Source organism: Ciceribacter sp. L1K22 (assembly GCF_017599385.1).
Lineage (GTDB): Bacteria > Pseudomonadota > Alphaproteobacteria > Rhizobiales > Rhizobiaceae > Allorhizobium.
In genome coordinates, this window is sequence record NZ_JAGFPK010000001.1 from 57,672 (window position 1) to 113,416 (window position 55,745).

At 62.6% G+C, this 55,745-nt stretch carries 56 protein-coding genes, 1 tRNA gene and 2 riboswitches (2 of these 59 cut by a window edge); of the genes, 34 read left to right on the forward strand and 23 right to left on the reverse strand.

The features are described 5' to 3' along the window. The 9 genes from proB to J5J09_RS00290 all read left to right on the forward strand — a co-directional run. Window positions 1-321 carry the final stretch of a glutamate 5-kinase gene (gene proB / locus J5J09_RS00250; protein ID WP_208547729.1) on the forward strand. Its footprint begins 855 nt before the window's first position, so only the last 321 of its 1,176 coding nucleotides appear in the window; its start codon lies off the left edge, out of view; its stop codon occupies window positions 319-321. Then, window positions 314-1,600 carry a glutamate-5-semialdehyde dehydrogenase gene (locus tag J5J09_RS00255; protein ID WP_208547730.1) on the forward strand — a complete coding sequence of 429 codons (1,287 nt, stop codon included), beginning with the start codon at window positions 314-316 and terminating at the stop codon, window positions 1,598-1,600. Before proB ends, J5J09_RS00255 begins: the two co-directional genes overlap by 8 nt. Window positions 1,601-1,637: 37 nt before the next feature. Then, complete coding sequence (locus J5J09_RS00260; protein ID WP_208552925.1) at window positions 1,638-2,219, forward strand: nicotinate-nucleotide adenylyltransferase; 582 nt, start codon at window positions 1,638-1,640, stop codon at window positions 2,217-2,219. Between the two features lie 133 nt (window positions 2,220-2,352). Then, the gene (gene rsfS, locus J5J09_RS00265; RefSeq protein WP_208552927.1) at window positions 2,353-2,766 is read left to right on the forward strand and encodes a ribosome silencing factor; all 414 of its coding nucleotides are present in this window, start codon (window positions 2,353-2,355) and stop codon (window positions 2,764-2,766) included. A gap of 94 nt (window positions 2,767-2,860) precedes the next feature. Further along, window positions 2,861-3,343: a 23S rRNA (pseudouridine(1915)-N(3))-methyltransferase RlmH gene (gene rlmH, locus J5J09_RS00270; protein ID WP_208547731.1), complete on the forward strand. Its 483-nt coding sequence runs from the start codon at window positions 2,861-2,863 to the stop codon at window positions 3,341-3,343. A 101-nt stretch (window positions 3,344-3,444) separates the two neighbouring features. Then, window positions 3,445-4,863 carry a murein hydrolase activator EnvC gene (locus tag J5J09_RS00275; protein ID WP_208547732.1) on the forward strand — a complete coding sequence of 473 codons (1,419 nt, stop codon included), beginning with the start codon at window positions 3,445-3,447 and terminating at the stop codon, window positions 4,861-4,863. Then, the gene (locus tag J5J09_RS00280; RefSeq protein ID WP_208547733.1) at window positions 4,853-6,175 is read left to right on the forward strand and encodes a S41 family peptidase; all 1,323 of its coding nucleotides are present in this window, start codon (window positions 4,853-4,855) and stop codon (window positions 6,173-6,175) included. Before J5J09_RS00275 ends, J5J09_RS00280 begins: the two co-directional genes overlap by 11 nt. Before the next feature lie 47 nt (window positions 6,176-6,222). After that, entirely contained in the window at window positions 6,223-7,413 is a 1,191-nt protein-coding gene (locus J5J09_RS00285) for a divergent polysaccharide deacetylase family protein (RefSeq protein ID WP_208547734.1), read from the forward strand. A gap of 32 nt (window positions 7,414-7,445) precedes the next feature. Beyond that, entirely contained in the window at window positions 7,446-7,949 is a 504-nt protein-coding gene (locus J5J09_RS00290) for an RNA pyrophosphohydrolase (RefSeq protein WP_281436262.1), read from the forward strand. Between the two features lie 110 nt (window positions 7,950-8,059). On the opposite strand, the gene bfr is transcribed toward J5J09_RS00290, so the two are convergent. The 5 genes from bfr to J5J09_RS22730 all read right to left on the reverse strand — a co-directional run bounded on the left by bfr (window position 8,060) and on the right by J5J09_RS22730 (window position 14,973). After that, window positions 8,060-8,545 carry a bacterioferritin gene (gene bfr, locus J5J09_RS00295; protein WP_208547736.1) on the reverse strand — a complete coding sequence of 162 codons (486 nt, stop codon included), beginning with the start codon at window positions 8,543-8,545 and terminating at the stop codon, window positions 8,060-8,062. 308 nt (window positions 8,546-8,853) lie between these two features. Further along, entirely contained in the window at window positions 8,854-9,165 is a 312-nt protein-coding gene (locus J5J09_RS00300) for a (2Fe-2S)-binding protein (RefSeq protein ID WP_208552929.1), read from the reverse strand. Window positions 9,166-9,258: 93 nt separating this feature from the next. Beyond that, the gene (locus J5J09_RS00305) at window positions 9,259-12,618 is read right to left on the reverse strand and encodes an error-prone DNA polymerase (RefSeq protein WP_208547737.1); all 3,360 of its coding nucleotides are present in this window, start codon (window positions 12,616-12,618) and stop codon (window positions 9,259-9,261) included. Then, window positions 12,615-14,177 (reverse strand): DNA polymerase Y family protein, encoded by a 1,563-nt coding sequence (locus J5J09_RS00310; RefSeq protein ID WP_246745871.1) that lies wholly within the window; start codon window positions 14,175-14,177, stop codon window positions 12,615-12,617. Before J5J09_RS00310 ends, J5J09_RS00305 begins: the two co-directional genes overlap by 4 nt. Next, window positions 14,068-14,973, reverse strand: coding sequence for a hypothetical protein (locus J5J09_RS22730; RefSeq protein WP_246745758.1), 906 nt, complete (start codon window positions 14,971-14,973; stop codon window positions 14,068-14,070). Before J5J09_RS22730 ends, J5J09_RS00310 begins: the two co-directional genes overlap by 110 nt. Before the next feature lie 158 nt (window positions 14,974-15,131). Here J5J09_RS22730 and J5J09_RS00315 point away from each other — a divergent pair, with 158 nt between their 5' ends. Next, complete coding sequence (locus tag J5J09_RS00315; protein WP_208547739.1) at window positions 15,132-15,572, forward strand: metallopeptidase family protein; 441 nt, start codon at window positions 15,132-15,134, stop codon at window positions 15,570-15,572. A gap of 41 nt (window positions 15,573-15,613) precedes the next feature. On the opposite strand, the gene J5J09_RS00320 is transcribed toward J5J09_RS00315, so the two are convergent. Next, on the reverse strand, window positions 15,614-15,820 hold the full coding sequence (locus J5J09_RS00320) for a DUF1737 domain-containing protein (protein WP_208547740.1): 207 nt from the start codon (window positions 15,818-15,820) through the stop codon (window positions 15,614-15,616). Further along, on the reverse strand, window positions 15,817-16,728 hold the full coding sequence (locus J5J09_RS00325; protein ID WP_208547741.1) for a CoA ester lyase: 912 nt from the start codon (window positions 16,726-16,728) through the stop codon (window positions 15,817-15,819). The genes J5J09_RS00320 and J5J09_RS00325 overlap by 4 nt, the downstream gene beginning before the upstream one ends. 111 nt (window positions 16,729-16,839) lie before the next feature. On the opposite strand from J5J09_RS00325, the gene J5J09_RS00330 reads away from it, so the two are divergent. From J5J09_RS00330 to J5J09_RS00350, 5 genes are all read left to right on the forward strand, one after another. Then, on the forward strand, window positions 16,840-17,073 hold the full coding sequence (locus J5J09_RS00330) for a hypothetical protein (protein WP_208547742.1): 234 nt from the start codon (window positions 16,840-16,842) through the stop codon (window positions 17,071-17,073). A 137-nt stretch (window positions 17,074-17,210) separates the two neighbouring features. After that, window positions 17,211-17,816, forward strand: coding sequence for a 3-isopropylmalate dehydratase small subunit (leuD, locus tag J5J09_RS00335; protein WP_208547743.1), 606 nt, complete (start codon window positions 17,211-17,213; stop codon window positions 17,814-17,816). A gap of 75 nt (window positions 17,817-17,891) precedes the next feature. Next, the gene (locus tag J5J09_RS00340) at window positions 17,892-18,077 is read left to right on the forward strand and encodes a DUF2798 domain-containing protein (RefSeq protein ID WP_281436263.1); all 186 of its coding nucleotides are present in this window, start codon (window positions 17,892-17,894) and stop codon (window positions 18,075-18,077) included. Window positions 18,078-18,185: 108 nt separating this feature from the next. Next, on the forward strand, window positions 18,186-19,298 hold the full coding sequence (leuB, locus tag J5J09_RS00345) for a 3-isopropylmalate dehydrogenase (RefSeq protein ID WP_208547745.1): 1,113 nt from the start codon (window positions 18,186-18,188) through the stop codon (window positions 19,296-19,298). A gap of 299 nt (window positions 19,299-19,597) precedes the next feature. Next, a complete protein-coding gene (locus J5J09_RS00350) occupies window positions 19,598-20,461 on the forward strand; it encodes an RNA polymerase factor sigma-32 (protein WP_208547746.1) in 864 nt (287 codons plus the stop codon). Between the two features lie 13 nt (window positions 20,462-20,474). On the opposite strand, the gene J5J09_RS00355 is transcribed toward J5J09_RS00350, so the two are convergent. The 4 genes from J5J09_RS00355 to thiB all read right to left on the reverse strand — a co-directional run bounded on the left by J5J09_RS00355 (window position 20,475) and on the right by thiB (window position 25,635). After that, window positions 20,475-21,992 carry a M48 family metalloprotease gene (locus J5J09_RS00355; RefSeq protein ID WP_208547747.1) on the reverse strand — a complete coding sequence of 506 codons (1,518 nt, stop codon included), beginning with the start codon at window positions 21,990-21,992 and terminating at the stop codon, window positions 20,475-20,477. Window positions 21,993-22,270: 278 nt separating this feature from the next. Beyond that, entirely contained in the window at window positions 22,271-22,981 is a 711-nt protein-coding gene (locus J5J09_RS00360) for an ATP-binding cassette domain-containing protein (RefSeq protein WP_208547748.1), read from the reverse strand. Then, window positions 22,974-24,584 carry a thiamine/thiamine pyrophosphate ABC transporter permease gene (gene thiP / locus J5J09_RS00365; RefSeq protein WP_208552931.1) on the reverse strand — a complete coding sequence of 537 codons (1,611 nt, stop codon included), beginning with the start codon at window positions 24,582-24,584 and terminating at the stop codon, window positions 22,974-22,976. The genes J5J09_RS00360 and thiP overlap by 8 nt, the downstream gene beginning before the upstream one ends. A 25-nt stretch (window positions 24,585-24,609) precedes the next feature. Then, the gene (gene thiB, locus J5J09_RS00370; RefSeq protein ID WP_208547749.1) at window positions 24,610-25,635 is read right to left on the reverse strand and encodes a thiamine ABC transporter substrate binding subunit; all 1,026 of its coding nucleotides are present in this window, start codon (window positions 25,633-25,635) and stop codon (window positions 24,610-24,612) included. A gap of 42 nt (window positions 25,636-25,677) precedes the next feature. Continuing rightward, a riboswitch (TPP riboswitch) is annotated at window positions 25,678-25,793 on the reverse strand. Window positions 25,794-25,961: 168 nt separating this feature from the next. On the opposite strand from thiB, the gene J5J09_RS00375 reads away from it, so the two are divergent. Further along, window positions 25,962-27,740 (forward strand): ABC transporter ATP-binding protein/permease, encoded by a 1,779-nt coding sequence (locus J5J09_RS00375; protein WP_208547750.1) that lies wholly within the window; start codon window positions 25,962-25,964, stop codon window positions 27,738-27,740. 16 nt (window positions 27,741-27,756) lie between these two features. Here the strand turns inward: J5J09_RS00375 and J5J09_RS00380 are convergent, their stop codons facing one another. From J5J09_RS00380 to J5J09_RS00390, 3 genes are all read right to left on the reverse strand, one after another. Then, entirely contained in the window at window positions 27,757-29,589 is a 1,833-nt protein-coding gene (locus tag J5J09_RS00380; protein WP_208547751.1) for an ABC-F family ATP-binding cassette domain-containing protein, read from the reverse strand. A 3-nt stretch (window positions 29,590-29,592) separates the two neighbouring features. Further along, complete coding sequence (locus J5J09_RS00385) at window positions 29,593-30,246, reverse strand: thiamine diphosphokinase (RefSeq protein ID WP_208547752.1); 654 nt, start codon at window positions 30,244-30,246, stop codon at window positions 29,593-29,595. 211 nt (window positions 30,247-30,457) lie between these two features. Next, complete coding sequence (locus tag J5J09_RS00390; protein WP_208547753.1) at window positions 30,458-30,739, reverse strand: cold-shock protein; 282 nt, start codon at window positions 30,737-30,739, stop codon at window positions 30,458-30,460. A 331-nt stretch (window positions 30,740-31,070) separates the two neighbouring features. On the opposite strand from J5J09_RS00390, the gene J5J09_RS00395 reads away from it, so the two are divergent. The 5 genes from J5J09_RS00395 (at window position 31,071) to J5J09_RS00415 (ending at window position 35,750) form a co-directional block, all read left to right on the forward strand. Next, window positions 31,071-31,913 carry a MoxR family ATPase gene (locus tag J5J09_RS00395; RefSeq protein WP_208547754.1) on the forward strand — a complete coding sequence of 281 codons (843 nt, stop codon included), beginning with the start codon at window positions 31,071-31,073 and terminating at the stop codon, window positions 31,911-31,913. 59 nt (window positions 31,914-31,972) lie between these two features. Then, a riboswitch (SAM riboswitch) is annotated at window positions 31,973-32,050 on the forward strand. Window positions 32,051-32,138: 88 nt separating this feature from the next. Then, window positions 32,139-33,062 carry a homoserine O-succinyltransferase gene (gene metA / locus J5J09_RS00400; protein WP_208547755.1) on the forward strand — a complete coding sequence of 308 codons (924 nt, stop codon included), beginning with the start codon at window positions 32,139-32,141 and terminating at the stop codon, window positions 33,060-33,062. Between the two features lies 1 nt (window position 33,063). Then, window positions 33,064-33,513: a GNAT family N-acetyltransferase gene (locus J5J09_RS00405; protein WP_208547756.1), complete on the forward strand. Its 450-nt coding sequence runs from the start codon at window positions 33,064-33,066 to the stop codon at window positions 33,511-33,513. Window positions 33,514-33,519: 6 nt separating this feature from the next. Beyond that, window positions 33,520-34,707, forward strand: a complete 1,188-nt coding sequence (locus tag J5J09_RS00410) for a VWA domain-containing protein (RefSeq protein ID WP_208547757.1) — start codon at window positions 33,520-33,522, stop codon at window positions 34,705-34,707. Window positions 34,708-34,730: 23 nt separating this feature from the next. Then, window positions 34,731-35,750 (forward strand): aldose epimerase family protein, encoded by a 1,020-nt coding sequence (locus tag J5J09_RS00415; protein ID WP_208547758.1) that lies wholly within the window; start codon window positions 34,731-34,733, stop codon window positions 35,748-35,750. Between the two features lie 24 nt (window positions 35,751-35,774). Here J5J09_RS00415 and J5J09_RS00420 read toward each other — a convergent pair whose 3' ends face one another. Together J5J09_RS00420 and J5J09_RS00425 are read right to left on the reverse strand one after the other, a co-directional pair. Continuing rightward, window positions 35,775-36,098, reverse strand: a complete 324-nt coding sequence (locus J5J09_RS00420) for an SMR family transporter (RefSeq protein WP_208547759.1) — start codon at window positions 36,096-36,098, stop codon at window positions 35,775-35,777. A gap of 159 nt (window positions 36,099-36,257) precedes the next feature. Continuing rightward, window positions 36,258-36,332: transfer RNA gene (locus tag J5J09_RS00425), tRNA-Gly, on the reverse strand. A gap of 256 nt (window positions 36,333-36,588) precedes the next feature. Here J5J09_RS00425 and J5J09_RS00430 point away from each other — a divergent pair. The 4 genes from J5J09_RS00430 to J5J09_RS00445 all read left to right on the forward strand — a co-directional run bounded on the left by J5J09_RS00430 (window position 36,589) and on the right by J5J09_RS00445 (window position 39,105). Continuing rightward, entirely contained in the window at window positions 36,589-37,110 is a 522-nt protein-coding gene (locus J5J09_RS00430; protein WP_208547760.1) for a prolyl-tRNA synthetase associated domain-containing protein, read from the forward strand. A 56-nt stretch (window positions 37,111-37,166) separates the two neighbouring features. Next, window positions 37,167-38,129, forward strand: a complete 963-nt coding sequence (gene trxA / locus J5J09_RS00435) for a thioredoxin (RefSeq protein ID WP_208547761.1) — start codon at window positions 37,167-37,169, stop codon at window positions 38,127-38,129. A 94-nt stretch (window positions 38,130-38,223) separates the two neighbouring features. Beyond that, window positions 38,224-38,904 carry an LON peptidase substrate-binding domain-containing protein gene (locus tag J5J09_RS00440; protein ID WP_208547762.1) on the forward strand — a complete coding sequence of 227 codons (681 nt, stop codon included), beginning with the start codon at window positions 38,224-38,226 and terminating at the stop codon, window positions 38,902-38,904. Window positions 38,905-38,910: 6 nt separating this feature from the next. Then, window positions 38,911-39,105 (forward strand): Trm112 family protein, encoded by a 195-nt coding sequence (locus J5J09_RS00445; RefSeq protein ID WP_208547763.1) that lies wholly within the window; start codon window positions 38,911-38,913, stop codon window positions 39,103-39,105. Between the two features lie 12 nt (window positions 39,106-39,117). Here the strand turns inward: J5J09_RS00445 and J5J09_RS00450 are convergent, their stop codons facing one another. Continuing rightward, window positions 39,118-40,371 carry a ubiquinone biosynthesis hydroxylase gene (locus tag J5J09_RS00450; RefSeq protein ID WP_348646473.1) on the reverse strand — a complete coding sequence of 418 codons (1,254 nt, stop codon included), beginning with the start codon at window positions 40,369-40,371 and terminating at the stop codon, window positions 39,118-39,120. Window positions 40,372-40,415: 44 nt separating this feature from the next. Here J5J09_RS00450 and tesB point away from each other — a divergent pair, with 44 nt between their 5' ends. From tesB to J5J09_RS00480, 6 genes are all read left to right on the forward strand, one after another. Then, window positions 40,416-41,300: an acyl-CoA thioesterase II gene (tesB, locus tag J5J09_RS00455; protein ID WP_208547765.1), complete on the forward strand. Its 885-nt coding sequence runs from the start codon at window positions 40,416-40,418 to the stop codon at window positions 41,298-41,300. A 212-nt stretch (window positions 41,301-41,512) separates the two neighbouring features. Further along, a complete protein-coding gene (locus tag J5J09_RS00460) occupies window positions 41,513-41,863 on the forward strand; it encodes a P-II family nitrogen regulator (RefSeq protein WP_281436198.1) in 351 nt (116 codons plus the stop codon). 27 nt (window positions 41,864-41,890) lie between these two features. After that, window positions 41,891-43,243, forward strand: a complete 1,353-nt coding sequence (locus J5J09_RS00465) for an ammonium transporter (RefSeq protein ID WP_208547767.1) — start codon at window positions 41,891-41,893, stop codon at window positions 43,241-43,243. Window positions 43,244-43,455: 212 nt separating this feature from the next. After that, window positions 43,456-46,134: a DNA translocase FtsK gene (locus J5J09_RS00470; protein ID WP_208547768.1), complete on the forward strand. Its 2,679-nt coding sequence runs from the start codon at window positions 43,456-43,458 to the stop codon at window positions 46,132-46,134. Window positions 46,135-46,207: 73 nt separating this feature from the next. Continuing rightward, complete coding sequence (locus J5J09_RS00475) at window positions 46,208-46,873, forward strand: outer membrane lipoprotein carrier protein LolA (protein ID WP_208547769.1); 666 nt, start codon at window positions 46,208-46,210, stop codon at window positions 46,871-46,873. A 112-nt stretch (window positions 46,874-46,985) separates the two neighbouring features. Then, window positions 46,986-47,789 carry an exodeoxyribonuclease III gene (locus tag J5J09_RS00480; RefSeq protein WP_208547770.1) on the forward strand — a complete coding sequence of 268 codons (804 nt, stop codon included), beginning with the start codon at window positions 46,986-46,988 and terminating at the stop codon, window positions 47,787-47,789. 15 nt (window positions 47,790-47,804) lie between these two features. Here the strand turns inward: J5J09_RS00480 and J5J09_RS00485 are convergent, their stop codons facing one another. Both J5J09_RS00485 and J5J09_RS00490 read right to left on the reverse strand, forming a co-directional pair. Next, complete coding sequence (locus J5J09_RS00485; protein WP_208547771.1) at window positions 47,805-48,260, reverse strand: cyclic nucleotide-binding domain-containing protein; 456 nt, start codon at window positions 48,258-48,260, stop codon at window positions 47,805-47,807. Window positions 48,261-48,274: 14 nt separating this feature from the next. After that, entirely contained in the window at window positions 48,275-48,958 is a 684-nt protein-coding gene (locus J5J09_RS00490; protein WP_208547772.1) for a response regulator transcription factor, read from the reverse strand. A gap of 139 nt (window positions 48,959-49,097) precedes the next feature. Here J5J09_RS00490 and J5J09_RS00495 point away from each other — a divergent pair, with 139 nt between their 5' ends. Further along, complete coding sequence (locus J5J09_RS00495) at window positions 49,098-49,646, forward strand: L,D-transpeptidase family protein (RefSeq protein WP_208547773.1); 549 nt, start codon at window positions 49,098-49,100, stop codon at window positions 49,644-49,646. A 101-nt stretch (window positions 49,647-49,747) separates the two neighbouring features. Beyond that, window positions 49,748-50,578: an aldo/keto reductase gene (locus J5J09_RS00500; RefSeq protein ID WP_208547774.1), complete on the forward strand. Its 831-nt coding sequence runs from the start codon at window positions 49,748-49,750 to the stop codon at window positions 50,576-50,578. Window positions 50,579-50,624: 46 nt separating this feature from the next. Here J5J09_RS00500 and J5J09_RS00505 read toward each other — a convergent pair whose 3' ends face one another. Next, window positions 50,625-51,455: an EamA family transporter gene (locus tag J5J09_RS00505; protein WP_208547775.1), complete on the reverse strand. Its 831-nt coding sequence runs from the start codon at window positions 51,453-51,455 to the stop codon at window positions 50,625-50,627. Between the two features lie 201 nt (window positions 51,456-51,656). Continuing rightward, window positions 51,657-53,066 carry a 3-isopropylmalate dehydratase large subunit gene (gene leuC, locus J5J09_RS00510; RefSeq protein ID WP_208547776.1) on the reverse strand — a complete coding sequence of 470 codons (1,410 nt, stop codon included), beginning with the start codon at window positions 53,064-53,066 and terminating at the stop codon, window positions 51,657-51,659. Between the two features lie 326 nt (window positions 53,067-53,392). On the opposite strand from leuC, the gene ppk2 reads away from it, so the two are divergent. Continuing rightward, window positions 53,393-54,298 (forward strand): polyphosphate kinase 2, encoded by a 906-nt coding sequence (ppk2, locus tag J5J09_RS00515; RefSeq protein ID WP_208547777.1) that lies wholly within the window; start codon window positions 53,393-53,395, stop codon window positions 54,296-54,298. Window positions 54,299-54,303: 5 nt separating this feature from the next. On the opposite strand, the gene J5J09_RS00520 is transcribed toward ppk2, so the two are convergent. Further along, window positions 54,304-54,936 carry a class I SAM-dependent methyltransferase gene (locus tag J5J09_RS00520; RefSeq protein ID WP_208547778.1) on the reverse strand — a complete coding sequence of 211 codons (633 nt, stop codon included), beginning with the start codon at window positions 54,934-54,936 and terminating at the stop codon, window positions 54,304-54,306. Continuing rightward, on the reverse strand, window positions 54,933-55,745 hold the 3' portion of the coding sequence (locus J5J09_RS00525) for an amino acid ABC transporter permease (protein WP_208547779.1). 12 nt of this gene lie beyond the right edge of the window; the window shows 813 of its 825 coding nt (coding positions 13-825); the start codon falls outside the window, past its right edge — the gene reads right to left on this strand; its stop codon occupies window positions 54,933-54,935. The genes J5J09_RS00520 and J5J09_RS00525 overlap by 4 nt, the downstream gene beginning before the upstream one ends.

The window sequence follows — 55,745 nt, forward strand, 5'->3', positions numbered from 1 at the left end:
CATGTGGATGCCGGCGCGGAAATGGCGCTTTCTGCCGGCAAGAGCCTTCTGCCCGCCGGTGTACGTTCTGTCACCGGACAGTTCAGCCGCGGCGACACGATCGCGGTCATCGGCGGAGAGGGTCGCGAGATTGCTCGTGGCCTTGCCGGGTACGACGCGGAGGACGCGCGCAAGATCGCCGGCCGGAAATCGGCGGAGATCGCGGAAATTCTGGGCTATGCCGGCCGCACCGCGATGATTCATCGCGATGACCTCGTCATGACCGAACCCACCCACAAGCGTCAGGGCGGGAGACTGAAGGAGGATGCAGCGCATGCTTGATCGGAGTGATACCGAGAAGCGGTCCGTCGAAGAACTCATGCTGGAGATAGGACGAAAGGCACGCGCGGCCGCCCGTCCACTCGCGATCGCTTCGACGGAGCAGAAAAACGCCGCGCTGCATGCCATGGCGGACGCAATCCTCGCGGCTGAAGGCAACATACTCGCAGCGAACTCACGAGACCTGGAAAATGCAAAGACTTCTGGTGTCGCTACCTCGTTCATCGACCGCCTGACGCTAACGCCCGATCGTGTTCGATCGATCGCCCAATCCATGCGCGAGATCGCCGATCTTCCTGATCCGGTTGGCTCCCTGATCGCCGAATGGGACCGCCCGAACGGACTTCATATCGAACGCGTCCGCACGCCTCTGGGCGTCATCGGCGTTATCTACGAAAGCCGGCCGAACGTCACCGCCGATGCCGGCGCCCTGTGTCTGAAGGCTGGCAATGCCGTCATCCTGCGCGGCGGTTCCGATTCCGCCCATTCCTCGCGGGCGATCCATTCATGCCTTGTCGAGGGCCTGCACAAAGCCGGCCTCCCGGCAGAAGCAATCCAGCTCGTGCCGGTCACCGATCGCTCCGCCGTCGGCGCCATGCTCGGCGGTCTTGACGGTGCGATCGACGTGATTGTGCCACGTGGTGGAAAGAGCCTCGTGGCCCGTGTCCAGGCGGAGGCACGTGTGCCGGTCTTTGCGCATCTGGAAGGCCTCTGCCACGTCTACGTCGACAAGTCGGCGGAACTCGACATGGCGCGCGCGATTGTCGTGAATGCCAAGATGCGCCGCACCGGCATCTGCGGGGCAGCCGAGACGCTGCTGGTCGACAGGGCGGCCGTGAAGACGCATCTGCTACCCCTGCTGGAGGCGCTGAAGGCCGCCGGATGCGAGATCCGCGCATCCCGTTCCGTCCTTGATCTGGCGCCCGGATTCAATCCGGCAACCGAGGACGACTGGCGCACCGAATATCTGGACGCGATCATCGCCGTCGACCTGGTCGACGGTATCGGCGGCGCCATCGAACACATCATCAGATATTCATCGAACCACACGGAGGCAGTCATCGCGGAAGATCCGATGGTTGTCGAACGCTTCTTCAACGAAATCGACTCCGCCATTCTTCTACACAACGCCTCTACGCAGTTCGCCGATGGCGGCGAGTTCGGCATGGGCGCGGAGATTGGCATCGCCACCGGCAAGATGCACGCTCGTGGTCCCGTCGGCGTCGAGCAGCTGACTTCTTTCAAGTACAGGGTGCGCGGCAACGGGCAGATCCGGGCCTGACGTGACCGAAGCAGAAATCCCCGCGTCCTATCTGAAGATGCCACATGCCGAACGGGGCATGGTGGTGGGGTTGTTCGGCGGCTCGTTTAACCCGCCGCACCAGGGCCACGCGCTCGTCGCGGAGATAGCTCTGCGTCGCCTTGGGCTAGATCAACTGTGGTGGATCGTAACGCCCGGTAACCCGTTGAAGAGCCGCGCCGCCCTCGCGCCCCTTGGCGAACGGCTGGCCCTCAGCGAGGGTTTGGCAAAAGATCCCCGCATCAAGGTAACAGCGTTCGAAAAAAACCTTGGAACGAGCTATACGGCGAGCACTCTGGCCACTGTGAAGGCGCGAAACCCGCATGTCCGGTTCATCTGGGTAATGGGCGCGGACAACCTGAAGGGCTTTCATCAATGGCAGCACTGGCAGAGGATCGCCAACACCTTCCCGATCGCCGTTATCGATCGCCCGGGCTCCACACTGTCATATCTCTCCTCGAAGATGGCACGCACCTTCGATTTCGCCCGCATCGACGAGGAAGACGCCGGCGTGCTCTGGAAGAAACCTGCGCCCGCGTGGACATTCATTCATGGCCCCCGCTCTACGTTGAGCTCGACGGCGCTCCGGCAGCAACGATGAACCGTACGGACCGTTGCAATTCGCAATGGTTTCAACCCGGCATCTTGAAACATTAACACAACGATGCCACCTTTCATAAGCGAGCCATCGAATGGAATCGCGAAGTGCTGTTCTGTGAAGGAAAGGGAAAACTCTGACGACAGTGCACACGAAGGGAAAGACCTCCAGGGTCGTCCCGAAAAGCCCGGAACGCGGTGCTGATGCCGCCTCCCGCGCGCTTGAACTGGTCCTCGCAAGCCTCGAGGACTCCAAGGCAGAAGACATCGTCACCATCGACATCGCCGGTAAATCCGCTCTCGGAGACTTCATGGTCGTCGTCTCCGGTCGGTCAAGCAGGCATGTGTCAGCGATCTGCGACCACCTGATTACCGATCTGAAGGATGAAGGTTTCGGCTCCGCCAGGGTCGAAGGCCTTGAGACCGGCGACTGGGTGCTGATCGACACCGGTGACATTATCGTGCATGTGTTCCGACCCGAGATACGAGAGTTCTACAACATCGAAAGGATGTGGGCGGCTCCCGATATCGAGGAAGGCACCTTGCATTGATCGATGGCCGCTGGCAGCGGCCTGACAAACCGGACCCGTATGCCTCGGCGCCGCTCGGCGGCGGGGTGAGTGTCGGGTTGAATGGAGAGCGCGCATGCGCATTGGTATTCTGGCGGTCGGCAAACTGAAGGCCGGGCCGGAAAAGGAACTTGCGGCGCGTTATTTCGACCGGTTTGCAAAGGCTGGGCCTGCTATCGGTCTGGAGCTCGGACGCCTCATGGAGCTGCCGGAAAGCCGGGCTTCGGCCTCTGACGGCAGGAAACGCGAGGAAGCTGCCCTTCTGGAGAAGGCGGCACCCGAGGGGGCGGTTCTTGTTGCCCTCGACGAGCGCGGCAAGGCCTGGAACAGCCAGGAACTCTCTACCTATATCGGCAATATCAGGGACCAGGGGCAGCGCGACCTGGTGTTTGTCATCGGCGGTGCGGATGGTCTCGATCCAGACCTGCGCCAGCGGGCCGGGCTGATTCTCAATCTGGGGCGTCTCACCTGGCCGCATCAATTGGTGCGCATCTTGATCGCCGAGCAGCTGTACCGCTGCGTCACGATCCTCTCGGGCCATCCCTACCACCGGGCATGACCGGTCCCGACAAGCAGAGATATCAGACGCGGTGGCGGCCTTTGTTTCGCCGGAGTGCGAACCTGTATTGCGTCATCGGCGCAATATGCGGCAATTGGCGTATGAACCAGCGATTCGGGAGCTCGGGGAAAACCCGTCTCGCCGGCGGCGTGCTGATGGCACTGCTGCTGGGCGGTGCGTCGTCGGTGGCCCAGCAGCCGCCAACACCGGCTGCCACAACCTCTCCCGCGACTGCCTCTATCCCCGGCCCCGACGCGCCGGCCGCAGTCGATCCGACGGACACTCTTCAGAAAAAACGCGAAGAGGTCGCCAGGGAGTTGAAGCAGCTTTCCGACACGATGGAGCTTTCAGCGACAAAGTCTACGGAACTTGAGCAGAAGATCGCCGCGCTCGACAAGACCTCCGAGACCCTGCGAACCGCCCTGATCGAATCGGCGGCGCGCCGAAAGGAGCTCGAGAGGCAGGTAGCAGAGAGCGAGGAAAAGCTCGCCGGCTATCGGGTCAGGGAGGACGAGATCAGGCTTTCGTTCCGCGAAAGGCGCGCCGTGCTTGCCGAAGTGCTCGCGGCGCTGCAGCGCATGGGACGCAACCCGCCGCCGGCCCTGCTTGTGACGCCAGAGGACGCACTATCGTCGGTTCGCACGGCAATCCTTCTCGGCGCGGTTGTTCCTGGCATCCGTCAGGAGACCGAAAGACTTGCGGGAGACCTGCAGGAACTGGTCAACCTGCGCAAGAGCGTCGACGAAGAAAAGACGGCCTATCTTGCCACCATGACCAACAGGCAGGAGGAGGAGCGCCGCATGGATCTCCTGCTGGCCGAAAACGACCGTCTGGCGAAAATCAACGCGGCGGAGTTGGAACGGCAGCGCCGCCGCTCGGAAGAACTTGCCGCCAAGGCAACGGGTCTGGAAGGACTGATCACGTCCCTCGAGAGCGAGATCGCCTCAGTACGCGACGCCATGCGGAAGGCGAGGGACGAGGAGGAGCGCCTTCGAACAGAGGCCGAGACACAGGGACGTGATTCCGGACAGCAGACCCTGCCCGACAAAAACCGCATTACGCCCGCATATCTTTTTTCCGAATTGCAAGGCAAACTGGAACTGCCGGCGACGGGCGAGGTACTGCGCCGTTTCGGCGATCCTGACGGCACCGGACACGAAGCCAGGGGCATGGTCGTAGCGTCCATGCCGGGGGCGGTCGTGACGGCACCTGCGGATGCCTGGGTTGTATTCGCCGGCGAGTTCCGTAGCTATGGACAGATGGTGATTCTGAATGCGGGCGACGGCTACCATATTGTGCTGTCCGGCATGGATCGGGTGAACACGCGCCAGGGAAGTTTCGTGCTCTCGGGCGAGCCCTTGGCCACCATGGGCGAAAAAAGAGTGGCAAGCGCAACGGCATTGGCGCTGGAAACGGACCGGCCGACGCTTTACATTGAATTCCGCAAAGACGGAGTACCGGTTGATTCACGCCCATGGTGGGCCGAGAAAGACGCTGGAAAGGCAGGGAATGATACCTAGAGTTTCTTTTGTCCTCATCGGCGCCCTCATGGGCGCGACGGCGATGAGCCTCGTTTATTCGGCTGGAATTCCGGCCCAGGCCGCCGGCGCTTCCACCTATCGGGAGCTGTCGATCTTCGGTGACGTCTTTGAGCGCGTGCGCGCGCAGTACGTGACCGCACCTGACGAAGGCAAGCTCGTTGAAAATGCCATCAACGGCATGCTCACTTCGCTCGATCCGCATTCGAGCTATCTGAATCCGGAAGCCGCCGCCGACATGCAGACCCAGACAAAGGGCGAGTTCGGCGGCATCGGCATCGAAGTGACGATGGAAAACGAGCTGGTCAAGGTGATCGCGCCTATCGACGACACACCCGGGTCGCGCGCCGGCATCCTTGCAGGCGACTTCATCTCCGAGATCAACGGCGAACAGGTTCAGGGCCTGAGCCTGCAGCAGGCCGTTGAGAAGATGCGCGGCGCCGTCGGAACGCCGATCAAGCTGACCATCCTTCGCCAGGGTGCCGACAAGCCGATCGACATTTCCGTCACCAGAGAGATCATCGCCGTTCGTGCGGTCAAGTCGCGCGTCGAAGGCGATGTTGGCTACGTTCGTGTCATCTCCTTCACCGAGAAGACCTATGACGACCTCGAGGCAGCGATCAACAAGATAAAGGCCGAGGTCCCCGCCGACAAGCTGAAGGGCTATGTTCTCGATCTTCGCCTCAATCCGGGTGGGCTGCTCGATCAGGCCATCTACGTATCGGATGCATTCCTGGAGCGCGGCGAAGTCGTTTCGACCCGTAGCCGCAATCCCGACGACACGCGCCGCTTCAATGCCACCGCCGGAGACATAACCGACGGCAAGCCTGTCATCGTCCTCGTGAACGGAGGCTCCGCCTCGGCGTCGGAAATCGTGGCGGGTGCCCTTCAGGATCTGCGGCGTGCGACGGTTCTCGGGACCCGTTCGTTCGGCAAGGGCTCGGTTCAGACGATCATACCGATGGGCGACCGCGGTTCTCTCCGGCTGACGACGGCGCTCTATTACACGCCGTCGGGCAAGTCGATCCAGGGCACCGGCATCGAGCCGGACATCAAGGTCGAGCAGCCGCTTCCAGAGGAGCTGCAGGGCCGGGTCCGCAGTGAGGGCGAGTCTGCATTGCCGGGTCATATCCAGGGCCAGAACGAGACCGACGAAGGGTCGGGTTCCATCGCCTATGTTCCGGAAGAACCGAAGGACGACGTCCAGCTGAACTATGCGCTTGATCTCTTGCGCGGGAACAAGACCGATCCGTCCTTCCCGCCCGACCCGAACAAGCCGGTCGCGTCCAAGTGATGACGTCTGGGGAAAACCAGATGAAGATGGATGAGGGAAGCTGAGGCTTGGGCTCCGACCTCCACCGTCCGTTGGGTCAGGATATCAAGGGCCGCCGCAAATCTCGCGGCGGCCTCTTTCGTCGCGTTGGCGGTATCGCAACGGTGATGACGATAACGGCGGCCTCCCTCTATGTGTCGGTGAGCCCGCTTCCTCTGCAGGATCCACCGGTTTCCGTATCGCAGGTTTCAAACCCCGTTGACGTGGCCGCGCGTGGATCGACCTCCACCACGCCATCGCAACCGCCCTCGGGGATCGCCACGGCGCGACCGGATTCGGCCGCCAACGTCACGCGCCAAACCATGCCCGACGGCAGTGTCGTCACAACCTACTCCCCTCGGCCACGCGATGGCGGCGGACCCGTTCTCATCGACGCGCAGCGCATCGGACAGGACCCACGCGCCGCAACCATGCCGAACGAACTTCTCCTCGAAGACAGCTCCTACGGCCGCCTTCCGACCGTAGGTCCCGATGGCCTGCGTCCGGTCGAACAATATGCCCGGCCCTGGTCCGGCGCGCGCGGCACCCGTATCGCGATCGTCATCGGAGGACTGGGCCTGAGCCAGACCGGCACGCAATATGCCATTCGCGAACTGCCGGAAGAGGTGACGCTTGGATTTGCCTCAACCGGCAACAGCCTGCAGAGATGGATGCAGGAGGCCCGCCGCGCCGGCCACGAGATCATCCTGCAGGTTCCCATGGAGCCCTTTGATTACCCGGCTAACAACCCGGGTCGCGGCACCTTGCTGTCGTCGAATTCCGAGAAGCAGAACCTGGCAAACCTGCGTGAAGCCATGGCGCTGATCACGAACTACACGGGCGTCATGAACTACATGGGCGGTCGCTTTCTCTCCGACGCGGACGCGATCGAACCCGTGATGCGGGAGATAACGAACCGGGGACTGCTTTTCCTCGATGACGGCACCTCCGCAAGCTCGCTCGCGGGCGAATTCGCCAAGGCGCTGTCGACGCCGCATGCTTTCGTCGATCTGCAAATCGATCAACAGATCGACGAGGCGTCGATCTTGAAGCGGCTGGATGATGCCGAGCGCATTGCCAGACGCAACGGGTTTGCCGTGGTGCTCGGCTCCGCCTTCGAGGAAACGGTGCGCGCTGTGGCGAAATGGAGCGACGAAGCGCGGCTGCGCGGTATAGAACTCGTGGGAGTGTCCGCCATTGCACTGGAGAACCAGCCATAAAGTCCGAAACGACGCATAAAGACCGACCGAAACTGCGGGCCGAAGACCTGCCATACCGCCCCTGCGTCGGGATCATGGTGCTCAACCGCGAGGGCCTGGTCTGGGCGGGGCGGCGGATTCCGGACGGCAACTCGGAATATGACGGCTCCCCGAAGCTCTGGCAGATGCCGCAAGGTGGGATAGACGAGGGGGAGGACCCTTTCGCCGCCGCGACCCGGGAACTCTATGAGGAGACCGGCATGCGCTCGGTCACTCTTCTGGCCGAAGCCGGGCGATGGATAAACTACGATCTGCCACCAGAACTGATCGGGATCGGCTTAAAGGGACGCTATCGCGGACAGACGCAGCGCTGGTTTGCCTTCCGCTTCGACGGCGACGAAAGCGAAATCGCGATCAACCCGCCGCCCGGAGGCCATGAAGCGGAATTCGATACCTGGGCCTGGAAACCGATGCGCGAACTGCCGGACCTGATCGTACCGTTCAAGCGGGCCGTCTATGACGCGGTCGTTGCCGAATTCAGCCACCTGGCTGACTGATCCGGGACCGACGGAAGAGCCGAGAGCTGCTTTGCAAGGTCGTCCAATAAGACAAACAAAAAGCCGCGGCATAACCGCGGCTTTGCTACGTCGCCGAAGGCTGGGCGCTGTTATTCGGCCTGGTCGGCCGAGTCGGCATTGAGCAAGCCGTACTTCTCTTCGCCGAGCTTCGACAGCAATTCGAGCTGCGTTTCGAGGAAGTCGATATGACCTTCTTCGTCGATCAGCAGTTCCTCGAACAGCTTCATCGACACATAGTCGCCGGCGTCGTGACAGATATCGCGGGATTTCTTGTAGGCGGTGCGGGCATCGTATTCGCCGGCGAGATCGGCCTCCAGCACTTCCTTGACGTTCTGGCCGATGCGCAGCGGAGCGACCGTCTGCAGGTTCGGATGACCTTCAAGGAAGATGATGCGACCAACCAGCTTGTCGGCGTGCTGCATCTCCTCGATCGACTCGGCGCGCTCCTTCTTCGCAAGCTTGGTGTAGCCCCAGTCTTCCAGCAGGCGATAATGCAGCCAGTATTGGTTCACCGCGCCCAGTTCGAGAAACAGGGCCTCGTTCAAACGCTCGATTACCTTCGGATCACCCTTCATGGCCTCGTCTTCTCCTTGGTGTGTTCACCGGATGCATGGTCGCAACCAGTCTTTAGAATTATTATAAACTACACTACGTGATTTTTTTGGCAGCGTAAATCCGGTTTTGCCAGTCGCTGGTTCGTCACGCAGTTTTCCCCATGGCAAGCACCGGATCAAGCCGGCCTGCGCAAGGAGTGATCCTTGATACTTGGAAATGGCGAAGAGAAGGAGGTTGCGAATACACAAGATGCGAGGATTGCCGGATCGATGTCGTGAAAAGTCGCGCGATATCGGGCAACGGCAGGAGTCGATGTCGGTCCCGACAATCAGGCGATGCGCCCCATTTTCTGGCGGCGCTCGGCCAGGTGGGCCTGCTGCTCCTCATGAAACCGTTTTAGGCGCTCGATGAAATCGACGACGTTCGCGTCATCGGAGCGACGCTGCACATGATAGTCTTCGGTGGTCTGGATGATCAGATCGACAACGTTCGGGAAGCATCCGCAGCAACGGCCGCGCTTGCCCATCGCATGATAGACTTTGGCGGGGACGATCAGCTGCCAACAGTCCTCATCGAGCAATTCGGTGATGACGGACCTGATCTCTTTGTCGGTAATGTAGTTGCAGCTGCAGACCAGCATCGACAAGCCTATCGGCAAACATGAGTTTAGACCTCCCCTTTTTGTATATCCGGATGAGCTTTGTCAAGAAAATTTCCGGGCTGCCGATGCGGCTCAATGGAAGTTTCGCCCCTTGGGCATCACCTGAACCGCTTCGCGCACCGCCTCGTTCCGGGCATGTTTTTTCTGCCGCTGGTCCACCGGCGGCCTGAGCGCTTCGTCGGCGCGATCGGTGCCGGCAAATCGCCTCTGCTCGCGTTTGAGAACCGCAAGACGCGCGCTCATGTCCTCAAGATGGGTGGCGACAACGTGGATGACACCATCCTGCTTTTGCAGCCGGCCGTGGACGGCGACGAGACGCGCGCCCATCACCACGGGCCGATATTTCTGGAAGATTTTGGGCCAGACGATCGCATTCGCAACGCCGGTCTCATCTTCCAGCGTCATGAAGATCACGCCCTTGGCCGAGCCCGGCTGCTGGCGCACCAGAACGAGACCGGCGATTTTTATCCTGCGGCCATCGGGGACATCCCGGAGCCGGTTGCTGGGCGTGATGCCAAGGGCGGTCATGTCGGACCGCATGAAGGAAACCGGATGAGCCTTGAGGGACAAGGTGAGCGTCCGGTAATCGTTCAGCACATGCTCCTGGACCGGCATGACCGGCAGGCTCACGCTCGCTTCGCGCTGCCATTCCCCACCTGTCATGAGGGAGGAAAACAGCGGCATCGCCTCGCTGGCCCGACTCGTCTCAAGCGCCTTCACCTGCCAAAGGGCCGCGCGGCGATCGAGACCCATCGAGCGAAACGCATCCGCATCGGCCAGCTTTTCGATTGTCGCACGGTCGAGACCGGACCGCTCCCAGAGATCGCGCACCGAGACATAAGGCCCGGTCTCGCGCCGCAAAACCAGCCTGTCGATGTCCGCCTCCGAAAGACCCTTGACCAGCGAAAAGCCGAGACGGACGGCATGTCGGCTTTTCATGATGCCGATCATGCCTGCATGACGTCTCTCGACGGCTTCCCGCCTGATACCGGTACCCTCGGTGCTCCCCAGCACCTCCAGCGTCGAGTTCCAGCAGGACGAGTTCACGTCGACCGGCCGGACCTCCACCCCATGCTCGCGCGCATCCCTGACGAGCTGGGCCGGCGCGTAAAATCCCATCGGCTGCGAATTCAGGATCGCCGCGCAGAACACATCGGGATAGAAGGCCTTGAACCAGCAGGACACATAAACCAGGAGAGCGAAGGAGGCGGCATGGCTTTCCGGAAAGCCGTATTCGCCGAAACCTTCGATCTGGCTGAAACAGCGCTCGGCGAAATCGCGCTCATATCCCTTCGACAGCATCCCGTTGACGAAACGGTCCTTGAAGTCGGCGACTTGTCCGGTGCGCCGGAACGTCGCCATCGCGCGCCGCAGCCGGTCAGCCTCCGCCGGCGTAAATCCGGCCGCCGTGATCGCGATCTGCATCGCCTGTTCCTGGAACAGCGGCACACCGAGCGTACGTTGCAGAACTGGTATCAGCTCGTCATTCGGATAGGTGGGTAAGCGCCTATGCTCGCGCAATTCCTGCCGGCGTTTTAGATAAGGATGGACCATATCACCTTGGATCGGACCCGGCCGGACGATCGCCACCTCGATCACGAGATCGTAGAACTCTCGCGGCTGCAATCGCGGCAGCATGCTCATCTGCGCCCGGCTTTCGATCTGGAACACGCCGAGCGTATCGGCCCGGCAGATCATATCGTAGACCTCATCCCGCTGGTCCTTAATGACCGAAGCGAGCGTCATCCGGCGATCGTAGTGAACCTCCAGTAACTTCAGGGCCCGCGCCAGACAGCTCAGCATGCCGAGCGCCAGAACGTCGACCTTGAGGATCTTCAGGGTATCGAGATCGTCCTTGTCCCACTCGATCATGTAACGGCCATCCGCCGTGTTCATGATCGGCACGATCTCGTCCAGCCGGTCCCGCGTCATGACGAACCCGCCGACATGCTGCGACAGATGCCGCGGAAAACGCTGTAACAGGCTGCCATATTCCATGACGCGCTTCGTTGTCTTGTCCGACGCATCGAGCCCGGCCGACTTGATCTGGTCCTCTCCAAGCGCCGCCTGCGACCATCCCCAGATCGAACCCGCCATGGCCGATTGCACATCCTCGGAAAGCCCGAAGGCCTTCGCCACTTCCCGGCCGGCAGACCGCGCCCGGTAACAGATCACCGCCGCTGTCAGCGCCGCATGCTCGCGGCCATAGGTCCGGTAGATGAACTGGATCACCTCCTCGCGCCTTTCATGCTCGAAATCCACGTCGATGTCCGGCGGCTCCTCCCGCTCGGTCGAGAGGAACCGGTCGAACAGCAATGTCGTCGTTTCCGGATTCACGTCGGTGATGCGAAGGCAGAAGCAGACGGCCGAATTGGCCGCCGACCCCCGCCCCTGGCAGAGGATGCCTTCCGCCCGCGCATGCTGCATGATCTTGTAGACGGTCAGGAAGTAGGGCTCGTACGCCTTGCGCGAGATCAGGTCGAGTTCGTACTCGATGAGATTCCTGACCTTCTCAGGTATGCCTTCGGGGCCCGCAAATCGTTCCGCCGCCCCCTCATAGGCAAGTCGCCGCAAGGTTAGGCTCGGAGGCTCGCCCTCAACGCTTTCGTCAGGATATTGATGCCTGCTCAGTTCATCGAGCGAGAAGTTGAGACGATTGAAGAACGCGGCCGTCCGGGCGATCGCCTCGGGATAGTCGGACAACATGGGTTGCAACTCCTCCGCCGTCTTCAGATGCCTCTCGGCATTGGGAGCAAGCCTGAAGCCGGCATCCGCGACCGTCACATGCTCGCGGATGGCGGTCATGACATCGGACAGCGGCTTGCGGTCCGGCAGGTGATAGGCCGGCAGGTTGGTGGCGATCAAAGGCATGCTCTGCCGTTCCGCAAGACGGGAAATTTCTAGGAAGCACTGCCGGTCGAGGCCGTTGTAAAGGGGGGCAAGGGCCATATGCAGCCGCTCCCCGAAACAGAGGCGGAGCCCTGTCAGCCGCTCCTCGAAATCCGCGCTCCTGACATCGTCGATCGCATCCGGCGGCAGGACCACGGCCAGCAGGTCTTCGTTCCATTGCTGAAGATCCGCTTCGTAAAGAGTGCAGGCGCCCTTTTCGGAACGCAGGTTTCCGGCGCTCAGCAGCCGGCACAGATTGCCCCAGCCCCGACGGTTCATCGGATAGACGAGAAGGTCCGGCGTACCATCGGAAAAAACGAGACGCGCACCCGGTTGATACGGATAGGGTTTCGTCCTCCTGTCCGGCCTGGCCTTGGCGGCGGCATGCATCCGCACCACGCCGGCCACCGTATTGCGATCGGCAAGCCCGAGACCGGCTATCCCCAGGGCTTCGGCCGCCAGAACCATTTCTTCGGGATGGGACGCGCCACGTAAAAACGAAAAATTGCTTTGCGCGCCAATCTCGAAAAAACCGGGCGTCATGCGAATATGCCTTGCATGAACCAGCCGGGGTCGGTCGCCCCGCGTTCGTAAAGCCCTTGCCGATAGATCCAGTAGCGACGACCCTCGGCGTCCTCGACCCGGAAATAATCGCGTTCCGAGGTGTTGGCGTCCTCGAGCCACCATTCCGGCGTCAGGCGTTCGGGACCTTCGGAGCGCACGACGCGGTGACGTATCCGGCGCCACTGGAAACTCGCCGGCGGTCCATGCGGAATTTCCGCCAGAACGGTGACGGGTTCGGCTCTCGAAAGCAGCCTCAGCGGGCGTTCGAGACGGGCGGGAGCGTCGACAGGGGATCCGACGCTCTGAACATGATCCGTCAGCGACACGGCCCCGCTGGCTCGCTCGGGCCAGTGACTGGCAAGCGAAACCGGAACCTTGAGACAACCCGGACCAAGCCTTGCCGACACCAGATCGATGAAGTCAGAAAGGGAATCGTTCGGCGCGCTTTGCTCCGTCGACAGTTGCGGCATGCCGTCCCGAAAGGCCTCGCTTGCCAGAACATTGAGGCGAACGAGCTCGAAGCCGAAGCCGGCATCCATGTCGTCAGCGGCCACCTCGAGCCTTTCCCTGTAAAGGGCTGCGATGCGTTTCGGCTCGCGCAGCGGCGCTGCGGTACCCACCTCGATCCGGAAGACACGTCCGTCGACGCGGAACAACAGAAGCTCGAAAAGCCGCCCTCCCTCGCCGCGAGCCTCCAGCCCGGGCTTCAGGCCCGCCGCCAGTCCCTCCGCCAGATCGAGGATCATGTCACGATCACGGATCGGCTCGACCAGATGTCGTTCGACCGACAGCATCGCGAGCGGTCGTCTGGGCGATATGGGTTCCCCAACCCGGCCCAACGCCTGGTCGAGACGCAGGAGAACGGCGGCACCGAAGCGGCGCGCCAGCGGCGCGCGCGGCAGGTCGATGAGGTCGCCGATCTGCTTCAGGCCCATGCGGGCCAGGCCCGCCACCACCTCGCCGTCGAGCCTGAGGCTCGCGACCGGCAGCGACGTCAATGCCGCCTGTGTGTCCTGCGGTTCGACCACACGGACAGCGCCAAACCGCGAGAGAGCCCATGACAGGCCGGCGGTGGACGAAATCGCTCCCTTCGCGTCAAGCCCCATCGACCTCAGTCGCGCAAGAACATCGTCCAGCATTTTCGCCTCGCCGCCGAAGAGGTGGGCGCAGCCCGTGATATCCAGCAACAGGCCGTCCCTGCCATCGAGCGCCACCAGCGGCGTATACCGGTCGCACCAGTTGGCCAGGGCATCCAGCAGCCGCTGATCCGCCTCCGCATCGGCTTCGGATACGTCGAGATCCGGCCGGATCGCCCTTGCCTCGGCCAATCCCTGGCCGACGCGCAAACCGATGCCTTCGGCAAGCGTGTCGATGGCGGTCAGTTGCCTGGCGTTACCGACCTGTCCCGAGCAAACGATCGGAGGCGCGTCAGGACGCCCGGTCGAGCGCCAGGAGGCGCCCCATTTCCCCCTGGCGATCCGGTCGGTCGCCAGCCGCGGAAAGCTGATCGACAGGATGCGGCGATCGCTGGAAGACAGCGGATGGCAGGTAGGCAAGGCGACGTTCATGGCTGCTCCACTCCAGTAGAAATTCGGAAAAGATAGCCGATCGGCTCTTTTCCACGGTCAGTCGAAAGAGAGGGTTGCCGAGGGCCATCGGCATCGGCTGTTCAAGCCCAGTGCGGATCGCCGAAGGTGCGGCTTCCACGCGCAGCCGCAGCGAGGCGCTCGACGCCTCCTCCTCGCCAGCCTGGCGCATCAGAAGCAGCGTCCCTCCGGCACTCCGTGCCTTGAGGCCGAGGCGTCGACTTTCCGTCAGGCCGAATTGCCGGACATTGCCGTGCACCTCGAGAATGACGGTCGCAAAAGCGCCGCAGGCCAGCGCTTCGTCGGCAAACCACAGCGCATCCTCGATCCGTCTGGGCAGGGCGTAAACCAGCTCACCGCGGCGATGCCCGAAATCGTCCAGTCCCGGCGCGTAAGGCAGACCCGCCTCTCGCGCCACATGACGGTCGCCGATCAGAAGGATCTTGCCATCAGGCCTCACCGAACGACAGCATGACAGCGCCAATGCAAACCCACTCGCCGCCCCAGCATCCGCCAGGCGGGCGCTTCGGATTTCGATAAAGGCGCCGCCCTGCTCCACCTCCTCCATGATCATCGACAGGGGATCGCCCGACTGTCCCGCCGCACCGCGCTTAGCTTGGACCAGGAGGGCGTCATCGCCGTCCCGCATCGCCACCTCGCGCGCCATTTGGGCCGGCTTGCCCTCGATCCGGGCAACCGCTTCACGAAGCGCAAAAAGGGTCTCTCGCGTCATGGCACGCTCTGCCATGGCGTTCACTCCTGTCGGTTTGTTCTCTATATGTTCCTATGGATTCCAGAGCTCTCTAAAAGAGTCAACTGCCGAAAATGTGAAATTATTCCTTGACCTGATTCTTCACTCGTAAAGATCGGGCAAAAAGCCTATATGAGGCGCCAGAAGGAGTTTGCATGGCGCGTATAGACCACACGTCGGACTGGCGGGAACGTCACGCCCCGACGATCAGCACGTTCGAATCCCTAGCGATCGAGGCCTATGGCCACTTGCCGGAGGAATTCCGTGCGTTGACGACGGATCTGATCATAGAGATCGCCGATTTTCCGACGGACGACGTGTTCGAGGACATGGCCCTCGAAACCCCGTTTGACCTGCTTGGTCTGTTCGAGGGACGAGGCATTTCGGAACGCTTCACCATGGAAACCGGCGAGATGCCCAATCGCATCACGCTCTATCGGCGTCCTATCCTCGACTACTGGGCCGAGAACGAGGAAACGCTGGGCGACATCATCACCCACGTCCTCATCCACGAGATCGGCCATCATTTCGGCCTGTCGGACGACGACATGGAGCGGATAGAGGAAAGCGCCGAGCAGGCGGCCGCCGAACGATAGGATAGACTGTCCGCCGGGGCCTTCATCGCATCCGGGAAAGCTTACTGCTCGCCCAGTTTCATGCTCGGATCGTAATCCTTGCCGTGAACCGTCTTCACCACGGCCTGCCCGCAATAGAGACGGTTTTCGGCCGCATTGAACGTATGCTGCGGCGAACCGTGCAGTTCCCAGCCCTTGTTCAGCGCATCGGTGACGCGATGGCAGAAGGATGCGTCATCCGGACCGGTCAGGAAGCGATAGAGTTTCATTGTTCGGTGCCTTTTCTGTCATTGATGAGAGCGGCCTTCATCACAACCCGCTCGGCCTGTTCGAGATGGAGGCGCTCGATCATGCGTCCGCCGCTGTTGATGACGTTGAGTCCGGCGGCGGCCGGATCGGCAAAGGCGGCGACGATCATCCGCGCCTCGTCGAGGTCCTGGTCCGTCGGCCCGAACGCGGCGTTGGCAGCGGCGATCTGCGCCGGATGAATGAGCATCTTGCCATCGAAGCCCATGGCGCGCCCCTGGGCGCATTCCCGGGCATAGGCATCGAGATCGTGAAAATCGTTGTAGACGCTGTCGATAATCTCGATTCCGTAGGCCCGGCCGGCCAGAATCACCTGCATGAGCCAGGGCACGAGATAGGTTCTTTGCGGATCCGGAAGAACCCCGGTCTCCTTGCGCAGATCGTTCAGCCCCACCACGAAGCATTCCAGTCGTCCGCCCGCGGTTCGGCCGTATTTCGCGATCGCGGCGGCGTTGAGAATGCCGTGCGGCGTCTCCATCATCGCCCAGATCTTCAGGCTATCCGGCACATCCGCTTCCGCCAGCAGATCCGCCACCGTCTGCACGTCTTCGGGCTCGTTGACCTTGGGAAGCAGAACCGCATCGGGCTTCAAGGCAACGACAGCCGCCATGTCGGCGTCGAAGAAAGGGCTGTCGGCGGCATTCACCCGGATGACGGTTTCCCGTTTTTCGGGCAAACCCTGGGTGAAGAAGCCGCGCAAATTGTCGCGGGCTTCCGCCTTCCTGTCCGGCGCGACGGAGTCCTCCAGATCGAGGATCACCCCATCGCAATCCAGGCCCCTGCTCTTGTCCAGCGCCCGCATATTGATCGCCGGCACGCTCAACAGGGAGCGGCGCAATCGGATGGGATGGGGGCGGTCGGTGGCGAACATGTCCTTCTTCTGCCAAGCTTGTGATGCCGGTGCAAGCCGCTTGTCGGGCAAAAACCCTTGCAATCATGGCCGACAGGGGCCACTTTAGTGGGCGTGAAAGGAATCCGCACAATGAACAATCTTCGCTCCATAGCCCTTGCAGCAGGCGGAATCGTCATTCTGGCTCTCGCGGCCGCATTCACCCTGTCGCTGACCCTCGTGCTCGGAGCCGTCCTGACGGCCGTCATCGGCATTCGCATGCTGGCGCTACGCTTCAGGGAAGCACGGGTTCCCGTACGGGCCAAGTCCGGCAAGACCGATATGCGCGTGTGGAACGACGGTCGCGGCACGATCATCGACCTCTGATCGCAATCGTCCTGGCAGCAGGGACACGATCTCCTTGGCGGAGCGTACCCGTTTGGCCAAGTTAGGCCTTCAAATCCGCCGAAATTTGCTCTAAGTGCAGCGCAATTGGCCGAAATGAATTCCGAAGGCGGGATCTGATGGAAAAGTTCACAAAGCTCACAGGCGTCGCTGCGCCGCTCCCGGTCGTCAACATCGACACCGACATGATCATTCCGAAGGACTACCTGAAGACGATCAAGCGGACGGGTCTGGGTACCGGCCTTTTCGCCGAAGCCCGCTACAAGGAAGACGGCACGGAAAATCCGGATTTCGTCCTCAACAAGCCCGCCTACCGCGAGGCGAAGATTCTCGTTGCCGGCGATAATTTCGGCTGCGGCTCCTCGCGCGAACATGCGCCATGGGCGCTTCTCGACTTCGGCATACGCTGCGTGATCTCCACCTCCTTCGCCGACATCTTCTACAACAACTGCTTCAAGAACGGCATCCTGCCGATCGTCGTCAGCCAGGAAGACCTCGACAAGTTGATGGATGACGCCAGCCGCGGCTCCAACGCCGTGATCTCCGTCGATCTCGAAAATCAGCAGATCACCGGTCCGGACGGCGGCACGATTTCCTTCGAAATCGACGCATTCAAGCGGCATTGTCTGCTGAATGGCCTCGACGACATCGGCCTCACGCTGGAAAAGGCATCGTCCATCGCGGCCTTTGAAAAATCCAACGCGGCCTCACGCCCCTGGGCATAACGCCCTGCCGACGGGGATCCCGCCATAAAACCGTTTCTTCCCAGACGATATGAGCCGGTCGCGTTCGGCCTCCTCCTGTCGGGCATGATGTCCTGCATCGTGTCCGGCCTTGCGACCGCGCTCGGTGCGGGCATCGATGGCGCCTTTCCGCTGTTGTGGCTGCGGGCCTGGGTAGCCTCATGGGCGATCGCCTTTCCGTCCGTGCTGCTGGTGGCGCCACTGGTGCGGCGCATTCTTGCCAGGGTTGTCGTGCGCGACTGAAAAACCTTTGCCGACATCTGTACCGTTAGGCCTTCCGGCGTCCTTGAAAAGCCTTGGCTTGACCGCTAGAAGGCGGCAACTCGTTTCAGATTTTTGGGAGGCCTCGCCTTGACAGTGCGCAATCTTTTTCTCCTTCCAGGTGACGGCATCGGCCCGGAAGCCATGGCCGAGGTCCGCAAGATCATCGCTTTCATGAACGCCGAGCGTGGCGCCGGCTTCGAGACCGACGAAGGTCTCGTCGGCGGTTCTGCCTATGATGCGCATGGTGCGGCGATTTCCGAAGAGGACATGGCGAAGGCGATGAAGGCGGATGCCGTCCTGTTCGGCGCCGTCGGCGGCCCGAAGTGGGACGACGTGCCCTATGACGTGCGCCCGGAAGCCGGTCTTCTGCGTCTGCGCAAGGATCTCGAGCTTTTCGCCAACCTGCGTCCGGCGATCTGCTATCCGGCTCTCGCCTCCGCCTCCTCGCTGAAGCCGGAACTCGTCGAAGGCCTCGACATCCTGATCATCCGCGAGCTCACCGGCGGCGTCTATTTCGGCGAGCCCAAGACCATCACCGATCTCGGCAACGGCCAGAAGCGCGCCATCGATACCCAGGTCTACGACACCTACGAGATCGAGCGCATCGCCTCCGTCGCCTTCGAAATGGCCCGCACCCGCAACAACCGGGTCTGCTCCATGGAAAAACGCAACGTCATGAAGTCGGGTGTTCTCTGGAACCAGGTCGTCACCGCCACCCACAAGGACAAATATTCCGACGTCAAGCTGGAGCACATGCTGGCCGATGCCGGCGGCATGCAGCTGGTGCGCGCACCGAAGCAGTTCGACGTCATCGTCACCGACAACCTGTTCGGCGACATGCTCTCCGACGTCGCCGCTATGCTCACAGGATCGCTGGGCATGCTGCCGTCCGCCTCGCTTGGTGCACCGGATGCGAAGACCGGCAAGCGCAAGGCGCTCTACGAGCCGGTCCACGGCTCCGCCCCGGATATCGCCGGCCAGGGCATCGCCAACCCGATCGCGATGATCGCCTCCTTCGCCATGTGCCTGCGCTACTCGTTCAACATGGTCGACGAAGCGGACAAGCTGGAAAAGGCCATCGCCAATGTCCTGGAAAAGGGCATCCGCACCGGCGACATCATGGCCGAAGGCTGCACCAAGGTCGGTACTGTCGAGATGGGCGACGCCATCCTCGCGAAATTCCGCGCGCTTCTCGGTTAACTCCAGAGCGGCGGCCGGTCTTCCGGTCGTCCACCTGTTCTAAATCCTCGTTTGCCGCACGCACCTCCCTTTCGAGGCTTTTCCAGTGCGGCAAACAATCACTTTGCCGTGATCCGACGCGCTGTAGGAGCCGACAAACTCCGAACATGGCATCCTCGGTACGCGAAAACCTCGATCCTTCATGATCCGAAATCGCTTTTGAAGCGTTAGAGCCATTGACACCAGCAAATGGCGTCGCACCACGCATCTTACGGCAAGGCCGCACTGTGCGTGTTGCGAGAGAGTTCATGGAGACCGACATGAAATCGACAGCAGCCGAAAAGCAGCTTTTCCGTGCCGCGCAGAACGCGCCTTATCTCGCGCGAGAAGAGGAGCGCGATCTCGCCCTGCGATGGAAGAACGCCCAGGACAACGAGGCCCGTAACAAGATCGCCCACGCCCATATGCGGCTGGTCATTGCCATGGCCTCGAAATTTCGCGGCTTCGGCCTTCCTTTGGGCGACCTCGTACAAGAAGGTTACATAGGGTTGCTCGAAGCGGCGGCAAGGTTTGAACCGGAACGCGAGGTCCGTTTTTCAACCTATGCCGGCTGGTGGATCAGAGCCTCCATGCAGGATTATATCCTCCGCAACTGGTCGATCGTTCGCGGTGGCACCAGCTCCACCCAGAAGGCGCTGTTCTTTAACCTCCGGCGGCTCCGCGCCAAGCTTGCCCAGGGCGACAATCGTCTGACGGATCTGGCCATCCATCAGGAAATCGCCGCCGCTCTTGGCGTCAGCCTTGCCGATGTCCAGGCGATGGATGCGAGGTTGTCAGCCAATGACGCCTCGCTTCAGGCTCCGGTGGCCGATGGCGACAGCAAGACCGAAAAGCTGGAAATGTTGCCAAGCGAGGAACCCCTTCCCGACGAACAGGTCACCAGCATGATCGACGGCCAACGCTGGAGTGGCTGGCTGAAGGATGCGATGCTGGAATTGAACGAGCGGGAAAGCCGCATCATCAATGCCCGCCGCCTGTCCGAGGATGGCGCGACGCTCGAGGAACTGGGTGTCGAGTTCGGCATCTCCAAGGAGCGCGTCAGGCAGATCGAAACACGGGCAATGGAAAAACTGCGCGCCGCCCTGATTCACAAGGCCCCGACCGCGCGCGAACTGGTGTCCTGACGCCAGTCGCGCATCATTCCGAGATAATCTTGACCTTGCTCCCGACGGCGGGCACGTCGGTGGATTTGAGCGCATTGATCATGCGAAACAGTTCGAGCTTCCGCTCCGTGCCCATCATCCGACCGGCAAGCGATGCCAGCGTATCGCGCGGCCCCACCGTCACCACTCGCACCCGCAAGGGCTTCAGAGAGGCAGCCTCCTGAGGCGTGATCCGGCGGAAGCTCGATCTCAGCACCTCCGCCGTCGCGTCGAGCGCCGGACTGCCCTTCGGCACCGCTGTCAGGAAGCGGAATATCTGTGAGCCGATACGGATGACGGTAATGTCGAAATCCCAACGGTCTGCCGAGGCGCGTGCTTTTGCCGCCTCAAGCCCATTCACGCGGATAGATTGGATGGTGTCGGGGAGAAGCCCCGTCACCCAGCCACTGGAAATGTAATTGGTGAGACTGCCCCGCTGACTGTCCGCCACGCCATCGAAGCGGATGGCCACATCTCCGGCTCCGGTGGCGAGAACGGCCTCGACCTTGTTGTCGATCTGGAAGCCTTGCGGCACATCGAAACGAATGCCCAGGCTACCGTGCAGGAAGGTCTGGCCGCGAACATAACCCTCCTGCGGACTGTCGCCGTAGAGCAGGCCGTCGATGCCCTGCAGATAGTAGTCGCGCCCGCTCTCCCCGTGCGTTCCCTCGGGTCCGAATGCCCGCGCATGGCGACGGGCGAGTTCGACGCGCTGCGGCGCATTCGGGTGGCTGGACAGGAAGTCGAGGCTCTGGTCCGCCGCCGGATCGACAGAGGTGAACTGGCTGTAGCTGGCCATCGATTCCAGGAAGCGTGCCGCCGCGTAGGGGTCGTAGCCGGCTTCGCCCAATGTCCGCACGCCGATCACGTCGGCCTGCAATTCCTGCTGACGGGAGAAGGCCGCCAGGCGCAGCTTGCCACGCGCCAGCGCCTGTTTGCCGGCCAGATCGCTCGACAGGACCTCGGCCACGACGCGGCTGGCGATGACCTCGGCCTCCTCGCGCCGCTGCCGTTCAATCCCGTGATTGGCGGTTACGTGGGCCATCTCGTGGCTCAGCACGGCGGCGACCTCCGAAGCGTCGTTGGCGAGTGCGAGCAGCCCCCGCGTCACGTAGAGATAGCCGCCGGGCAAGGCAAACGCGTTGATCGCAGGGGAATTGAGGATGGTGATGCGATAGGATTGCGCCGGATTCTCGGAAACGGCCGTCAGTGCGCCCGCGATCCGGGCGACCAGACGTTCGGTCTTCTCGTCATGATACTCGCCGCCATAGCTCGCGACGATCCGCGGATGTTCGCGCGCTCCCATCTGCGCGCGCGGGTCATCCTTCTGCACCTGTTCCACGATCTGCGGCGTGGACGAAGGACCGATACTGGATTCGTAGGATTGGTCGAACAGCGACTGGCAACCGGCAAGGGCGGTTCCGAGCAGGAAGACGGCTGTGCCCCGGCGAAGCACGGAAAGGAGGTCGAATGGACGCGCACCACGGAGGGTCGGTGCGCTCGTACGGATCATGATCTGCATCTCGACCGAATCACCTGCTCCCACAAGAGGACGTCCCCACGCACGCGTCCCCGACCGCCAATATTCTTCAAAGGGAGCCCTGCCCTTTTTCGGCATTCCATTCCCGCAACGCCGCAAACAAGCATAACGCAAGCTGCTCAATAAGATAGTTTCGATTCTGAAGAATCAAAGAGTGCCCGTGACGGGATGCCGACATGCAACACTGCCGCCACGCGCGTCCATTGCACGGGCGCACGTCCAAAATATGGCACAGGCTGGGAAGAGACCGGTCAGCCGCGTAAAAACCGCTCTATCGCGGGAGAAACGGTCTTCTCCTGAAACACGGATGTCGGGCCGCTGAACAGTACATGTCCCTCCTCCAGGAAAAGCACGTGTTCGGAGAGCCGCAGCACCTCCTCACGGTCATGGCTGATCATCAGGACCGTATTACCGGTTTCTGTATGAAGATCCCCGAGAAGCCGTGCCATGTCCGACCGGAGACCCGGGTCGAGCGCCGCGAAAGGCTCGTCCAGTAACAGCACCGGCTTCCTGCGAACCAGCGCCCTCGCAAAGGCGGCTCTTTGCCGCTCGCCCCCCGATAGCGTCGGCGGTTTGCGCTTTTCGAACCCGCCAAGACCCACCGTTCCCAGGGAACGGGAAATTTCTTCCCGCTGCTCAGGATTGAGTCTGAGGGAGGGATCAATCCCCAGTCCTACGTTCGTGAAGAGATCGAGATGGGCAAACAGGTTGTGGTCCTGGAAGACGATCGACACCGGCCGGTCCGCAGGATGATGGACCGTGACATCCTGTCCGCCGATCAGAATCCGTCCCCTGTCCGGCTGCTCGAACCCGGCGATCAGATTGAGAAGCGTGCTTTTGCCTGCCCCGGACGGACCTGCGATCGCCGTGACCCTGCCGCCTGGGATGACGCAGTCGAAGGCGAAGTCCATCCGACCCAGACGCAGTGCGACGGTCTCAATAACGATGTCGGTCTCAGACATGGGCCACCGCCTCCCTTGAACGTTTGGCGCCTGCGGTCCCGAGCATGGTGAGAGCTAGGCAAATGACACCGAGAATGAGCGCCAGCCCGTCCGCGTCATTGGTGCGGTAGCTGCCGAGGCGACTGTAGATCAGCCACGGCAGCGTGGTGACGTCCTCCGCGCCAAACAGCGCCACCGCCCCCATGTCGCCAAGCGACAGGGCCATGGCGAAGGATACCGCCATGGCCAGCGGTCGCGCCAGCACCGGCAGATCGATACGCCAAAGTTTCACGAAGCCTGAAATTCCGAGGCTCGCCACGAGCCGTCCGGATATGCGCCTGTGATCCTCGACCGCGGGGGTCAGGATACGCAGGACGAACGGCAGTGCCATCAGGGCATTGATCGCGATGACGATGGCGGGCGCGAAGCGTGAGATCTCGCCGAGCGGCCGAAGAATGAGGAACCAGCCCGTCGCCAGCACGATGGCGGGCACCAGCAGCACCAGCGACCCTGCCGCCGACAGCGACCCGGAAAGCAGACGGAACGCCAGTCCGGACCCGCGCACCCGCAGAGCGATGATGGCGCGCACGAGGAGCAGAGCGAGCCCGGTCGACAACAGAGCGGCGCTGCCGGCGATCGAGAGGCTGGTCACCGCAGCAGACAGGAAGGACGGCTCGATCAGGAGATCGAAGAGATCGGCCCGCAGTCCCGACACAAGGATCGACATCAGCGGCAGGCCGAGGAAAAGCGCCGCGGCAAGAATCAGCAACCCGTCCTGCAGGCGGACCAGACCGGATCCCGCGTCAAACCGCCGTACCGGCCGCTCGCTTCCGGCAATCGCCTCGTCGGCCGCCGGCAGCAGGCTGATTACCGCAAGCAGCGCGCCCGTCACGCCGATCTGCAAAACGGCCAGCGAGACCGCGCGCGCCGGATCGAAATCGAATCGCAACGCCTGATAGATGGCGACCTCCAAGGTCGTCGCTGCGGGTCCTCCGCCGAGCACGAGGACAAGCGTGAAACTCGTGGCGCAGAGCATGAACACGAGCCCCGCGACCCCTGGCAGCAGCCGCGCGATGACAGGCCACTCGACGAACCGGAATGTCGCGGAACGGCCCATGCCGAGTTCCGCCGACAACATCCAGTATTCGGCGGGAACCCGTTCCAGCCCGGCCAGAAGAAGCCGGGCGGCAAGCGGCATGTTGAAGAACACGTGGGCGAGAAGAATGCCCGACAGCCCGTAGATGGAGAGCGGCTCGTCCGCGCCGATCCCAAAAAGCAATGTGCTGACAAGTCCCGTCCGGCCCCAGATGCCGATCAGGCCCAGCGCACCGATCAGGACCGGCAACCCCATCGGCACCGCCATCAGCCGGATCAGCCAGATCCGGCCGGGAAACTGCCTTTGCCGCGCGAGCGCGAGCGCGACGGGAATGCCGAAGAGAAGCGACAGAAGCGTCGACAGACCCGCCTGCAACAGGGTGAAGCGCAAGGCCGGCAGGATGACGGGATCGGCGACGAGCGAGGCAAAACCCTGTCCCGATCCGATGGTGAGCAGAGCCGCGACCGCAGCCAGGATGAACGCCAGGATCGCGACGAGGCCAAAGGCCCCGCCGGCGACATGCGTCATCGTCTGCCTGCGGCTCAGCACGGCGTCACTTGGCCATGGCGGCGAGCCACTCGTCGACCCAGGCTTTCCGGTTAGCCGCGACCTCGTCGGAGCTGAACAGCAGCGTCTTCTCCGGCTGCACGAGCTTGCCGAAGGCCTCCGGCAGCGGCTCGGAGGTGGAGGTGACAGGCATCATCCAGTTGTTGGTGGGGATCGCGTCCTGGAAGCCGGGCGTGATCATGAAGGACAGGAACTGCCGTGCCAGCTCCTTCTGCGGCGCGGTCTTCAAAAGACCGGCGACCTCGATCTGGATGTAGTGCCCCTCCGAAAACGCCGCCGCCTGATACCGGTCCGTGTCCTCGGCCACCATGTGGTAAGCCGGCGAGGTCGTGTAGGACAGGACCATCGGCACCTCGCCCTTCGTGAACAGTCCATAGGCTTCCGACCAGCCCGGCGTCACCGTCAGCACACGCTCCTTGAGCTTCACCCAGGCGGCAGGCGCCTCGTCGCCATAGACGGCCTTGACCCAGAGAAGCAGTCCGAGCCCGGGCGTCGAGGTGCGCGGATCCTGGATCGCGATCTTCACGGAAGGGTCACCATCGACCAGCTCCTTGAGGCTTGCAGGCGGCGTCTTCAGTACCTCTGTGTCATAGACGAAGGCAAAATGCCCGTAGTCGTAAGGCACGAAGACGTCGTCTGAGTAGTCACCCGGCACCTTGACGGCCGAGGTATCGATGCCGTGCGGCTCGAACAGTCCGGTATCCTTGGCCTCGGTCACGAGGTTGGTATCGAGCCCGAGAACGATATCGGCCTGGCTCGTCTCGCCCTCAAGCTTCAGCCGTGTCAGAAGCGCCACCCCATCGGCCACGCCGACGAAATCGACCGTGCAGTCGCATGTCTTCTCGAACTCTTCCTTCACCTTCGGGCCAGGGCCCCACTCCGCAATGAAGCTCTCATAGGTATAGACGGTCAGCTTCCGTTCCGCCGAAAGGGCGGCAGCCTGCTGTGTAAAGGCAAGAACGAGTGACGCGGCAAGGCCGCAAATGGCAGGATATGAACGACGGGTCGGCATGACGCCCTCCTCTTGTTGACAAAATCGGGGATAGGGCGTCGCTTGCGATACGCGTCTAATCCCTCCGCCGGTGTTAACCGGATCAGGTTCCGCGGGTTGGCGATGAAGCCTCTCAGCCAATCGTCCGAAAAGGACGAGGGGCACCCCGTTAGAGCAAGCGAAGAGATAACGCGATGGTTCCCGCCTGGCAAGCCTCCGAGACGTCCGGCTCAAGCGCCCGTGGCCCACGGTTCGACGACCGCGCGCTATCCCATGGCGGCTTCCGGATCGTCATGTGGCGGTATAGGAAATAGGTTACGCGGGGCATCATCACCGAGACGGGACGCATGCGGATTTCAGACCTTGCAGCAGTGACAGCCACCACAGATACGACAGCGGCCAGCATGGAGCTGAGCTTTGGCCGCCAGTTGAAAATAGCCGCCGACAGTTTCTGGCAATCGGCCTCCCGCAACCGGATCATCGGCTTCGCGATCGCCCTCCTCGGCGTCATTCTGCTGACCGCCTATGGCACGGTGCTGCTGAACCAGTGGAACGCGCCTTTCTACAATGCGCTCGAACGACGCGATCTTCCCGCCTTCATCAAGGAACTGCAGAATTTCGCGGTGATCGCCGGCTGCCTCCTGCTGCTCAACGTCATCCAGACCTGGCTCAATCAAATGACGGCGCTGTCCATGCGTGAAGGTCTTTCCCGCGATGTCGTCGACCAGTGGCTGACCGACAGGCGCGCCTACCGCCTTTCTGTCTCAAGCCCGCTCGGCATCAATCCGGATCAGCGACTGCACGAGGACGCGCGCAAGTTGGCCGAGATGACCGCATCGCTGGCGATCGGCCTCGTGCAGTCGACGATCCTGCTCGCCTCCTTCGTCGGCGTCCTGTGGACGCTGTCCAACGACTTCGTCTTCCACGTCGACGGCCGCAGCTTTGCTATTCCCGGCTATCTCGTGTGGGGTGCGCTGCTCTATGCCACGGCGGCCGCCCTTCTCAGCCAACTCGTCGGCCGCAGCCTGTCGCGGCTCAACGCCGAGCGATATGCGAAAGAAGCAGATCTGCGTTTCGCCCTGATGCGCGCCAACGAAAATCTCGAGGCGATCACCTTGGCAAGGGCAGGCGAGACGGAGCGTCGCCATATCCACGAAACCATAGACACGGTGCTGGCCACCATTCGCCGTCTGGCGCTCGCGCTCACCAACCTTACCTGGGTAACGGCCGGCTTTGGCTGGTTGGCGATCGTGGTCCCGATCCTCATCGCCTCGCCGGCCTATTTCGCCGGCACGATCACGTTCGGCGGGCTGATGATGGCCGCGGCGGCCTTCACGCAGGTCTATTCGGCGCTGCGCTGGTATGTCGACAATTTCGGTCAGATCGCTGACTGGCAGGCCGCGCTGATGCGTGTCACGGTCTTCCGCGCCGCGTTGACGAGCCTCGACGGCGACGTCTCAGATAAGACATCAATTGTCCTTGAGACCGGTCCGACCGACAGTCTCGCCATAGAACGGCTGGAAGTCTGCGCTCGACCCACCACATCCGGCTGCGAAACCGGCTTTCGCTTGCATGAGCAAGATGCCGTGATCCGGTCCGGCGACCGCGTGATGATCAATGGCGACCAGGGCATCAACCGGAAACTGCTGTTCAACGCGCTCGGCGGGCTCTGGACCGATGGCACCGGCATGATCCGCCTGCCGGAAGGGGAAGCGATCCACTTCGTTCCGCAACAGCCGTATCTGCCCGAAGGAAAACTGCGCAGTCTGCTGGTCTATCCGGCACCCTCGGCGGATTTCAGCGATACGGATATGGTCGCGGCGCTGACGCGCGTCGGCCTCGCCAATCTCTCGAGCCGGCTCGACGAGCGTAACCGCTGGGACCGGCAGCTCGACAAGGATGAACAGGCCGAACTTGCCTTTGCCAGCCTTCTGCTACGACGTCCCCGCTGGATCGTCTTTGAGGAAGTCCTGGAAGGCTTGGAACCGGAAACGGTGGGCCGGCTCGTCGGCGTGATGCAGGACTTGTCCGACTCGACCCTGATCTATATCGGCCGTTCCGCGGCCTTCAACGAGGCGCTATCGCCGAAGCTCCTGCATCTGGAAAAACTGCCGACGGCACCGTGACCGACGGCCGGGGCCGTCAACCCTCCAACTCCTCGCGCAGCATTTCGAGCTCAAGCCATTCCTCTTCCATGCGGGTGATGTCCGCCCGCAGCTTTTCCATCTCGGCTGCAAGCCGGTTGAAGGTCGCCGGGTCCTTCGTGAAGAGGTTCGGATCGGCCATCTTCGCCTCACGCGCGGCGATCTCGGCTTCCGCCTTTTCCATCTCCTTCGGCAGGTTTTCGAGCGCGAATTTCTGCTTGTAGGAAAGCTTGCCCTTGCCCTTCGAGCCGGTCTCGGTGGGCTTGCCGCCGGAGGCCTCTTGGGCTTTTGCCTTCTCGGCCTTTTCCGCCCGCTTCCGCTCGTCCTCGGCGCCCTTGCGCTGGGCCAGCATGTCGGAATAGCCGCCGGCATATTCGATCCAGCGACCGTCGGGCTCCTCCGGATTGGCCGGCGCGATGGTCGATGTCACGGTCCGGTCGAGGAAGTCGCGGTCGTGGCTGACGAGAATGACCGTGCCCGGGTATCCGGCAACGATTTCCTGCAACAGGTCGAGCGTCTCGATGTCGAGGTCGTTGGTCGGCTCGTCGAGGATCAGAAGGTTCGAAGGCTTCGCCATGATCCGCGCCAGCATCAGCCGGGCGCGCTCGCCGCCCGAGAGATTCTTGATTGGCGTACGGGCCTGCTCCGGCTGGAACAGAAAGTCCTTCATGTAGCCGGTCACGTGCTTCTGCTCGCCATTGACCAACAGGTTCTCGCCGCGCCCGTCCGTCAGGTAGTGCGCCAGCGTGTCCTCGAGGTTCAGATCCTCGCGCTTCTGGTCGAGGACGGCGATCTCAAGATTGGTGCCAAGCTTGATCGTGCCGCCGTCCGGCTCAAGTTGCCCCGTCAACATCTTCAGGAGCGTCGTCTTGCCGGCACCGTTCGGGCCGACGAGACCGATGCAGTCGCCCCGATGGACGCGGATCGAGAATGGTGCAACGATCGTCCGCTCGCCATAGGCCTTGGTGATCTTGTCGGCCTCGATGACGAGCTTGCCGCTTTCCCTGCCCTCGGCAACCGAAGCCTGGATCGTGCCCTGCGGCCCCTTGTGGCCGCGATACTGGGCACGGAGATCCTGGAGGTTTCCGAGCCGGCGCATGTTCCGCTTGCGCCGCGCGGTGACGCCATAGCGTAGCCAGTGTTCCTCGCGCTCGATCTGGCGCCCGAGCTTGTGCTGCTCGATTTCCTCTTCTTCCAGCACCTTGTCGCGCCATTCCTCGAAATGGCCGAACCCCTTGTCGAGTCTCCGGGAAAGCCCGCGGTCGAGCCAGACCGTCGCCGTCGACACCTTCTCCAGAAAGCGCCGGTCGTGCGAGATCAGAACCAGCGCGCTGCGGCTCTGCTGCAATTCCCCTTCCAGCCATTCGATCGTCGGCAAGTCCAGGTGGTTGGTCGGCTCGTCGAGCAGAAGAATATCCGGCTCCGGTGCCAGCACCCTCGCAAGCGCCGCCCGACGCGCCTCTCCACCGGAAAGGCTCTTCGGGTCTTCTTCGCCGGTAAGGCCGAGATGCGAGAGGAGATAGGTCACCCGGTACGGATCGTCGCCCGGCCCGAGCCCTGCTTCCGCATAGGCCTGCACCGTGGAATAGCCGTCGAAATCGGGAGCCTGCTCCAGATAGCGGATCGTCGACGAGGGATGGCGGAACACCTCGCCCGACTGCGCCTCCACCATGCCGGCCGCGATCTTCATCAGCGTCGATTTGCCTGAGCCGTTACGGCCGACAAGGCAGATGCGGTCGCCCGGCTCCACCTGGAGGCCGGCGCCGGCGAGCAACGGCGTGCCGCCGAAGGAAAGCTGGATGTCGTCGAGTTTCAGGATGGGAGGTGCCAAGGGCTAGACTCCGGAAAGATCATAGGGGCGGGCGAGCAGCATGGCCCGGCCACGGGAAAGGGAGAGCGAGATCGGACCCTCGGCGACATTGGATATCGTCCGCGACGACCCGAAGGTCAGGTTGAAATCCTGAAGCGGATACCGCGCGTTGCGGATCGTCAGTCCTTCCAGCGCTGTGAAACCGAGCACTGAAAACAGGGCGCCCCGTGGCAATTCGAGCATGAGTTCGCTACCGTCGGCAAAGGGATAGGCCTCTTCCTCGCCGGAGGTCAGCACCACTTCATACCCGTCTTCGGCAAGACCAAGCGCGTTCAGATAGTGCTGCAACGCATGGTCGGATCGCTCCCCGCCAAGAGCGCCGGCGAAGATCAGCCGTGTCGCACCGGCCGCGATCGCTTCGGCGACGGCGATTTCCCCGTCGGTCGCGGCCTTGGCAGCAGGATAGGTTCGCCGCTCGACAGTCGGGAATTGCTTGATGAGATCCGCATCGCTGCTGTCGAAGTCCCCGACCCAGAGTTCCGGTGTCACGCCGAGGCCTGCCGCATGACGCATGCCGCTATCGGCGGCGATCACCCGGCTCCCCTCGGTCAACGACCGGAGGCGATCGGTGATGGTCAGATGTCCGCCGAGAAGAAGGGTGAACGAAGTCGATGTCATGCGCCTGCCCTTAGCGCATCTCGGCGCAAAAGGGAAAGACGAATGCGGGGCAAAAGTGCCGCGATGCACGGTAAGAGGTGACCCGGACAGTCTCGCCGGGCCTGCCGGGCTTAACGTTTCTTGGGTGCGGACGCCTCGGCACTTTTGATCTGCGTCGTAAAGGTTGAAACCGGGGCGCTGGAGGCCTTGGGTTTGTCCTGTTTCGGTTTCCTCACTTCGCGGTTCGAACGCTGCTGGCCTTTAGCCATGACTTGTTTTCCTTGCTTGACGGAGCCGGTGCCCGGGCGGATGCCTTGCTGCGGCTGGGATCGATATCGGCTTCTGCGATGCAACGGTCGAAGCTCTCGCTAGCGAACCGCACGCGGTATTGTCGGCTTCCCCCGGTCTCAGGCAGCCTTGCCAATACCTTGCAGGCGCCGTCGCTGCGGGAAAGACGGATCGGACCGTCTTTCAGAACCACCATGTCGCCGATGGAGTAAATATGTTTGGTCATGGAATCTCCTGGGTGAGGCCGGCCGCTGCCGGACCAGCCTCCATCGACACGGGCGCGAGCGAACCCTGTCGATCGAGAATTGTCAGCCGCACGGTGTGTCCAGCCGGCGAACGTCAGTGATGGAGAAGATCGGCATTACCCGTCGCCCGTGATCCGTCCTTGCGGAACGGGGCATTTGCAGACGCACATGCATCGGCATTCATAGCTATCAGCCTGTCAGATCGCAGCCAAAACGCAAGCTTTATCTGGGACACGGATCGGGGGCGTCCCGCTTGCACCCTAGGCACCGCGTCACTAGGTTTCAGCCGGAAACGAACGAGGCTCGGATACAATGCAGTTCAACGGTACCGCCGACTATATCGCCGACAAGGATCTGATGGTCGCCGTCAACGCCGCGATCCGGCTGGAGCGACCGCTGCTGGTGAAAGGCGAACCCGGCACCGGCAAGACCGAACTCGCCCGGCAGGTCGCAAAAGCCCTCGGCCTCGATGTCATCGAGTGGAACATCAAGTCGACCACCAAGGCCCAGCAGGGTCTCTACGAATACGACGCCGTCTCGCGCCTGCGCGACAGCCAGCTGGGTGACGAGCGGGTCAATGACGTCGCCAACTACATCCGCAGGGGCAAGCTCTGGCAGGCGTTCGCAGCAGGCCGCAAGGTCGTGCTGCTGATCGACGAGATCGACAAGGCCGACATCGAGTTTCCCAACGACCTGCTGCAGGAACTCGACCGCATGGAGTTCCATGTCTACGAAACCGGCGAGACCGTGAAGGCGGAAGTGCGTCCGATCGTCATCATCACCTCCAACAACGAAAAGGAACTGCCGGACGCCTTCCTGCGCCGCTGCTTCTTCCACTATATCCGCTTTCCCGATGCCGATACGCTCGCCCGTATCGTCGACGTCCATTATCCGGGCATCCGAAGTGACCTTCTGCGCAACGCGCTCACCCGCTTCTACGAAATCCGCGAGACGCCGGGGCTGAAAAAACGGCCATCGACGTCCGAAGCGCTCGACTGGATTCGCCTGCTGGTCGCCGACGAAGTCGATCCCGCCGATCTGCGTGGCGACGCCAGGCAGGCCCTGCCGAAGCTCCACGGCGCGCTCCTGAAGAACGAGCAGGACGTGCATCTTTTCGAGCGGCTGGCCTTCATGGCCAGGCGCGAAAACCGGTAACCACGACCGCACTGCGGCAACGTTTTTCGTTGATTCGCGCGCCGGACGGGCGTAAATCAGCCTCTCCTCGTGGTGATTTGGCCGGCCGGCTTGCAGCCACGTTAAACAAGTCGCTAAATGGCCGAGGCAAGTTCGAAGACTTTCCGAGGACCGGTGGCGATGAAGAAGCCGCCGGTGTTTTTGTATGCGCGGTCTGGACCGCCATGGCAAGGAAAGTCGAAGAACATGCCGATCAGGATACCCGATACGCTGCCCGCCTTTGAAACCCTTGTTCACGAGGGCGTGCGGGTGATGACCGAAACGGTGGCCGTCCGTCAGGATATCCGCCCGCTCCAGATCGGCCTGCTCAATCTCATGCCGAACAAGATCAAGACCGAGATCCAGTTCGCCCGCCTGATCGGCGCCTCGCCGCTGCAGGTGGAGCTGTCCCTGGTGCGCATCGGCGGCCACAAGGCCAAGAACACGCCCGAGGAGCACCTTCTGTCCTTCTACCAGACCTGGGACGAGGTGAAGGACCGCAAGTTCGACGGCTTCATCATCACCGGCGCTCCGGTCGAGACGCTGCCGTTCGAGGAGGTCACCTACTGGCCGGAGCTCGAGCAGATCCTCGACTGGACCACGACGAATGTGCATTCGACCATGAATGTCTGCTGGGGCGCCATGGCCGCGATCTATCATTTCAACGGCGTGCCAAAGCACACCCTGAAGGAAAAGGCGTTCGGGGTTTACCGGCACCGCAATCTCGCGCCGTCGTCCGTTTATCTCAACGGTTTCTCCGACGACTTCCAGGTGCCGGTCTCGCGCTGGACCGAGGTGCGCCGCGCCGAGATCGAAAAGGTGCCGGACCTGAAAATCCTGCTCGAATCGGACGAGATGGGCGTCTGCCTCGTCCACGAGAAACGGGCGAACCGGCTCTATATGTTCAATCACATCGAATACGACTCGACCTCTCTGGGCGACGAGTATTTCCGCGACAAGTCGGCGGGAATTCCCATCAAGCTTCCGCACAACTATTTCCCGCACAACGACGACACCCTGACGCCGCTCAATCGCTGGCGCGGTCATGCGCATCTGCTGTTCGGCAACTGGATCAACGAAATCTACCAGACGACGCCTTACGACCTGAACGAGATCGGCAACGGAGTTTGACATGACGGATCCGGAAATACGACCGCTCCAGGCGGCCGACGAAGCCGAGTGGCGTCGCCTGTGGAAGGCCTATCTCGCCTTCTACGAGACCGAACTTCCCGAGGAGATTTACGCCTCCACCTTCGCTCGCCTCATGGGCGGCGGCGCCAACGAGTATCGCGGCCTTCTCGCCCTCGTCGACGGAAAGCCGGTGGGGCTCGCGCACTATCTCTTCCACCGCTCCTGCTGGCATATCGACAATGTGTGTTATCTTCAGGATCTGTTTGCCGATCCGGACGTTAGGGGCGTGGGGATCGGCCGCGCGCTGATCGAGGCCGTCTACGAGAAGGCACAGGCGGAAGGGTCGAAGGAGGTTTACTGGATGACGCAGGAGTTCAACGCGACCGCCCGCCGCCTCTACGACCGCATCGCGGAAAAGACACCCTTCATCGTCTACCAGCAAAACTTTTAGGCCTCGATGTTCGTCCCGTTCTTCCTCAGGCTGAAGGAGGCAGGCGTCCCCGTGACGCTTCGAGAATTCCTCGCCTTGCTGGAAGGCATGCGCACCGGCATCGCCGATTTCGACGTCGAGGCCTTCTATTTTCTCGCCCGCGCGACGCTGGTCAAGGACGAGCGCCACATCGACCGGTTCGATCGCGTCTTCTCGGAAATCTTCGGCGGCCTCGAGGCCCTGTCCGGCAGTAGCGAGGGGATCGAGCCGACGGACATCCCCGAGGACTGGCTGCGCAAGCTCGCCGAGAAACACCTCTCCGACGAGGACAAGGCGCTCATCGAGTCGCTGGGTGGCTTCGACAAGTTGATGGAAACGCTGCGCCAGCGGCTCGAGGAACAGAAAGGCCGGCATCAGGGCGGCTCGAAATGGATCGGCACGGCAGGCACCTCGCCCTTCGGCGCCTATGGCTACAATCCCGAAGGTGTGCGCATCGGCCAGGATGGCTCGCGCCACCGCCGCGCCGTGAAGGTCTGGGACAGACGCGAGTTCCGCAATCTCGACGACACCGTCGAACTCGGCACCCGCAACATCAAGGTGGCCCTGCGTAGGCTGCGCCGCTTCGTCCGCGAAGGCGCCGCCGAGGAATTCGATCTGGATGGTACGGTCCGCTCGACCGCGGAGCACGGCTATCTCGACGTCAAGACGCGCCCCGAGCGTCGCAACGCCGTCAAGCTCCTGATGTTCTTCGACATCGGCGGCTCGATGGACGATCACGTCCGCGGCGTCGAGGAACTGTTCTCGGCCGCCCGCGCCGAATTCCGCCACATGGACTACTTCTACTTCCACAATTGCCTCTACGAACGCGTTTGGACCGACGCCCGCCGCCGCCAGGTCGATACGATCGCCACCGACGACCTCATCCGCACCTATGGCCCGGACTACCGCGTGATCCTCGTCGGCGACGCCGCCATGAGCCCATACGAGGTCAGCCAGCCCGGCGGCTCGGTCGAGCACTGGAACATCGAACCGGGCGCGGCATGGCTGAACCGGCTGACCGGCCATTTTCGCAAATGCCTCTGGCTCAATCCGTTGCGCGAGGACTATTGGGGCTATACGGCATCGGTCGGCATGATACGGTCGCTGATGAACGGCCGCATGTTTCCCTTGACGCTCGGCGGCCTGGAAACGGCGGCGCGCGAGCTGTCGCGTTGAACAAAAATTCTGGGAGAACCCGCATGAGCAGACCCTCCATCGAAACCTTTGGCACAACGCCCTCAGGCGAAACCGTCGGGCGCGTGCGTCTCGAAGGCGGCGGGCTCACGGCATCGATCCTCACCTGGGGCGCCGTGATCCAGGATCTGCGCCTCGCCCGTCACGACGCGCCGCTGGTGCTCGGCTTCGACACGCTGGACGCCTACTTGAAGCACTCCCCCTACTTCGGCGCGACTCCCGGCCGCTGCTCGAACCGCATCGCCGGCGGACGCTTCACGCTTGACGGCAAGAGCTACCAGCTTGAACTGAACGAAGGCGGCTACGGCCACCTGCATGGCGGCAGCGACTGCATCGCGGTGCGCAACTGGACGATCGCCAACCTCGCGAAGGATCGCGTCGTCCTTGAGATTACCGACCCCGATGGCCGCGCCGGCTATCCCGGCAACTGCACGGTCCGGGCGACCTATCACCTGAAGCCCGAGGGAACGCTGTCGGTTGTCTACGAAAGCACGACCGACGCACCGACGCTCGCCAATATCTGCCAGCACAGCTATTTCAACCTCGACGGCCACGACGACGCGCTGGGCCACGATCTGATGATCGCCGCCGATCACTATCTCCCGGTCGACGACAGGCTCATTCCGACCGGCGAGATGAAGCCGGTGGAGGGCACCGCCTTCGACTTTCGCAAGCTGACGCCGATGAAGCGCTTCGACGGCGACGCCCAGGTCCGCTACGACCACAATTTCTGCCTCTCCGCCGAGCGGCAGGAAAAGCGCAGCGTCGCGCTTGCCCGCAGCATCAATTCCGGCGTGTCGATGGAGGTCTTGACCACCGAACCCGGCGTGCAGTTCTACGCAGGCGTCTATCTCGACGTCCCTGTCCCCGGCCTCGAAGGCCGCAAATATGGCCCCTTCGCTGGCTTCTGCCTTGAAACACAGATCTGGCCGGACGCCATCAATCACGAGAATTTCCCGAACGCCATCCTGCGGCCCGGCGAAGTTCTCCGCCAGGAAACCGACTACGTCTTCTCGAAGACCTGACGAACAGGCGACACCGGGGCCGAGTTAGTGCGACGGGCTGGCGAGTTTCATCAGCACCAGCCCGCTGATGATCAGGACGGCGGCGAGTATGCGGACAAGACCAGCAGGCTCGCCGAGCACCGCGATCCCGACGGTAAAGGCGCCGACGGCGCCGACGCCGGTCCAGATGGTATAGGCGGTCCCGAGCGGCAGGCTGCGCATGGAAAGCGACAGCAGCGCAAAGCTCACGATCATCGCCGCGACCGTCACCAGCGTGGGAACGACGCGCGTAAAACCGTCCGACTGTTTCATGGAGAAGGCCCACAGGATTTCGAGCAGTCCTGCGGCGAAAAGATAGATCCAGGCCACGATTTTCTCCCGGTCAAGCAACCGGGCCGTCCCGGACATCTGCCCTTGAAGGGGGAGGACGTGGCCTCGCACAAGATAATGTAGGGTTTCCGAACGCGGGATCAACGACATCCGACGTCGTCGGAGGCGCGTTTTCCATCAGAAGATCCGGAGGAAAATTGGAGCGGGTGAAGCGATTCGAACGCTCGACCCCAACCTTGGCAAGGTTGTGCTCTACCCCTGAGCTACACCCGCTCACAGCGACGATCCGGGGGTAGTCGGTGGATCGAAGGTCACCGCGTTGCGGCGACGGGCGCTATATGGCGCAGTCCTTTTTCAAATGCAACAGGGAAATGACGAATCCGCGGAGAAAAAATTCATTGGTCCGAAAAGTCCCGGCAAACGCCCGGAAAATGGGGCACGCCAATGATTGCCAACCGCGCTCGCGGATCGTATCACCTCCACGCGCCTCCTTCCGGAAGCGCTGATGTAGCAGGCCGAAGGAACGAGAATGACCGACACCAGCGAAACCATCCCTCCGAAGACAGCCGAGGATCTCTTCCGCTTCCTCGACGACCTCGGGATCAGCCACAAGACGAAGCACCATCCCCCGGTCTTCACCGTCGCCGAATCGGTCTCGCTGCGCGACGAAATTCCCGGCGGCCATACGAAGAACCTGTTCGTGAAGGACAAGAAGGACAACTTCTTCCTTCTGACGGTCGAGGAAAACGCGTCCGTCGACCTGAAGACCGTGCACACGCTGATCGGCGCGGCCAGCAAGGTGTCATTCGGAAAACCGGAAAAGCTGATGGAGTATCTCGGCGTCATTCCGGGCTCTGTCACCGCCTTCGGCGCGATCAACGACACCGGCCACAACGTGACCTTCGTGCTCGATGCCGATCTGATGCGGGAGGAGATCATCAACTGCCATCCGCTCTCCAACGACGCCACCACCTCGATCGCCCGCGACGATCTTATTCGCTTCATGGAGGCGACGGGTCACACCCCGCTTGTCTTGAAAGTCACGGCCTGACATACGATCTTAGCGGCAACAGCCGGCCGCGGCCGAACGAACACCGGGAGACCATCATGAGCGACAGCAACAACCCCTACGGCGGCCAGATGACGGCCCAGGCTCGATTCTCAGAGGCACCGGCGGCTGCTGCGGGCGCAAGCCACGTGAAGGACACCACCACGGCCGGCTTTGCCAAGGACGTGATGGAAGAATCCCGACGGCAGCCGGTTCTGGTCGATTTCTGGGCACCATGGTGCGGCCCCTGCAAGCAGCTCGCACCGGTGATCGAGAAGGTCGTAAACGAGGCCGGCGGCCGGGTTAAGCTCGTCAAGCTCAACATTGACGACCATCCCTCCATTCCAGGCCAGCTCGGCATCCAGTCGATCCCCGCAGTCGTCGCCTTCGTCGATGGCCGCCCGGTCGACGGCTTCATGGGCGCGGTTCCCGAAAGCCAGGTACGTCAATTCATCGACCGTATCGCCGGTCCCGATGCCGGTGACGCCGGCGCGGCCGAGATCGAGGGAGCGCTCGAGGAAGCCCGCACGCTTCTTGCGGAAGGTGCTGTGCAGGAGGCTGCCCAGCTTTTCGGTGCCGTCCTCCAGGCAGACCCTCAGAATGCCGGCGCCTATGCCGGCATGGCCGAATGCATGATCGCCGCCAACCAGCACGCGCGCGCCAGCGAATTGCTGGCCAACGCGCCGGAAGAGCTGGCGAACGATCCGGCGGTCCAGGCGGTCAGGAAAAAGCTCGAGCTCTATGAGGAAGCCCGCAAGCTCGGCGATCCCGCGGCTCTCGAGCACGCCCTGGCGCTGAACCCCGACGACCACGAATCGCGCATGAAACTCGCCAAGATCCGCAATGTCGAGGGCAAGCGCGACGAGGCGGCCGACCACCTTTTGCTGATTATGAAGCGCGACCGCACCTTCGACGACGACGGCGGGCGCCGCCAGTTGCTCGAATTCTTCGACGCCTGGGGACCGAAGGACCCTGCCACGATCGCGGCGCGGCGAAAGCTGTCGTCCATCCTCTTCTCGTGACGCAGCGGCACCCTATCTAGCGATGGGACCTGCGTGGTGACAGGACGATGGGACGGTACGGCTCGGTCCCCGGAGCCGAAAGGACGTAAACAGGATGCAAGTCGGAAACGCACGCTATCTGGGCGCCGATGATCTCCCGGAGACACTGCCGGTCTTTCCGCTGGGCGGTGCGCTCCTTTTGCCCGCCGGCCAGCTCCCGCTGAACATTTTCGAGCCCCGCTATCTGGCGATGATAGATGCCGCGATCGCCACGGACCGGCTGATCGGCATGGTGCAACCCTCTCTCACCGAAACGTCGGAAGGCGAGACCGCGTCGCAGCGTCCTCCGCTCGCGACCGTCGGCTGCATCGGCCGCATCACCGCGCTCTCGGAGACCGGAGATGGGCGCTACATTATCTCGCTCAGCGGCATTTGCCGTTTCCGGCTTCTCGATGAAACGACGAAAAGCGAACCCTATCGCACGTTCCGGATCGTTCCCTTCATCTCCGACCTGACCTGCGAGGACGAGGAAGCGACCGTCAACCGTACGGCGCTGCTGGCCGCCTTCAGGGCCTACCTGATGGCCAACAAGCTTGAGGCCGACTGGGAGAGCGTCGAACGGGCGAGCAACCTCACCCTCGTCAATTCCCTCTCGATGATGTCACCCTTCGGTCCGGCCGAGAAGCAGGCCCTGCTGGAGGCGCCGGACCTGAAGACCAGGGCGGAAACGCTGATCGCCATCACCGAAATCGTGCTCGCCCGCAATTTCGGCGACGCCGACAATATTCTGCAGTGAGGTAACATGGACACGGACCTCGGCAAGGGCGGCGTCGACACCAAACTGCTCGACCTGCTCGTCTGTCCGCTGACCAAGGGCCGCCTTCACCACGACCGCGAGGCCAATGAACTGGTGTCCGAGAAGGCGAGGCTCGCCTACCCTATTCGCGATGGCATCCCGATCATGCTGGTGTCGGAGGCCCGCAAGATCGACGATTGACGCGGCAGCGTCTCAGAGCACCTGGCCGGCGAGCAGCCTGGGCGCCGGGCCGGACGTTCCGGCCGCCTCCGAAATGAAGTAGGACTTCAGCGCCGGGATACGGTCGACCACACCCAGACCCATGTCGCGCAGCACCCTGAGCGGACCGAAATCGTTCGAGAACAGCCGGTTCAGCACATCGGTCGTCACACCCATCCGGAAGGTATCGAAACGGCGCCAGGTCTGGTAGCGGTCCAGCACATCCAGCGCGCCGATGTCGAGACCCAGGCGATCCGCCTCGACCACCGTTTCCGCAAGCGCCGCCACGTCCTTGAAGCCTAGGTTGAGACCCTGGCCCGAGATCGGGTGGATGCCGTGTGCCGCATCGCCGGCCAGCGCCAGGCGCGGTGCGACGAAGGCGCGCGCCAGCGTCAGCCCCAGCGGAAAGGCCTGCTTCTTGCCGACCACCTTCAGCGCGCCGAGCTTGTGGCCGAACCGACGTTCCAGTTCATCCTCGAACACGAGATCGTCGGAGGCCACCAGCCGGTCTGCATCCTCGGTCCGCTCCGTCCAGACGAGCGAGGACCGGTTGCCCTTGAGCGGCAGGATTGCGAACGGGCCGGCGGGCAGGAAGTGTTCCTCCGCCGTTCCCTCGTGCGGCCGCTCATGCTCGACCGTGGTGACGATGCCGGACTGGCCGTATTGCCATTTGACGGTCTTGATCCCTGCCATATCGCGCAGTTTCGACCGTACCCCATCGCAGGCGACCACGAGGCGGGCCTCAAGGGTTTCCCCGTCCGACAGCATGAGCTTGGCACTCGCCGACCCGGCCGAAAACTCGGCGGCGCGGACCCCGTTGCGCACGGATATGCCGAGCCGCTCGCAGGCGCCCAGCAAGGCGCCGACCATGGCGGTGTTGGGGATCATGTGGGCAAAGGGGCGGCCGTCCTCGATCGCCCCGTCGAACGTCAGGAAAACTGGACGCACGGGATCGCCTGTCTTCGAATCGGTGACGATCATCCGGTTGATCGGCTGCGCCTCCGGTTCGATCTCGTCCCAGAGCCCGAAAACCTCGAACATGCGGGTCGCCGCGGCGATAATGGCGGACGCGCGCGGATCGTTTCGCCATACGCCGGCGGGCGCCGCCTCGATGACCTCGACGGACAGATGCGGCGCCGCCTGCTTGACGGCGACGGCGGCCGCCAGACCCACATATCCGCCTCCGACGATGATCATGTCCGGCATGTCGCTGTCCTCGTCCTTTGTTTCGACCTCTGGTCGGTATATAGAACAGTCTCAGACCACATCCTAGAACCGGAACGCCTATTAAAATGTCGCAGCCACATGCAAGGTCCGCCGCCATGGATCAGCTCCTCGTCACGCTGGACCTTGAAAAGCTTGAGGAAAATCTGTTCCGCGGACGTAGCCCCAAGGTTGGTTGGCAGAGGGTGTTCGGTGGTCAGGTGATCGCCCAGGCGCTGGTTGCCGCGCAGCGCTGCGTCGAGCCGGATCGCCTCGTTCATTCCCTGCATGCCTATTTCATGCGGCCAGGCGATCCATCGATTCCCATTGTCTATCAGGTGGAGCGCATCAGGGACGGCGCCAGCTTCACCACCCGTCGGGTTGTGGCCATCCAGCATGGCAAGGCTATCTTCTCCATGTCCGCCTCGTTCCAGCTCGACGAGCCGGGTTTCGAGCACCAGGTCGATATCCCTGAGGTCACGCTGCCCGACAGCCTGATGGACGAACAGGAATTCCAGAAGTTGTTCCTGGCCGAGGCGCCGGAGAACGTGAAGCGATATTGGGGACGCGAACGCCCGGTCGAATTCCGCCCGACATCGATGGCGCACTACATCTCCAGGGAGAAGCTGGCACCGCAGGCGAATATCTGGGTGCGGACGACTGGCCCGGTGCCCGATGATCGCCCCCTTCAAGCGGCTGTTCTGGCCTACCTTTCCGACATGACACTGCTCGACACCTCGCTCTACGCGCACGGCACGTCGATCTTCGATCCGGACCTGCAGGTCGCCAGCCTCGACCACGCGATGTGGTTCCATCGCCCCTGCAGCCTCGACGACTGGCTTCTGTACACTCAGGACAGCCCAAGCGCATCGGGCGGGCGCGGAATGACCCGGGGAAGCATCTATAGCCGCTCCGGCGTATTGATCGCTTCGGTGGCCCAGGAAGGGTTGATCCGCAAAAAGGCAAATGCGTAATTTATAGGCAGAATCGCAAAACTGCCCAAATTTCGCCCGCTTATCGCCCGTTCAACTGCCTCTTTCTTGGCAGCATCATTTATAACCTTTACTTTTCAATAACTTATTACGCCATTCGAATCTGGCACGCCCTTTGAATGTATCTCGCCAGTCGCTGCTGAATTGATCGCCAGCGGCCGGAGAGTCGGCCCCGTGCCGAAGATAAGCAAAGGATGGGAAACCAGATGAAGATTGTGATGGCCATTATTAAGCCGTTCAAGCTCGACGAGGTGCGCGAAGCCCTCACCGCGGTTGGCATCCAGGGCCTGACCGTGACGGAGGTCAAGGGCTATGGGCGCCAGAAGGGGCACACCGAAATCTATCGCGGCACCGAATACGCCGTCAGCTTTCTGCCGAAACTGAAGATCGAGATCGCCGTCGGCGGCGAGATGGTCGACAAGGCCGTGGAAGCGATCGCCTCCGCCGCCAAGACCGGCCAGATCGGCGACGGAAAGATTTTCGTCTACTCGATCGACCAGGCCGTGCGCATCCGCACCGGCGAAACCAATTCCGAAGCTCTTTGAAGACGGCTGTAAGGGGAGTCATTTCTGATGTCATTCACCAAGTTTTCCGCAACCCTCGGCGCCGCCGGCGCTGCGCTGCTGGCCCCGGCCATCGCCTTCGCGCAGGAAGCCGCACCGGCAGCCGCTGAAGCCGTGGCCGCCGCTCCGGTTCCGGACAAGGGCGATACCGCCTTCATGTTCCTCTGCACCATCCTGGTGCTGTTCATGCTGATGCCGGGCCTCGGCCTGTTCTACGGCGGCCTGGTCCGCGCCAAGAACATGCTGTCCGTTCTGATGCAGTGCACGGTCGTCGGCGCGGCGATCATGCTCGCTTGGGTCATCTACGGCTACTCGTTCGCCTTCGGCGGCTCGACCAACGCCTTCTTCGGCGGCACGGCCAAGCTGTTCCTGTCCGGCGTCACCATGGATTCCACGGCTGCGACCTTCTCGGACGCCGTCATTCCGGAGTTCATCTTCATCCTCTTCCAGATGACCTTCGCCGCCATCACCCCGGCGCTGATCGTCGGCGCCTTCGCGGAACGCATCAAGTTCTCCGCGTCGGTTCTGTTCTGCCTTCTCTGGGTCACGTTCGTCTACTTCCCGATCGCCCACATGGTCTGGGACGCAAACGGCCTTCTCTTCGGCTGGGGCGCTCTCGACTTCGCCGGCGGCACCGTCGTTCACATCAACGCAGGTGTTGCAGGTCTCATCGGCGCGATCATGGTCGGCAAGCGTACCGGCTACGGCAAGGACATGATGGCTCCGCACTCCATGACCCTCACCCTCGTCGGTGCGGCCATGCTCTGGGTCGGCTGGTTCGGCTTCAACGCCGGCTCCAACCTTGAGGCTTCCGGCGGCGCGATGCTCGCAACCGTCAACACCTTCATCGCCACGGCTGCTGCGATCGTATCGTGGGTCGTTGTCGAAAGCTTCACCCGCGGCAAGGCCTCTATGCTCGGCGCCGCTTCGGGCATGATTGCCGGCCTCGTTGCCATCACGCCCGCTGCCGGTATTGCCGGTCCGATGGGCGCGATCATCATGGGTCTGCTCGTCTCGCCGATCTGCTACTTCTTCATCTCGGTGATCAAGAACAAGTTCGGTTACGACGACACCGCTGACGTCTTCGGCGTTCATGGCGTCGGTGGCTTCTTCGGCGCGCTGGCAACCGGCATCTTCGCCTCGTCCTCGCTGGGCGGCATCGGCTATGCCGAAGGCGTTACCATGGGCGGCCAGTTCATGACCCAGCTCTACGCGGTCCTCGTCACGATCGTCTGGTGCGGCATCGGCTCGGTGATCCTCTACAAGATCACCGACATCATCGTCGGCCTGCGCGTTCCGGTCGAAGCCGAGCGCGAAGGTCTCGACCTCGCCTCCCACGGCGAAGCCGCTTACCACTCGTAATAGACGATCGCGCCGGCTGGCCGGCGCGGCTCGACCTTCAACGAAGCCCGGATCGCAAGGTCCGGGCTTTTTTCGTTGCCGTCGCCGCCGGACGCTCCATGGTTAATGCGACATTAACCCTGGGCGACCTAGACTACCGACCGGTTTCGGTCTGTCCGCCTTGTTCAGGCGTGCCCGAAACGCGCGCTCCGAGTACAAGTCAAGGCAGGACCATGAGCAGAAGCCATTCGGCCCACGTGGAGGATCACTCCAACCGCTTCGCGCTGAGCGCATTCGTCATCCGGCAGTTGCTGGCGCTCGGAGGCTTCGCGATCTTCCTCCTGTTGATGCTCGCCGTCGCCGCCCTTGCGACCTGGAACGTCGCGGACCCCAGCTTTTCCTACGCCACCAGCAACGAGCCGACGAATATTCTCGGACGGCCGGGTGCCGCCTTCGCCGACATCATGATGCAGTTCCTCGGCCTTGCGAGCGTTCTGGCGCTGCTGCCGGTCTTGGCCTGGTCGCTCGCCCTCATCGCCGGCCGACGCATCTACCGGCTTCCCGCCCGGGTCGGCACCTGGGTTCTGGGCTCCCTGACAGCGGCCGCCTTGGTCGGCTGCGTGCCGCCGCCGGCCACCTGGCCGATCCCGAATGGCACCGGTGGCGTTCTCGGCGACATGCTTCTGCGTTTCCCGGCACTCTTCATCGGCGCCTATCCGACCGGCACGGCCGGTCTGGTGATCGGATCCCTGTTCGCCCTTCCGACCCTGTGGCTCATGCTGTTTGCGTCCGGCCTGATCGGCAACGAGCCGCGCGAGGAAGATCTCGTTCCCCGCCATGCTGCGCCGAGACGCCGCGAGGAACCGCGGCTCGACGACGACGAGGCGGAAGGTTTTGCCTTCGGCTCCCTGGCGCTCGGCGCCATGACCCATGGCTGGTACACCGCGCGCGCCCGCCTGCGCCGTCTGTTCGGCATGAAGTCCCGCCCCCAGGACGACTTCGACCAGCCCTACGATTTCAACGAGGACGACGCCGACCACTTCGACCCGCCGCATCGTGCCCGCATGATCCACGAGCCCTCGCTTGACGCCGGCCTCGACATCGCGCCCGAGCCCGCCCGCGTCCGGCCGAAACCGATCATCGCCGCACCGCCATCCGCCACCCGTGCAGCACCGCGCTTCGACGACGATCCGCCGTTCGACGTCGACGATATGCCCCTGCCGGCCGGTATCCTCTCCGATGACGACGATGACCTCGACGAGGTGAAACCGACCATCCGTGCAAGAGCGGCCGACGAACGCGCAAGCCCACGCGTGGTGGCGCCGGCCGCGCGGCCCAAACCGGGCGCCCGCGTGGAACGGGAGGCCCAGGGCTCGCTGATCCGGCCGGAAGGCTTCCAGCTCCCCTCGGTGCACCTCCTGGCCGAACCCAAGGCCGTTGCGCGCGACGCGACGCTGTCGAAGGACGCACTGGAGCAGAATGCCCGCATGCTCGAAGGTGTGCTGGAAGACTTCGGCGTCAAGGGCGAGATCATCCACGTCCGCCCCGGCCCGGTAGTGACGCTCTACGAACTGGAACCCGCCCCCGGCATCAAGTCCTCCCGCGTCATCGGCCTTGCCGACGACATCGCCCGCTCCATGAGCGCGATCGCCGCGCGCGTCGCCGTGGTGCCGGGCCGCAATGCCATCGGCATCGAATTGCCGAACCAGTCGCGCGAGACCGTCTACCTCCGCGAACTCGTCGCCTCGCGCGATTTCGAGACCAACAAGGCGAAACTCGCGATGGCGCTCGGCAAGACGATCGGTGGCGAACCCGTGATCGCCGACCTCGCCAAGATGCCGCACCTCCTCGTCGCCGGTACCACCGGCTCCGGTAAGTCGGTCGCCATCAACACCATGATCCTGTCGCTCGTCTACCGGCTTCCGCCGGAGAAGTGCCGCCTGATCATGATCGACCCGAAGATGCTGGAACTTTCCATCTATGACGGCATTCCCCACCTGCTCTCGCCGGTCGTCACCGATCCCAAAAAGGCGGTCGTCGCCCTGAAGTGGACCGTGCGCGAGATGGAGGAACGCTACAAGAAGATGTCGAAGATCGGCGTTCGCAATATCGACGGCTTCAATTCCCGCGTCGAGCAGGCCATCGCCAAGGGCGAAGTGCTGACGCGCACCGTACAGACCGGTTTCGACCGCCAGACCGGCGAAGCTATGTACGAGACCGAGGAATTCGATCTCCAGCCGATGCCCTACATCGTCGTCATCATCGACGAAATGGCCGACCTGATGATGGTCGCCGGCAAGGATATTGAAGGTGCCGTCCAGCGTCTGGCGCAGATGGCCCGCGCCGCCGGGATCCACGTGATCATGGCGACCCAGCGTCCCTCGGTCGACGTCATCACCGGTACGATCAAGGCGAACTTCCCGACCCGCATCTCCTTCCAGGTGACGTCCAAGATCGACAGCCGCACCATCCTTGGCGAGCAGGGCGCCGAACAGCTGCTCGGCATGGGCGACATGCTCTACATGGCCGGTGGCGGCCGCATCCAGCGCGTCCACGGCCCCTTCGTCTCCGACAACGAGGTCGAGGAAATCGTCGCCTACCTCAAGACCCAGGGCGCGCCGGAATATCTCGATGCGATCACCATCGATGACGACGACGAGGATGAAGGCGGCGGCCCGGCCGGCACGTCGAACCTGTCGGAATCCGATGATCCCTACGATCAGGCAGTCGCCGTCGTCCTGCGTGACGGAAAGGCCTCGACATCCTATATCCAGCGCAGGCTCGGCATCGGCTACAACCGCGCCGCCTCGATCATCGAGCGGATGGAGAAGGAAGGCCTCGTCGGCCCGGCCAACCACGCCGGCAAGCGGGAAATCCTCGTGCCGACCGAAAGCGACATTATCGAACGATAGGCCGCGGGCGAAAAATGCGCGTCACGAAGACGCCGCGATTTTCGCCCATGAGAGGCTAGCAAAGGAGAATCGAATGACCGCCAACAGCAAGTTCCGCCCGGGTTCAGCCCTGTCACCGATCTCGCGCCGTGCCTTTGTCGCCGGCGCGGCCGCGGCTGGTGCCTGCCTCTGGCTGAACGCGCCGATGGCGCTCGCCGCCTCGGGTCCGCCGGAAGAAGCGCAGAGGGTCGCAGACCATTTCTCCTCGGTGAAGACGATGATGGGCGAGTTCGTCCAGTTCGGCCCGCGCGGCGAGCAGACCGGCGGCAAGTTTTATATCGAGCGCCCCGGCAAGCTGCGCTTCAACTACGAGAACCCTTCGCCGATGCGCGTCATCTCGGATGGCCGCAACGTCGTGATCGGCAACATGAAGCTGAAGACCTGGGACATCTATCCGCTGTCGAAGACACCGCTCAGCCTGCTTCTCTCCGACCGCATCGACCTCAATCACCAGATGGTCCGCGGCGTCAAGCAGGAGGCCGACCTGACGACGATCGTGCTCGGCGACCGGACGATCTTCGGCGATTCGACCATCACCCTGATGTTCGACCCGAAGACCTTCGAACTGCGCCAGTGGACCATCACCGACGCGCAGGCCAAGGACACCACGGTCATGATCTTCAACGTCCAGACCGGCGTGAACTTCGATGCCCGCGTCTTCGAGGTCCCCTATGCCGACGTCCACAAGCGCGGCGGCTGACGACAAGGGATAACCAGGCGCCGGCCCGCGTTTTGCCGGCCCGGCTCTGGCTTTGCGCCGCATCCCCCGTTAAGTTCCGCCGCATCTTTGATAGCGTATGGACTGTCGGCGCATGGCTTTTTCCCTGACCACCTGGAACATCAATTCGGTACGGCTTCGCCTTCCCATCGTCGAACACTTCCTGAAACTGAAGAATCCGGACATTCTCTGCCTGCAGGAGATCAAGTGCCTGGAAGACCAGTTTCCGGCCGACGCGTTCAGGGCCCTCGGCTACGAGCACATCATCCTGCACGCCCAGAAGGGCTATCACGGTGTCGCGACCATCTCGAAGCTGCCGCTGACGGAGGACTACAGGCACAATTACTGCGGCGTCGGCGATGCGCGCCATATCTCCGCGATTTTCGAACGCGGCGGCCGGCGCATTCGGCTCCACAATTTCTATGTCCCGGCCGGCGGCGACGAGCCGGACCGGACCATCAATCCGAAATTCGGCCACAAGTTGGATTTCGTCGAGGAGATGAAGGTGCTGCGTTCGGATGCCGAGGCCGACACCTCGTCAATTCTCGTTGGCGATCTCAACATTGCGCCGCTTGAAAACGACGTCTGGTCGCACAAGCAGATGCTGAAGATCGTCTCGCACACGCCGGTCGAGACCGAGGGCATGATGGAAATCATCCGGGCTGGAAACTGGGTGGATCTCATGCGACAGAACGTCGATCCCTCCGAGAAGATCTACACCTGGTGGAGCTACCGCGCCAAGGACTGGGCCGCTGCGGACCGGGGCCGCAGGCTTGACCATATCTGGTCATCGCCGGACCTCGGACCGAGGCTGCAAGACATTGAGATCCTGCGCGAAGCGCGCGGCTGGGAGCGGCCGTCGGACCACGTCCCCGTCACCGCCACCTTCGATCTTTGAATCGGACGTTCGGCGCTACTGGAAACGATGCTGTAGGGCCGACGCCTGTTGCGCGAGCGCTGCGATCGTTTCACGGATACGGTTTTCGACGGTGCGCGCCATCTCGGGATACTCCTCGATCAGGCGATGAAAGAGCGCGCGCGTGATCCGGATCACGTCGCCTTCCTCGAGCGCTACGGCCGTGAATTTCCGTTCCACCATCGTAGCAAGCGCAAGCTCGGAGAGAAGCGTTCCCTCGCCGACCACGCTCTCGATGACCTTGCCGCCATCCCGACCTTTTCTGGAAAGCTCGAACCTGCCGCCGGCGACGATATAGGCGCTCTCCGCCGGCGCGCGCTCCTGGAACAGCACCTCGCCGGCTTTGACCCGCCGGTGCTCCGCGCCAAAGGCGATCAGCCGCAACTGCTCGCGATCAAGGCCCTGAAAAAGAGGAACCGCAGCCAGCAGCGCTATGTCGTCGTTGAGCGCCATCCGGCAGCCTCCTGTCAGGGTATGATCTTGTAGCCACCGTTTTCGGTGACCAGAATCTCCGCGCGCGAGGGATCGCGCTCGATCTTCTGCCGCAGACGATAGACATGCGTCTCGAGTGTGTGCGTCGTCACGCCGGAGTTATAGCCCCAGACTTCTTCCAGCAAGACGTCGCGTGTCACGACCTTCTGGCCGGCGCGATAGAGGTAACGAATGATCGCGGCCTCCTTTTCGGTGAGGCGGATCTTCTTGCCGTCTTCCGTCGTCAGCAGCTTCTGGCTGGGCTTGAAGATATACGGCCCGACGCCGAACGTCGCATCCTCGCTGTTCTCGTGCTGGCGCAACTGCGCGCGGATGCGGGCAAGCAGCACCGCGAACCGGAAGGGTTTCGTCACATAATCGTTGGCACCCGCCTCCAGCCCCAGGATCGTGTCCGAATCGGTATCATGTCCCGTCAGCATGATCACGGGCGCCTTGAAGCCGTTCTTCCTGAGAAGCTTGACCGCCTCGCGACCGTCCATATCCGGCAGGCCCACATCCATGATCATCAGGTCGACCTGCCCGGTCCTGACCGCCTGGATCGCCTTGGTGGCGTTGGCCTCGTCCATCAGGGAAAATTCCTCATAGAGCGAGAGTTGCTCCACCAGCGTGCCGCGGAGATCGTCATCGTCATCGACCAGAAGAATGGTACGCGCGGTCATCTCGTTTAACTCCCTTGTCTGCCCGGCCGGACTTCGCATGCCGTTCCGTGGCACGACCAGAACACAATAGCGTGTTGCTCTTGGTGCGGTGCTATGAATACACTCCAATTCACAGGCAAAGCAAAATCTCGTGAGCGAAATGGGGCGGAAACCGCACGGTATCAAGGGCAAGCCGACGCCGATCGTCGTCAGGACGGCCCCGCGTGACAGGTGCCGCGCGATTTTGCAGTTCGGCAGCCTCCGTTTGCCGGCGGCGCTTGGCCGCTCCGGCATCACCAGCCGCAAGCGCGAAGGAGATGGCGCCACACCGAGGGCGGCCATGCCGGTTCTGGATGCCTATCGTCGCGGCGAGCGACGGCTCGCCCTGCTGTCGCAACTCCCTGTGAAACGCATCCGTCCCAACATGCTGTGGTGCGACGATCCACGTCATCCTGCCTACAATAGGCCGGTCAAAGCGCCCTTTCCCGCCGGTCATGAGAAGCTCCGGCGTTCCGATCATCTCTATGACATCTGCATCGTGCTTGACTGGAACATCGCAAGCCGCCGGCGCGGTTGCGGCTCCGCCATCTTCTTCCATATCGCGCGCCCGGACTATTCTCCGACAGAAGGATGCGTCGCGATCTCGTTCAGGGACATGCAGCGCCTGCTGCCGAAACTGACGAAGGGCACGCGGCTGATCGTCCTGTAATGCCCTTCCATGCCCGCCCGGACTACCTATGTAGGGAATGCAGAATTGCCGGCCGCCCGGCCCGGCCTTTGTTCTTTTCCGTTTCACGAAGGATGTTTCACATGACCGATCAACCCATGATCACCCTTAATGACGGCAACGCCATCCCGCAGGTCGGCCTCGGCGTATGGCAGACGCCGAACGACGAGGCGGCGCCTGCCGTGAAGGCGGCACTCGATGCCGGTTACCGCCACGTCGATACCGCCGCCGTCTACGAAAACGAGGAAGGCGTCGGCGAAGGCATCCGCCAGTCGGGCGTTTCCCGCGGCGACATCTTCCTGACCACCAAGCTCTGGAACGGCGACCAGGGCTACGACCAGACGCTGAAGGCCTTCGATGCCAGCCTGAAGCGGCTTGGCACCGACTATGTCGATCTCTACCTGATCCACTGGCCGTCGCCGAACCGCGGCCTGTTCGTCGACACCTGGAAGGCCTTCGTGAAGCTCAAGGAGGAAGGCCGCGTCAAGTCGATCGGCGTATCGAACTTCTATCCGGAGCACATCGAGAAGATCGTTGGCGAAACCGGCGTCGTGCCTGTCATCAACCAGATCGAGCTGCATCCGGATTTCCAGCAGAAGACCGCACGCGCCTTCCATGAGAAGCACGCCATCGCCACCCAGTCCTGGAGCCCGCTCGGCCAGGGCAAGCTCCTGAACAACCCGGTCATCGGCAAGATCGCCACGCGCCTCGGCCGCACGCCGGCGCAGGTGATCATCCGCTGGCACATAGAGAAGGGCCTCGTGGTGATCCCGAAATCGGTGACGCCGTCGCGCATTCGGGAAAACTTCCAGGTCTTCGATTTCGGCCTCCCGGCCGCCGACATCGCAGCGCTGGATGCTCTGGACAGCAAGGACGCCCGCATCGGCCCGGATCCGAAGACGGCAACCTTCTGATTCACGTGAGACAGGATCGGGCGACCGTAGGATCGCCCGATCCGGGTCAGAGACTGACCAGAATGGCGCCTGCGGCAACGACGATACAGGAGAACAGCCGTCTCGGCGTCAGCCGTTCGCCGAGGAATAGCGTGCCAATAAGCACGGCGAAGACGACGCTCGTCTCCCGTACAGCGGTCACGAGGCCGGCCGGGGCGAAGGAATAGGCCGCGACCACGAGGCCATAGGCCGCCATGGCCACGACCCCTCCCGCCACGGCCTTCCAGGTCAGGGGCGAGGACAGGTCGATCCTGAGCCGCCGTCTGGCGACCAGATAGCTCAGAGCCAGCATCACACCAAAAAGGAAAAGCACCCACATGGCGTAGGCAACGGGGTTATTGACTTCGCCCACGCCCCTGGAATCGACCGTCGAGTAGCAGGCGATGATCAGCGCCGTCGCGAACGCAAAGGCAAGCGACGAGGTCACCGCCCGCCCCTTTCCGAACGACAGGCTCATGATTCCGGCCGCCACCAGCAGCACGCCGGCACTCTGCCAGAGCCCGAGCACCTCGCCGAAAAGAACGAATCCTCCGACAGACACGAGCAGCGGTACCGTTCCCCGTACGATCGGATAGACTTGTCCGAGCTCGCCATGTCGATAGGCCGCCACCAGGAAGTGGCTGTAGGCGACCTGCAGCACCGACGAGGCGAGAATGAACGGCCACGCCGAGGCACCCGGCAGAGGGAAATAGAGAATAAACGGCAGCGCGATGACGGAGCCCGCGAGACTCATCACCGTCACCGACCACAGCCGGTCGGCGCCGGTCCGAAGGAACGCATTCCAGCTCGCATGCAGGATGGCGGCGATGAGCGCGAGAAGAACCGCGATGGTGCTCACGAGGCCACCATCGGAGGGCCGGACCGGTCGCGGCCCGCAGTCGGTATCGAGCGTATCATGAAGGCTTCGGAGGGTTTTTGTGACAGTTTTATGACAGCGCGACGATAGCCGCTTTTACAGCCGTTTCAATCGCGTCAGGTCCTCCGGAACAAAAAAAGCCGCCCGCGAGCGGACGGCTTTCGGCAATAAATGTTGCGCGTCTTATTTCCAGTCGCGGATATCGACGAAGTGACCGGCAACGGCGGCAGCGGCAGCCATCGCCGGCGAGACGAGATGCGTGCGGCCCTTGTAGCCCTGGCGTCCCTCGAAATTGCGGTTGGAGGTCGAGGCGCAGCGCTCGCCCGGCTTCAGCCGGTCGTCGTTCATCGCCAGGCACATCGAGCAGCCCGGCTCGCGCCATTCGAAGCCGGCGTCCTTGAAGATCTTGTCGAGGCCTTCTGCTTCCGCCTGTTCCTTGACGAGACCGGAGCCCGGAACCACCATCGCCGATACCGTGGACGCGACCTTCTTGCCCTCGAGCACGGCGGCAGCGGCGCGCAGGTCCTCTATGCGGCCGTTGGTGCACGAACCGATGAAGACGCGGTCGATGGCGATGTCGGTGATCTTGGTGCCCGGCTTCAGGCCCATGTAATCAAGCGCGCGCCATTTGGAGGTGCGCTTGTTCTCGTCCTGGATGTCGTCCGGATTCGGAACCACGCCCTGGACCGAGATGACGTCTTCCGGCGAGGAACCCCACGAGACGATCGGCGGCAGGTTGGCGGCGTCGAGCACGACGACGCGGTCGAAATGGGCGCCCTCGTCGGTGTGCAGCGTCTTCCAGTATTCGACCGCCTGGTCGAAGGCCGCACCCTTCGGCGCGCGCGGCTTGTCCTTGATGTATTCGAAGGTCTTTTCGTCAGGCGCGATCAGACCGGCGCGGGCGCCGCCCTCGATCGTCATGTTGCAGACGGTCATGCGGCCTTCCATCGACAGCGAGCGGATCGCCTCGCCGGCGAACTCGATGACGTGGCCGGTACCGCCGGCCGTGCCGATCTCGCCGATGATGGCGAGAATGATGTCCTTGGCGGTCACGCCCTCGGGCAGCTGGCCGTCGACGCGCACCAGCATGTTCTTGGCCTTCTTCTGGATCAGCGTCTGGGTCGCCAGCACATGCTCGACCTCGGACGTGCCGATGCCGTGCGCCAAGGCGCCGAACGCGCCATGCGTGGAGGTGTGGCTGTCACCGCAGACGATCGTCATGCCGGGCAGGGTGAAGCCCTGTTCCGGACCGACGATGTGCACGATGCCCTGGCGCTTGTCCTTCTCGGAATAGTACTCGACGCCGAAATCCGCGGCATTCTTGGCGAGCGCCTCGACCTGGATCCGGCTTTCCTCGTTCTTGATGCCCTCGTGACGATCAGGCGTGGTCGGCACGTTGTGGTCGACAACGGCAAGCGTCCGGCCCGGCTGGTGCACCTTGCGGCCGGCCATGCGCAGCCCTTCGAAAGCCTGCGGGCTCGTCACTTCGTGCACGAGGTGACGGTCGATATAGAGAAGACAGGTGCCATCCTCCTGGCGGTCGACCAGGTGATCGTCGAAGATCTTGTCGTAAAGGGTACGGGGTGCGCTCATGGGCGTTGTTCCATCCAGACTGGGAAATGACTTTTATTGTGTGACGAAGAGACGCGATGACGGGGACATGCCCGTCATGGGTCAGCCTAGGCGGCTGTTGAGCGCCCCGGATACGCGCGCAAAGAACCGTGCCGGCAGACGCTTGTGGTCCTGCAGCACGATGAACTGGTTCGCGAGGCATCCGAATTTCGATCCCATGGTGGGCTCAATACCAGTTTTCGGAAAAATCGGCAATGGAGTCGACGCGAGCGCGGCGTGACACGTTTTTGTCATAAGGCATTCGCCAAAAAATGCTTCATCGTCCTGACAGAACGGAAGGACGACGCATGAACACCCCCATCCACGACGAGATCAGCCGCATCAAGGACGAGGTGCTCGACAGCTTCGACGAGGAGCTCGAGCAGCAGATGGACGAGGACCGTCTCGACGAGATGGTCGCCGAGGGGCTATCGGAGCCGACGATGGACCGCAAGGTCTATTTCCGCGAACTCTTCCGGCTGCAGCACGAACTCGTCCGCCTGCAGGACTGGGTCCAGTACAAGAACCTGAAGGTCGTCGTCCTGTTCGAAGGCCGCGATTCGGCCGGCAAGGGCGGCGCGATCAAGCGCGTGACCCAGAGGCTGAACCCGCGCGTCGCCCGCGTTGTCGCGCTTCCGGCACCCACCGAGCGCGAGCGGAACCAGTGGTACTTCCAGCGCTACGTGCCGCATCTGCCGACCGCAGGCGAGATGGTGCTCTTCGACCGCTCCTGGTACAACCGCGCCGGCGTCGAGCGTGTCATGGGCTTCTGCACCCCGGAACAGGTCGAGGCATTCTTCCGCGACGTGCCGGAATTCGAGCGCATGCTCGTCCGCTCCGGCATCATTCTCCTGAAATACTGGTTCTCAATCACCGACGAAGAACAGGAATTCCGCTTCCGCATGCGCATCAACGATCCGCTGAAGCAGTGGAAGCTCTCCCCAATGGACCTGCAGAGCCGCATCCACTGGGAAAGCTATACCCGCGCCAAGGAAGAGATGCTGGACCGTACCCACATCCCCGAGGCCCCCTGGTGGGTGGTGCAGGCCGTCGACAAGAAGAAGGCGCGCCTCAACATGATCGCCCATCTTCTCTCGCAGATCCCCTACGAAAATGTCCCCAAGGAACACATCGTCCTGCCCGAGCGCGTCCGCAATGCCGACTACATCCGCCACCCGGTCCCGCCGGAAATGTATGTGCCCGAAAAATACTGACGGAATCAGCAGATCCGGAAGACATAGGCCTTGAGCAGCACATCCGGTTCGTCGATCGCATAGGCGCGGAACAGCGGGCTTTCCTCCACCGGGGTCCAGATGCCCCGGCTGGAGAGGCGCTCGAAAACCCCGGCGAACCCGCCGCTGTCGAACACCTTGTCCCGCACGGTGAAAACCGCATGCCCGCCGGGCCTCGTAATCCGGCAGAGCTCGTAAAGCCCGCTCGCCGGCGCATGCCCTTCCGTGAACACCCCGGTCGAGAAGAAGGCCGCGAAATGATCGTCCGGCCACGGCAACGTCTCGCCGAGCGTCGCCCGCTTCAGAACGTCGTAGGCCTCGCGGTGGGCCGCCAGCGCCAGCATCTCCTCGGAGAAATCCAGCCCCTCGACAACGGGATAGCCGAGCGCCCGCATCGCCGGCCCGGAAAGCCCCGTACCGCATCCGGCATCGAGCAGCGGACCGGCATCGCGGGGCACATGTCGGCTGACCCAGGCTGAGATCATGAAGGGCAGGCAATAGCCGGAGGAGAGGTTCTCGCGATCGTAATCCGTCGACCAGGTCGAATAGGCCGAGGCCAGTTCGTCGCCGGACTGCGCGGCATAGACCTTCTCCAGCCCCTCGCTCCTGCGCTCGCTCATTCCCGCGCGCCCTGTTCCCGCATGCGTTTCTCCACCTGCCGCAGCAGCAGCGACAGCCCGATGGTCAGCATCAGGTAGATATAGGCGACGATCGAATAGGTCTCGAAGAAGCGGAACGAGCCCGAGGCGTAGATCTTGCCCGCCTGGCTGATATCCGCGACACCCAGCACCGAAACAAGCGAACTGTCCTTGACCATGGCCACGAAATCGTTCGACAGCGGCGGGAAGATCACCTTGATCGCCTGCGGCAGCACGATCAGCCGGAACCGCTGGTAGCGGTTCAAGCCCAGCGACATCGCCGCCTCGATCTGCCCCCTGTCGACCGACTGGATGCCGGCCCGGAAGATTTCCGCGATGAAGGCGGAATAGCCGATGGTCAGCGCGATGATCGCGCGCCACATCAGGGACACGTCGCGCACCTGAAGGGGCGAGAGCCAGCCCTCCGCCGTCAGCGGCGAGATGATGAAATTGTAGGCCGCGACGAAACCCGGCGCGCCGACGAAGGCGATGTAGAACAAGAGCACCAGGATCGGGATGCCGCGCACCACCTCGACATAGAACCGCGCCGCCTGCCGCAGGACGACGCTGTCGGCCATGCCAGCAAGCGCAATCATCAATCCGAGACCGGTCGCCAGCGCAAAGCCGACGACCGTGACGAACACCGTCACCCAGATGCCCCGCGCGACCGTGGTGAACACCTGCGCATAGATGTCGTTGACCGCGATGACGACGGCAAGGCCGATCGCGATGACGACCAGCGCGACCAGCCACCAGGGCCGGTCGCCGCGTTCATCCCCCTTGGGAAGCGT

What these genes read in the sequence shown, in the direction of transcription:
- leuD (WP_208547743.1), top strand. Translation starts at nt 17,211, where the DNA reads ATGGAAAAGTTCACAAAGCTCACAGGCGTCGCTGCGCCGCTCCCGGTC.
- J5J09_RS00405 (WP_208547756.1), top strand. Translation starts at nt 33,064, where the DNA reads ATGACGGATCCGGAAATACGACCGCTCCAGGCGGCCGACGAAGCCGAG.
- J5J09_RS00430 (WP_208547760.1), top strand. Translation starts at nt 36,589, where the DNA reads ATGACCGACACCAGCGAAACCATCCCTCCGAAGACAGCCGAGGATCTC.
- tesB (WP_208547765.1), top strand. Translation starts at nt 40,416, where the DNA reads ATGTCGCAGCCACATGCAAGGTCCGCCGCCATGGATCAGCTCCTCGTC.
- J5J09_RS00410 (WP_208547757.1), top strand. Translation starts at nt 33,520, where the DNA reads ATGTTCGTCCCGTTCTTCCTCAGGCTGAAGGAGGCAGGCGTCCCCGTG.
- J5J09_RS00470 (WP_208547768.1), top strand. Translation starts at nt 43,456, where the DNA reads ATGAGCAGAAGCCATTCGGCCCACGTGGAGGATCACTCCAACCGCTTC.
- J5J09_RS00355 (WP_208547747.1), bottom strand. Translation starts at nt 21,992, where the DNA reads ATGATCCGTACGAGCGCACCGACCCTCCGTGGTGCGCGTCCATTCGAC.
- J5J09_RS00415 (WP_208547758.1), top strand. Translation starts at nt 34,731, where the DNA reads ATGAGCAGACCCTCCATCGAAACCTTTGGCACAACGCCCTCAGGCGAA.
- J5J09_RS00260 (WP_208552925.1), top strand. Translation starts at nt 1,638, where the DNA reads ATGCCACATGCCGAACGGGGCATGGTGGTGGGGTTGTTCGGCGGCTCG.
- rlmH (WP_208547731.1), top strand. Translation starts at nt 2,861, where the DNA reads ATGCGCATTGGTATTCTGGCGGTCGGCAAACTGAAGGCCGGGCCGGAA.
- J5J09_RS00255 (WP_208547730.1), top strand. Translation starts at nt 314, where the DNA reads ATGCTTGATCGGAGTGATACCGAGAAGCGGTCCGTCGAAGAACTCATG.
- thiB (WP_208547749.1), bottom strand. Translation starts at nt 25,635, where the DNA reads ATGCCGACCCGTCGTTCATATCCTGCCATTTGCGGCCTTGCCGCGTCA.
- J5J09_RS00495 (WP_208547773.1), top strand. Translation starts at nt 49,098, where the DNA reads ATGGGGCGGAAACCGCACGGTATCAAGGGCAAGCCGACGCCGATCGTC.
- J5J09_RS00440 (WP_208547762.1), top strand. Translation starts at nt 38,224, where the DNA reads ATGCAAGTCGGAAACGCACGCTATCTGGGCGCCGATGATCTCCCGGAG.
- trxA (WP_208547761.1), top strand. Translation starts at nt 37,167, where the DNA reads ATGAGCGACAGCAACAACCCCTACGGCGGCCAGATGACGGCCCAGGCT.
- J5J09_RS00325 (WP_208547741.1), bottom strand. Translation starts at nt 16,728, where the DNA reads ATGTTCGCCACCGACCGCCCCCATCCCATCCGATTGCGCCGCTCCCTG.
- J5J09_RS00480 (WP_208547770.1), top strand. Translation starts at nt 46,986, where the DNA reads ATGGCTTTTTCCCTGACCACCTGGAACATCAATTCGGTACGGCTTCGC.
- J5J09_RS00390 (WP_208547753.1), bottom strand. Translation starts at nt 30,739, where the DNA reads ATGACCAAACATATTTACTCCATCGGCGACATGGTGGTTCTGAAAGAC.
- J5J09_RS00485 (WP_208547771.1), bottom strand. Translation starts at nt 48,260, where the DNA reads ATGGCGCTCAACGACGACATAGCGCTGCTGGCTGCGGTTCCTCTTTTT.
- J5J09_RS00315 (WP_208547739.1), top strand. Translation starts at nt 15,132, where the DNA reads ATGGCGCGTATAGACCACACGTCGGACTGGCGGGAACGTCACGCCCCG.
- J5J09_RS00385 (WP_208547752.1), bottom strand. Translation starts at nt 30,246, where the DNA reads ATGACATCGACTTCGTTCACCCTTCTTCTCGGCGGACATCTGACCATC.
- leuC (WP_208547776.1), bottom strand. Translation starts at nt 53,066, where the DNA reads ATGAGCGCACCCCGTACCCTTTACGACAAGATCTTCGACGATCACCTG.
- J5J09_RS00280 (WP_208547733.1), top strand. Translation starts at nt 4,853, where the DNA reads ATGATACCTAGAGTTTCTTTTGTCCTCATCGGCGCCCTCATGGGCGCG.
- J5J09_RS00320 (WP_208547740.1), bottom strand. Translation starts at nt 15,820, where the DNA reads ATGAAACTCTATCGCTTCCTGACCGGTCCGGATGACGCATCCTTCTGC.
- J5J09_RS22730 (WP_246745758.1), bottom strand. Translation starts at nt 14,973, where the DNA reads ATGGCAGAGCGTGCCATGACGCGAGAGACCCTTTTTGCGCTTCGTGAA.
- J5J09_RS00305 (WP_208547737.1), bottom strand. Translation starts at nt 12,618, where the DNA reads ATGACGCCCGGTTTTTTCGAGATTGGCGCGCAAAGCAATTTTTCGTTT.
- J5J09_RS00395 (WP_208547754.1), top strand. Translation starts at nt 31,071, where the DNA reads ATGCAGTTCAACGGTACCGCCGACTATATCGCCGACAAGGATCTGATG.
- J5J09_RS00360 (WP_208547748.1), bottom strand. Translation starts at nt 22,981, where the DNA reads ATGTCTGAGACCGACATCGTTATTGAGACCGTCGCACTGCGTCTGGGT.
- metA (WP_208547755.1), top strand. Translation starts at nt 32,139, where the DNA reads ATGCCGATCAGGATACCCGATACGCTGCCCGCCTTTGAAACCCTTGTT.
- J5J09_RS00475 (WP_208547769.1), top strand. Translation starts at nt 46,208, where the DNA reads ATGACCGCCAACAGCAAGTTCCGCCCGGGTTCAGCCCTGTCACCGATC.
- ppk2 (WP_208547777.1), top strand. Translation starts at nt 53,393, where the DNA reads ATGAACACCCCCATCCACGACGAGATCAGCCGCATCAAGGACGAGGTG.
- J5J09_RS00300 (WP_208552929.1), bottom strand. Translation starts at nt 9,165, where the DNA reads ATGCTGGTCTGCAGCTGCAACTACATTACCGACAAAGAGATCAGGTCC.
- J5J09_RS00520 (WP_208547778.1), bottom strand. Translation starts at nt 54,936, where the DNA reads ATGAGCGAGCGCAGGAGCGAGGGGCTGGAGAAGGTCTATGCCGCGCAG.
- J5J09_RS00375 (WP_208547750.1), top strand. Translation starts at nt 25,962, where the DNA reads ATGCGGATTTCAGACCTTGCAGCAGTGACAGCCACCACAGATACGACA.
- J5J09_RS00330 (WP_208547742.1), top strand. Translation starts at nt 16,840, where the DNA reads ATGAACAATCTTCGCTCCATAGCCCTTGCAGCAGGCGGAATCGTCATT.
- bfr (WP_208547736.1), bottom strand. Translation starts at nt 8,545, where the DNA reads ATGAAGGGTGATCCGAAGGTAATCGAGCGTTTGAACGAGGCCCTGTTT.
- thiP (WP_208552931.1), bottom strand. Translation starts at nt 24,584, where the DNA reads ATGACGCATGTCGCCGGCGGGGCCTTTGGCCTCGTCGCGATCCTGGCG.
- J5J09_RS00350 (WP_208547746.1), top strand. Translation starts at nt 19,598, where the DNA reads ATGAAATCGACAGCAGCCGAAAAGCAGCTTTTCCGTGCCGCGCAGAAC.
- J5J09_RS00465 (WP_208547767.1), top strand. Translation starts at nt 41,891, where the DNA reads ATGTCATTCACCAAGTTTTCCGCAACCCTCGGCGCCGCCGGCGCTGCG.
- J5J09_RS00460 (WP_281436198.1), top strand. Translation starts at nt 41,513, where the DNA reads ATGGGAAACCAGATGAAGATTGTGATGGCCATTATTAAGCCGTTCAAG.
- J5J09_RS00445 (WP_208547763.1), top strand. Translation starts at nt 38,911, where the DNA reads ATGGACACGGACCTCGGCAAGGGCGGCGTCGACACCAAACTGCTCGAC.
- J5J09_RS00275 (WP_208547732.1), top strand. Translation starts at nt 3,445, where the DNA reads ATGAACCAGCGATTCGGGAGCTCGGGGAAAACCCGTCTCGCCGGCGGC.
- J5J09_RS00500 (WP_208547774.1), top strand. Translation starts at nt 49,748, where the DNA reads ATGACCGATCAACCCATGATCACCCTTAATGACGGCAACGCCATCCCG.
- J5J09_RS00490 (WP_208547772.1), bottom strand. Translation starts at nt 48,958, where the DNA reads ATGACCGCGCGTACCATTCTTCTGGTCGATGACGATGACGATCTCCGC.